The following is a 51,536-nucleotide window of genomic DNA, read 5'->3' as shown; positions in this document are numbered from 1 at the left end:
ACCGTGTTGTGTGGCGACCAGTTCAGACGATCACGAAAACCCCCAGGGCACTACCATGTATCCGGAACGAAACTACCAAGTCGCCAGAACAGCACTACCCTCTGGCGCTATTCAGCACCAGGGAACCGGGCGATGCGCCCGGACCCAAAGTCATCGTCCTGACAACCTTTGATCTTGATGAGTACGCACTTGCTGCCATCCAGGCCGGTGCCAGCGGCTTCCTGCTCAAGGATGCGCCACCGGAAGAACTACTGGATTCAATACGGACTGTCTACCGCGGGGACGCCGTCATTGCACCATCAACAACCCGACGGCTCCTGGACCACGTGGCACCGATGCTTCGTCGCTCGTCTCTTCCGGACAGTGCCCACGTAAAGGCTGTCCGGTCACTGACCCCGCGCGAACGCGAAGTCTTTGGCCTGATCGCCAACGGCCGCTCCAATCCGGAAATTGCAGCTGGGCTGTTCCTGTCGGAGGCAACGGTGAAGACCCATGTGGGGCATATCCTCGCAAAACTCAATGCTCGTGATCGCGTGCAGGCGGTTGTCATCGCCTACGAAACAGGAGTGGTAACCCCGTAAGCGGCATTCGGCTAGCGCCGCATCCAGTCTAACGTTCAATCAGAGCGGCGGCCCGAATCAAATCTTCTTCGTCAGGCGACCACGAGTCAAATTCTTTGGCACCGGCTCCTACCCCAAGTAGCTTCTCGATCGCTGCGACACTGCGCGCTGCTGCATGTCCATCACCATACGGATTCACCGACGTCGACATGGCCTTGTAGAGCATCCCATCGTTCAAAAGTGCCCGCACTTCACGGACGATGTCATCAGTATGCGTACCAACCAGCTTTACTGTTCCTGCCACGATCCCTTCCGGACGCTCAGTATTCGACCGCATAACCAGTACCGGTTTGCCTAAGCTAGGTGCTTCTTCCTGGACCCCTCCAGAATCGGTCAAAACCACAGTCGATAAACTGAGGAGCTTTGTAAATTCCGCGTAGTTTAGTGGTTCTGTCACCGTTACGTTCTTCAACCCCTCAATTTCTGGAAGAATCCGATCACGGACCGCAGGGTTGAGATGAAGTGGCAAAACGAACTCAACGAGTGGTTCGTCGCGTGCGATTTCTGAAATTGCACGCGCAATGTCACTCATTTTTTTCCCGTGGTTCTCACGACGATGTGTAGTTACGGTGACAATGCGCCTAGCTGACGATTCCAAGCATCTAAGACGCTCATCTGTGAACACGATCTCGTGTTGAAGGGTCTCGAAGAGAGCATCGATCACAGTGTTGCCCGTCACGACTATTGAACTTTCGTCGATCCCTTCACGTATGAGGTTGTGTTTGTTGAACATGGTCGGAGCAAGGTGGAGAACAGCTAGTTGACTTGCAAGTTTGCGATTCGCTTCCTCAGGGAACGGGGACAGCAAATTGTAACTACGCAAGCCTGCTTCAGCGTGAACAACCGGGATTCCGCGGTAGAAGGCAGCAATTGCTCCGGCAACAGCACTAGTAGTGTCACCTTGCACCACTACTGCATCAGGCTGACAATCATCGAAGACTTCGTCAAGACCATCAATAATTCTTGATACCAGGCGGTTGAGGGATTGGCTATGCGCAAAAACATTTAGATCGTAGTCAGGCGTGATCCCAAACAATTCATTTACTTGATCCAGCATTTCGCGATGTTGCCCAGTGACGGCGACGTGACAATCGAGGGTTGCCGATGCATGAGCCGCCTCGATGATGGGCGCGACCTTTATCGCCTCTGGCCGTGTTCCAAAAATGGCCAGTAACTTCTTCCGACCCATTACGGAATTAGACATTCAACTCACGCCACAGTCCGCGGGTATCAATCAAACGTTTGGTCGAGAGTACGGTTGAATCGATATTCTTGAACTGGTCATGATCGACTAACAAGACAACGATCTCTTCCCTATCGAGGCATGATTCCAAAGACTCAAGTCGTACATTTGGGAATCCACCGAGTCTCTCAGGCAACTCGGAGACAAAAGGTTCGGCGACGTGAATCATCAAGTCAGTATTTTCCAATGCAAGACGTTCGACGATTTCTACAGCCGGCGATCCCCTTAAGTCATCCACGTTCGCTTTGAAAGCTAAGCCAAGGATCGCCACGCTGTTCCGACCGCTCGATTTCACTTCTTGAACTATCTGCCTATTCACAAATAGTGGCTTGGAATCGTTTACGTTTCGCGCAGCCCGGATCAGTTCTGTCGTGGACGGTGCTGAAGATATCAAGAACCAGGGATCCACTGCAATGCAGTGACCACCCACTCCGGGTCCGGGCTGGAGGATATTCACTCTGGGGTGTTTATTGGCTAAGGAAATAACGTCCCAAGCATCAACGCCAAGCTCATCTGCGAGCATTGAGAGTTCATTCGCGAAAGCAATGTTGACATCTCGGAAAGAATTCTCGGCAAGCTTGGTGAGTTCTGCCGTTCTGGCATCGGTCAAGTGAATCGAACCCGTACAGAAAGTTCGGTACAAATCAGCAGCCTTTTCCGCATCTTCAAAACTCAGGCCACCTACAACTCGATCGTTCGTTGTAATCTCATGCAGCATATGACCTGGGATAACCCTCTCCGGGCAATGTGCCAAGAAAATATCACCAGGATCCAGGTCATCACGGGACGAATAGATTGCTTTTGCAACGGCTTCAGTCGTGCCTACGGGGGAAGTGCTCTCCAAAATTACGAGTGAACCGGATTGTATATGCACGGCGATCTGAGCAGCAGCCGCCAATACGTAGGAAATATCGGGCGATCTATCTGAGCCAATGGGAGTAGGAACGGCGATTATGTAAGTCGAAGCCGGCACGGTGCGGTTTGAGACTGACAAGTTGTTTGTCGCGATTGCTGCATCCAAACATTCTTGAAGACCTGGTTCCTCAAAAGTTGCTTGACCAGCATTCAGTTGCTCAACAACCGTGTCTGAGATGTCAACACCATGAACATTTGACCCGCTAGTTGCCAGCACTAGGGACGTTGGTAGCCCGATGTACCCAAGACCCACCACACAGACATCAACTTCAGACATGTGAATGCTACTTTCATTTTTGAATTTCTCGTACTAGCACGTTGCTCAGCTAAACCGCAGCATAGGCAACTCTTCATTGCGATTAGCCGTTCGATTGATCGGCCAGCGAATCGTACAAGTCCGATATCTTGGCCGCGTTTCCGGCCCAGGTTCGGGTGGTCAGTACCTTCTTCCGCCCAGCGGAGCCTAAACGTTTACGAAGGCTAGCATCGTCCAATAGTAGTCGAAGCTTTGCGACAAGGTCCGGCTGGCTTTCTGGTTGGAAGCAAAACCCGTCTACACCATCGGTCACGATCTCGCGCAGAGCTGGTAAATCAGAGACGATAACGGGAACTTCCGAAGCAAGAGCTTCAACTGGCTTGAGGGGCGTAACGGCACGAGTCACAGCAAGGTCTCGCCGCGGAACAACAAAAATATCCAGAGACCTGTGGTATTTGCGAGCTTTAGACTTGTCGACACGGCCAGTAAAGATCACACGATCACCGACGCCTAGATCGTTTGACAATTCAACGAGCGTGGCACGCTCTGTACCATCGCCCACAATCAAAAGTCGAAGAGTCTCGAAATCCCTGGTCAGATCCGCAAACGCACGCACCAAGAGGTCCAAGCCTTCGTAACCCACCAGACTTGATACGGTGCCAATGTAGAGATAATTGTTGTTCAATCCCAAGTCGACACGACAAACAGACTTGTCCGGTAAATCTGAGATGTACTCTTCGCCTACGGCGTTGGGGCAAACAAGGATCTTTGAAGGGTCAACCCCTGCTTTCACCAATTCCTGCTTCATGGCATCACCGAGGGTGATGACGGCGCTTGCTGCCTTGGCGACCTCAGCTTCAGCCTTTTTAAAGTACCGGTACTTAAACGAATCTGATGACCGTTCAGCACACGCGGATTGCCAGGTATCGGCGAGTTGCCCGCGGACCTCGTAAACCCATGGAAGTGAGTTCTCGGCCGCCACAATGCCTACTGAAAGGCCATTGACGAACTCAGTGGTTGTATGCAGAACAGCAGGACGGTGGAGTCTCACAGCATCACGGAGCATACTCGTCTGTAATTCGATCCGCTTTGATGTCTCGGAGGGCAAGCGCTTGGGCAGAAGTCGTCGATACTCGATGGCGTCGACTCTGCTCACGTCTTCAACGGGCAGTTGACCCACATTCCATGGATATCCGATTCGCGAATACGCTACGATTCCCCAGCCCTCGTCCTGCATGGACGACAAAACACTATGTGTCCGTTGGGTATAGCCGCTATTTGTAAATGGGAGCGAATTTGTCACCAAGTGCAAAGCCGTCCGACGAGAAACCTTCTTTGCCCCAGCCGATTTCAAATGGTTGTAGGATCCCGTCAAGACTTCAATCTCGGACTTGTACGATTTTACTAACCGGTTCCCAAGATGCCCAGCGCTAAGGGCTTCACGAAGTGCCTGGTCATATTCTCCCAAGAAGGCGAGTATACGGGCCCTCGCAACGTGGCCACGTGAGGAATCGTCAGATTCTATGAGACTGAGTGACTGTTGCGGACGCCCTTGGAGCAGATGAAGTGCAGAAAGTGCACGAAGTCGTCCCTTCGTCTTTGGGAACGGCTTCGATTTCAAGAGATCTTGGAAGGCGCTACTTAATTTTAGGAAACCAGCTGCTGACGATAAACGTCGGGAAACCATCAGGGAAAAGTGCGTCGGATCCTCACGAAGTCCATGTGCTGCCAAATTTGCAAGAGCCCGTAACCCATAAAATTGCTTAATTCGCACTATGCCTCTCCTCCTCGGAGCTTCGAGAGGTGTTCAAAAAGTAGTCGGTGGTATTTGAGCGCGAGCGATTCCAAGTCATAGTCGGATCTGAATGCCGCCATAGTCACCGGATCGTATTTCCAATCCTGGATTTCAACGATCTGGTTACGCAGGGTGTGAGAGACTCCCAAAACATCCCCACCAACACTCATACCGAGTCTGTACTTGGAAATGAGTTCGGCGGCTTCCCCCCTAACCAGTCCCGTGATGTGACATCCGTATCCTGCCAATTCAAATAGCTTTGACGGCACTGTGTATTTGAAACTTTCCCAATCGTCACGTAGCGCGACCAGACAAGTGTCAGCCCAGTCGTACCACTCAAGCACGCCTTTGGCCTTCACCGGAGGGACGAAAACATCAGTCAACCCTAATTCTGCGGCACGAGATTCTAAACGAGGTAAGGCCGAGCCATTCCCAACTATTCGGAGATCCATCCAGTCTTGGGATACGGCGGCGATATCCAGAACTTCCTCGAGGCCTTGGCTTTCTCCAAGATTTCCCAAATAAAGAACCCGGAGCCTAGTGCCAGAATCTAAGCGCTTCTTCTTAGTGTGTGGCAACGATGCAAAATGGTAGCCGTTTGAAACCACATCAACGCGATTGCTTCCATCCTGAGACAGTCTTTTTGCATGACCTGGAGTTACGGCTATAACCAGTGAAGCCGAGGATTGGATCCGTTGAATCGCCCTCACGCTCAGCTTCTCAGCAAACTTCCACCGGACGACGCCCGATTCTTCTAAAAGCTCAGGCCACGCATCTCGCATTTCGACGACGAGAGGAATTCGACGAACTCTTGATATGACAAATCCAGCTACAAGCGTTGGAAGGGCTGGCACCGTCACAACGAGGAGATCCGGACGGGGAGCCAACAGCGACTTTGGCACCATGAATAGCACCATACCGAACTGGGCCAATACTTTTCCCGACCAACTACTCCCATTCATTTTGAAGTGGAAGCCATGAAAACCGAAACGACCCTGAAGAGCTTGCCTTTCACGCCTGGTGAACGGATGCCAGTCGCGACCGCGTAGGCTCGGCGCGACAACATCCACGTGGACGTTTTGCTCCAGGAACGTCCTTACAAACGCCATCCACCTCCGCTGGGGCGGCGAAACCTCCGGACCAAAAGAATGCGTCAACAACTGAATTCGCATAATTAAACCAATCCCCTCATGAGAAAGTTATTCAAGGTTCTTTCTCTTCTCGGATTGAACTGTTTCAAAAATCAATTTAGAGGCCTCCTGGCCGCTATCTATCTTCTGAGAAGCCTCGCCTTGCGAGCCTAGGCTAAGCCGATCTCCGTGACCGCGGGCAGCTGCGACATCGATCAGGCTCTTTATACCGTTTCGTACCTCCGACCCTGATCTCGCCATGAAGCACATCGGAAGATCGCCGATTCCTTTGGCGCGAGCGAATTGATCATCCGTTGAGGCAGCTTCGTTTGGGATTATTAGGGACGGAATACCCCAGCGAACAACTTCATGCACACTGTTGTATCCCGCCGCTGAAACGATAAACTCAAAGGCGGCCAAATATGGGCTTAACGGGTAGCGACGCAGTACGGAAACACCAACTACGTCGAACCGCTCCTGGCTGAGTGGAGAGAGCGCCAAAATCGGAGTTATCCCGTTCCGGCTTAGTTGGGAAATATCCGAAAGCACCTGTCTGCGGACGTCCTTTATATCGTTGATGTTCCCAGCTCCCAACTGAACCAACGCGTACCGCTGCCCTTTCTCAAGGTTCAACGCGTCCAAAGCTTCGGTACGACTCAATGGTGTGTCCGTTGGAAGATAAGTTATCCCGTTAACCAACGCCGATGACCCTCGCGTCTTGAGGGGCCCCTCGTCATAACGGCTCCCCACATCCCAAGGCGTGATGATCCGGTCCGCCAAGGCTTCCATCCGTTCCAATTGACCAGTAGGTACGCCCTGTTTCCAGAGACCTCGGCGCAGCCAAATTAATTTGGTTGCATCAGTACATTTCAAGGCATCTTCTAGTCCGCGGTAAATCCACGTACCGTCAAAAACAACAGCATCGAAATGGTTCCTTTTAAGCACGCTCGCCATGAAATGAAAGAAATAGTTATTCCATTGCCGGGCTGGCAGGCCAGTGCTACCGGAACTTCGGAAATACAGGTACTCAAAGCCTTGGGCACCAACCACGGCTGCAGATGTCGACAGAGTGATAAACGACGAATGGAAAAGAGATCGACCAGCGGTGGCCATGGCCAGGCATCGTGTTATATGCCCCATTCCCGCACCGTTGCTGGTAACGAACAGAACGTTCGGCCTGTCATTCGCCAGTAGACCAAAGGTCAAATTTTGAACGTTTCCCTCAGCGAACGTTGTAAACGAAGACTTTGCGCGCAGCCTATCGATTCGAAATCGTAGGCTGCGCGCAAACGCCCTAAATGAGCTCAGACTCATGAAAAGGCAGTCTCGATCCTGACATCATTCCGCGCGTGCATATTCGCTCCGTGAGTACTCTTCGATTCGCCCCATCAGGGCTTCCACGCCATATCGCTGAGCGATGTAATGCCGCGCCTTCTCAGACTGTTTCTTATACAGGGATGGGTCATTCCAATAGCGGCTGACTATCTCTGAAACTTGGCTCGGCTCTGCGTAAACCGCGCCATCCCCGAAAGTTGTCTCCATGTAACCTGGAAGAATGACGACCTTGCCGGCCGCCATGGCTTCCGCGGTTGACATGCCGAAGGACTCCGTCAGCTTATCGTCGTGGAAGTATGCCCAAAAGTCGACGGTATTCAAGAAGCTATCGACTTCCATGGCCCCGAATTCATGAACTATGACGCCCTCGGTGACTTCTTCTCCCAGCTTCTTACGCAGTTCTTTTGCGCCGCCAAGAATTTGGGTGTCAAAAACGTCAGAGACATACGCATTGCGGAACGTGGCCACGATACTCGGCCATTTCAAGCCGTGATCGCGTGAATGACGACCCAGGATTGGCTTTTTGCCGAAGTCCGGGTTGGCGACACAGTCACTTGTAATAACTCCAGGCCAAGTTCCGTCAACCAATCGGGATTTCGGTACCAATGTCAAGGATAGCTTGCGGGTTAGCTCCGATTCTCCGATCACCAGCGTGGTGGTATCGAACAGTCGATCCATGTTTTCAATGCATGCCGGAAGATCAAATACCATCCCGCTTCCACCCTTGTTCACGGGTGGGTTGTTGACGATTAACAGAGCTTGACCGACAGTAATTTTTGATTCTGCCCGATCCAGGTAAGTCACCACAGTCGGGTGCCTCACAACGAGGACCTTGGCATGCGCGATATCACCCAAACCAAGCTGCTGCACATCCCCGGAGGCCTGCAACGCTAGCAGCGTTTCACTTACTGGCGTGGAAGGCTTGTTCAATGGCGACTCAAGTTGGATGAATCCCACCCGCTTTCCAGCCTGAGCCACAGCCTTCATCTCGGAGAGCGTCAACGTAGTTGTCCCGCCCGGGAACCGGAAGTCAGTCACATACACCACGTCATACACGCCAAGATCGGTGCCGCGCTTTCCAGCTTCCATGGACGTCGGAACCACGTACTCTCGGACGGGGCCACGCCTCAATTCAGTCGGGTTTGCCGCGAACTTCCTATGCCAGCTGGTGTAGCTAGCCAGGTACAGAAGTCGTGATGGATCAATAAAGCCACGACTCATTTCTCCAGCCGTCAATGAACCATCGCGGGTACGCGTAAATGACATCGGAAATTCGCCAACAGCTTCGATCGCTTGGCCGAAACGAGTGACGATCCGATCTCTGAACTCTGCGTCGGCGCCTCGATTCACCGTATCCCAGGCTCCGATCTCGTCAAAGAGTTCACGGCGAACCATTAACGAGGAGAAATTCGGTTGGGCAAATTGGGGATTGTTGTTGATTCGCAGGAACTTCAGATCATCCGTCGACCTCGCGTGCAACGACATATTAGCTGCGACCTTGGGGTTTTCTTGAAGGTGGCGCACCTGAGTTGAAATTTTATCCGGATGGGACCAATCATCATCGTCATGTACTGTGACGTACTCGCCCTTGGCTATTGCAACGGCAGCGTTACGTGCACAATATGCACCAAGGTTTCTTTTCTGCCGAATGACCTTGATTTTCGGGCTGAGATTTTCTGCGTCCAACAAGGACTGCTCATAGTCTTGCCCAGAGCAGTCGTCAACAACTATAATTTCTAGGTTCTTCCAGGTCTGTTCCAGAAGTGAGATGAGAGCCGTCTTCAAAAGCTCGCCACCGCGAAACGATGGCACAAGAACGGAAACCATTGGTCCATCGATCTTGGTATCAGAGGCGCTGCGCAAGCGGTCCAGCGGGGCCAGTGAGGTATCGGGATCTAGTTTGATCTGTTCGAAGCGATTCTTCTCAAACAGTGCATTGAGATCGGCCACCCAGCGTTCGCTAATCGCCCCGTCAACGAATCGAACGGAGTTCAGACGCAAAAGCTCGGCTTGCACAGGGAACTTATTCTTCAGAGCGAATCGTTTGATCGCTTCACGTTGCTTTTTGAGGTCACCCGTCTCACCTAGCACTTCCACGTAGATGAGTCGGTCGTTACGTCCGAGCGCCTTGCTTCCGAAGTAACGTTCCACTACCGCGAAGAGACGAATGGCGTCGTCCATGTCGCTTTCCAAGGCACGCTGGTTAGCGGCTAGTCGTGCGAGCGTTAGCAGCATGTCTTTGTCCCACTGACGAACAATCTCGAGGTTCGAGCGATCGATCATTCCAAGTTCAGTGACCGCCAGTAGCTCGCGCAACGCGTCGTAACGGTAGGCACCGCCAGTGGATGCAAGCGCGATCGAATCGCGTACACGAACACTCTTCGAGCGCAACGCAAAAGTCTCCATGTGGGGTCGGATATGGGGCATGCGCCGAGCCCATTCGAAATCGAGACCAAGTTGCAGAACTTTGGCGATAGCCGCTGGTCGTTCGCCTCCAGAATTCGATGCTTCTGTGATGTAGACGGGGCCTGACCCCTCCAGCGAAGCTTGATCAACTTTGGTGGTGAGCTTCTTCAACTGACGCCAAGTTTGCCGACTGAAAAGCAAAACCAAGCAGCAAGTTGATATTAGAGCGATACCCAAGCCCAACACAGCTAAAACGAGTAAACTCAACGCACTGCCGATGACAGCAAGAAGAATGCCGATCGTTGCCGCGCTCAGTGCCGCGAGTTGCCAAGGGTGAAAACCTTTTAGATTCTTAATTAGTTTCTTTTTCAAAACGCTTTACAACCGCACTGCATTTGTGTTTGAGGATACGCCGCGGGTATCGAAGAACGCCTGGCTGGCCTGCGCCAGTTCGTCGACGTTGTACCCCGTGTGGTCCTGCATTAAGACCACAACGTCAGCACTTGCTATAGCTTCGTCGAGCGACTCAACGCGCTGCAAAGTCTTTTCACCAAGGTGCCACTCCTGGATTTTAGGATCGTGGAAGGAAATGTCGGCGCCGCGCTCGATGAATACTTCGCCCACAGGTACCGCCGGGGAATGGCGCTGATCTGCGATGTTTGGCTTGTAAGTGACACCGAGCAGTAAGACTTTTGAACCGTTAAGTGCTTTGGCGCTCTTGTTCAGCACCTCTTGCACACGATCTACTACGTAACGTGGCATCGAGTTGTTGATTTCCTCAGCCAATTCTACGAATCGGAAGGGGTATCCCAAGGACTTTCGAACCGAGTAGCTTAGGTAGTTCGGATCGATGGGGATGCAGTGTCCGCCGACTCCCGGACCGGGATAGAAAGCTTGGAAGCCAAAGGGTTTGGTCTTGGCAGCGTCAATAACGTCCCAAAGGTCAATATTCATTTCATTGCAGAACTTCGACATTTCATTGACCAGAGCGATATTGATGTGTCGATAAGTATTTTCCAGAAGCTTTGCGGTCTCAGCTTCCTTGGCGCCCTTGGCTCGGACTACGGTGTCAATAAACTTGTCGTAAAACTCAACAGCACGGTCGCCTGAAGTTCCAGTCATTCCGCCGACAATCTTTGGAGTGTTCTTCAAACCATAGACCGGGTTACCCGGGTCGATTCGCTCAGGGGAGAAAGCCAAGAAAAGGTCATGGTCCAGCTTGGCACCATTTTCAGTAAGAAGCGGTAAGCAGACATCTTCGGTGGTCCCGGGGTAGGTCGTTGATTCCAGAACGACCAACGTTTCGCCGGAGAGATTGTCGCGAATCGTTTTTGTCGCACCAATGACCGCTCCCAAGTCTGGGCTGCCGGCATCGCCCAGAGGAGTTGGGACGCAAATGACAACGACGTCTGCATCAGCAATTACCGCGGGGTCGCTGCTCGCAGCGTACCCTTTAGCGATCATGTCGCTCAGTTCGTTGTCGGATATATCGTCCACGTGGGAAATTCCAGCATTGAGGTTCTCCACAACTGCGGGGTTCAGTTCGAGACCGGTCACCTGAAGTCCCGCGTGGGTAGCACCTTGAGACAGCGGAAGACCAACATAGCCTTGGCCGACGACGACGAGTTTCTGCATATTTGCTGTTCTCTCTAGTAGATACGAGTAGATACGAGGTTTTTCATCTGCTGGACCCTGTCGACGTCTGACAACATCGTGTCCGGTCGACAGATTCCAACGACAAAGCTGACCATTCGAGCCTCAATTATTGTAACGTACCTTGAATTATTGACTGGGAATCTGTGATCTGCGTCTCGGGAGAGGTGCTGCCTTTTCTTCATCGAAATACCTCTTCAGATCCACCAATTGAGCGCTGCGACCAAGAGTTTCTGCCGAGATACCCAGCACCTATGACGCTGCAAGTTCCAGCCCTGGACCTTGCAGACTCGTTCAAGTCGCCAGCCAGTAATTGAACAGGTCCAGTTCCATAACGTAGTTGCGCTACTGCTGCCCGGTCCTGCTCCGTACTTACAGCATGCTGACGGCACACAATTTGAGGCGAACTTTGAATCAGATGATCATTCAGTCGGTGAACATTTGTCTCAATTCCGCGACGTCCGCCTCATGCGATTGGCTAGTTCGATAAGTGATACATGTCCCTCAGGGACCGGGAGATCGACTACTAATCACGGAAGAGTCGCATCGATTCAAAGGTCCCGGACGTTCGTTAGTGTCAAATGTTCCACTTCATGTTCCGAACACCTTAACCCGCCGCGAGCTACAGTACCGCTCTGCCTTGGCCGTGGGCGGCAGGCACTTGCCCGATACATTTCTCCCCCAAAAAAGCCCCGACGTCAGTCCCGGCACAAACGGGAGCGACGCCTACAGTGCTAAATAGCTGTGAGGGGTCACGCCCGTAAGGGTGAACATTCTTCTATGGAGCTACCCTGGTGGGTCGGACGGGTACCGGCCGACCCACCGCATAAACGGACAAGTCCTCTAAATGACACGGTGAAGGTCAGCTATTTGGTGAGTCACACTCCAGCGGGGAACGACCGGTAACTATCCTGCCAACCAGTCCCAGCCAGCTACAAATAAGTCTCACAGCTATTTGGCACAACGTGGCTGTTGGCGTGTTCCTTGAGGATGCGCAACGTGTCGATGATCTTCGCATCCTCGATGGCGCGCAGGGCCGGCAACCGTGTTTTCCAGGTCCGGTAGGTTCGTGCGGCGACCTGCACGCCCTGCTGACGCAGGACGGCGCAGATCGACTCGACCGCATGACCTTCGGCATGCTGCTCGTCAATGAACCGGCGGATCGGCGGCGGCGAGGGTCGAGCTCCCTCGCGAAGAAGATCGAGGCCGCCTTCAGGATCTCGTTGGCTTCCTTCAGATTCCGGTTTTCGACGCGCAGACGCTTGAGCTCTTCCTGCTCATCGGCAGTTGGTCCGTCCTTCCGGCAGGCGGCGACCTGGGATTGCACCACCCAGCGGCACAACATCTCGCCACCGACGTCAAGCTTCGGCGCCAGGGCCTTGCACGCTGCAAACACGGAAAGGTAGTCGGAGAGACGCTCAAGGAACATGCGGGCGGTACGGTCGCGGACTACGGCGGGGTACTTCTTGGGCACGGTTGCCATCCTTCTCAAAAAAGACAGCGGTATCAAACCCGGGATGGACCACGATCCAGATCCGGCTTTCTGTTTCGGCGCCGGACTCGCAGACGCTTATAGGAGTCGAGGGTCTTGGGTTCCCTGACGTCAATGACCTTAGTCAAAGAAATCAGCTTCACGATGCCCGTTTCGGCGGAGTCCTCGAGTAAAGGACGTGCAACGGATGGGACAGTCCCATTTCTGTCAGAATGTCGGATTGAACTAGAGTCTTTAGCATGACTCGTGTATTCATCTATGGCAGCTGCATGACTAGGGACTCCGAACCGTGGTTTAAAAACTTCGGTTTCGAGATGGTGGGGTACGTGGCACGCCAGTCTCTAGCTTCAGCGTTCCGAAAGGCTGATGGGTCGGAATACAACCTCTCAAAGATCCAATCCAGCTTCCAGCGTCGGATGACGAAGGGTGACATCGAAGGAAATCTTCGTTTTGAAATCCAAAGATCGGAACCAGACGTTGTATTTTGGGACATTTGTGATGAGCGACTGGGAGTCAAAAAATCACATTCTGGAGGCTTCATCACCCATTCGCGCGACCATGTAGCTGAGGGAGTACATCCGGGGCCATTTGGCCCGGTATTGAAGTTCGGCGGCGATGATCATTACGCATTGTGGGAACGCGGGCTGACCGAAATGCTGACATCTTTAGATCGTTACGGCCTAGCGAACAAACTTTATCTGAATGCGACGCCTTGGGCCGTTGTAGACGAATTCGGGCGAGACCACAATGAGCAAACCGCTGCAGCCGAGAGTTTCAATAGCGCTGCCGAACGCTATCTCGACCTGGCCTGGCGCAAGGGCGTCAATGTAATCGCCATCCCCCAGGCGACGGCAATTTCTCGATCTGAAGGGCATCAATGGGGCCCAGCCCCGTTTCATTACGTTGACAGCACTTATTTACGAATGTTGGAAGCGTTGGGAGAAGCCGTAGCAAAGGGGTAACAACCACCCCATCGGAGTTTAAGGTTAGTCCTCGACTTCCGGGGCAGGAGCCACTGGCCTACTGCGTCTAGTCATTCCCTGAATGGCGCCAATCTTATCGCGCATGTTCTAGCCTCCGGTCTCGATCCAGATGGCGCATTGGATGGTCCGGTCCATGATCGCATCGGCATGGACTCCGGACCCGAGCCGCTGGTGCCAGCTCTTCTTCGCATATCGCGTGCACGATACCGTCCAGGCTAGTTGTGGAGGCATTCGACGGGCTCGATTAGCCTGCGGAGAAACGTCCTGGCGGTGCGCTGCAGCAACCCCTCATCCATCGTGTTCGGGCGGTGCCAAATAGCGCTTGTTGGAACTGCTGTTCCGACGAGTCGGTACTGCTGTTCCAACAAGCGCTATTTGGCAGTAATCGTCCACGTCGAACCGGGGCATCAGGCGCTGATCCACATACAGGACGATCTGCTCGGTCACAAACAACTTGCGCATGACCGTGGGCGAGGGAGGAGTCGTGCGCCTTGGTGATGCCGGTGGGCGCGCTCAACGCGTGGGTGGCGTACTCGATGATCTCCCCAACCAACCTCGTGGTCAGTCTGGAGCGCAAGGGGATCTGATTGGTGACCGGCAAGAAAGTCCGCCTCGGGATTGCGGAGTCCACCAGCACCTGGCGGGAATCATCAGAACCATCTGTTCAAAACAGCTGTCTGTCCGTTGGTATCGCCATTCCGTCGACGTGGTGACGACGTGGTACTCATCCCTCTGGACAATTGGAACTGCGATTCTGATGACCCGGTGTGTAATCTCGATACATCGTGGACACTGAATCTCAGCACTTCGTGGACAACGAGTCTCATGTCTTCATTTCGCCGGAACGGCAGGACCACCTTGCCTCAATTTTTCATCGACTACCGACGGGCCCCTAATATCCGAGAGCCCGAAAACGTCACGTCGATCGGTCACGCCGCTACGCCAACGACGACAACTTCCGACAATGGATATTGTCGAACACGCTATACTTCCAACCGGCTTGAACACCTGGTCACTACGCCCAATGTCGAAATGCCACATTCGGGCCCAGGCGCGGTTTCCACGATTTCGCATCAAGAACCGCTAGAACGGACACAAGCGACAATCATTTTAACGTTGCTCCCGCCATCTAGCCAATGAGTCGGTGAAGAAAGAGTTGAACTCTTGGCTGGTCAGTTTCCCATGTCCTTGCACTTCACCTTCGTAGAGCTTCATGACTCGGTTACCAGCCGGCCCATCCCCGCCGTGACTTCCTATACCCATCGCAGCGCAGAACGGCTCGAAGTGCTTTTCAACATGAAACGGGTCGGCAATACTCTGCGTGTAATAAACAAAATTCTCAGGATTGGCCTGTCGATAATGTTCGACCATATTGAAACGTTCTGGGAACGACTCAAGAAGAGATTCTTGGATCCACTCAGGCCACACTGTTCTGAAATATTTGTCAACGACGCTCGGAATGTAGTCAGCAATAACGGTTTGTGGTTCCTGCACAAACGCCATAGAGCCGGGAAACCAACTTGACGCTCTCAGCGCAGCGAAGCCGCCACCAGAACCGCCGATAAAGGCAACGTGCTTTGCCCCACATTTACCGATAGCTTTTTTAATCACTTTTTTTACGTCGAGGAGGGGATCCCACCCGGGTCCTCCTAGAAACCAGGATAGGTGCATTTCACGATTTGAACTGATGAGTAAAGTGGGATCTGCAAACGCAATAAAGGCTGGCACGAGTTGCTTTAAGGACTGTACGCGCTCGAACCGTGGGTAGAAGTTTCTACTAAGGGAATTTGCGCCATGAAATCCGACGAACAGTTCGTCGCTGGCACCCAGAGAAGCATAAAAGTCGAGAGTCTTTCCGTTCTGGAGCGGAACCGTATGGACAGCGGTTCTTTGTCCAGTGAACCGAAGTGAATTTAGGCCGCGCTGGTGAACTAAAGGAAGTCCATAGTAATCATGATGCTCCTCTTTGAGGCCAGATATAGTATTAACGTTCACAATTATTCTTTCGGTATTATCAAATACGTCTTGACTACGGATTCAACGAAACTCTTCCGAGATCGACATCGTCGGCCAACCAAGCGAGCGCCCCAAATAAAGAATAAAGCGTCCTAATTCTAATACGGGTATTTGCCGGTCTCATTCGCAGCAGAGCCAACTCTTCACTATTGAATCTCGTTGCTAGTTCAGCAGAAGTGTATCTACGCAGAATTCTATTCACGACATCCCGCACATGAGCCCTGCCAGCGATTTGGGAAGCCCGTGCATTAATCTTTTTTGCATACGCTATGTCATCTTGTGTGACTGCCGGTATCGGCAACACTCGAGTATCGATTGCGTCAACAACTGGTTTCGCTCGCTTATCGAATTTTGGACGAACAAAGTTATAGTCCACTGGGTCGGAATAACCACGTTCGCGTGTAACGGAATCACCAAATTTTTTTGAATCAAACGGAACATCTAAAAGTTCCGGGCACAGAATATGCATTAAATCGTAGCCAACGATATTGTCCATACGCTCTTGCAAGGAAAGCTTAAACGCTAATTTAACCCCAGATGGGGAATAAAGTGGGTCAAATCTGTTCACCAATCTATTCCAGTTTGATGTTATTATGCCAACAAAATACCGGTTTCTTAGCTGCAGATAAAGGAAATCGGAAAGATCATCTTCCTTAACTCCGAGCTTTCTTCCCTTATCGAGTTCGGATTCCAGCTTGAGACTCAGATCGTCAATAAAATTCGCAGAAAATAAACCCGAACCATCAGTCGAAAAGAGATACGGACTCCAGATTTTATTGCCAAACGTTTCGGCAGTAAGTGTCTGGTTAGATTCGACCGGGCCGATTCGAGCACCGTAAAATGATCGAAAAGTTTCCCCATAACCTCCACTAAGAAGTGTAAGCGAGGTCTCTCTGTGGCCGCGATGTGGCCCAATGGCCAACATACCACTCGAAACGAGTAGTGGCCCAAGCATCTTGCCTCCGAAATCTTGCGGGGCAAATGCCGCCGGTGTACCGACGTCGAGAGTCATGGTTGCGCCTACACGCGCTGCCGCAGATTCAGCAATCTTCGTATCTTCATGCACCGGATCGCCCTCGCAATAGAATACGAATTTATCCGCAACGCCTGAGGCCTGAGCAGCAGCGAGAACGAGTCGACTATCAAATCCGCCCGTTAGGTGTGCCACGTGCCGATGGTCATGATTATTCGCGGCGGCCGCAACGTTAGCGCGAATTTCGTCTGCTGCTTTTTCAAGTAGGGAAGAGTATTCTTCCTTGGAATCAAAGAAGTCCCGCGAATCCTTATATTTCTTTACGTTAATATTCCGAGAACTAACAATCAAATATTCAAAAATATCAAATGACGTTACTTCGACGTAGGTTGACTTATTTAGTCCTCCATTCGAAGCAATCGTTAGCTCAAGCGAGTAATCTAACGATTTGGTCAGAGGCGCGTTTATTAATCGTGTTATTCTTTCAATCTCTAGTAGATCGCCTGATATGATGACAACATCATCGAATTCGTATTTGTACAGAATTGCCTCTCCAAGCAAGTCTGGCAAAATATAGAAGTAATTAGAGCGCTGATCACGAACATAGGCTATCCCTGCACCTCGAAAGTGGTGTCCAAAAGCATTCTCGAAACCAGAATCAATTGAACTAGTCAACCAAGCGTCGCAAAGAGACTGCGTGGAATCCACGAAACTCTTGTCGAATACACCGCAACCCTGGAATCCCCAGAACTCCAATCCGCCTACGGATACAGTATTTTGCGAAGAGACGATATATAGATAATTTTCGACGAAATGATCTCTGAGCATGGGCAAAGACCGATTTGATAACACTAAACTTGGAAATCTTTTCACGCCAGACCCTCCGTTGGTCTTATCTTTTTTAGATACATGCATTTTATGGAACTACATATAGCTTACTATGATTCTAATTCTATCGGGCACAATCTATGATATTAATTATTGGGGTGTCTAGACACCATATTTTGGAAAAATGGGAAAAGGAACAGGAAGTTCAGAACCTGGGGCTAGATCGGTCTGAAACGCACTGAAATCTCGCGCGACTCCTTCTTTCAGCCCTAATACATGCAGCAGCGAAGCCGCGGCCGTTGGCATCACCGGCTGAACGAGCAGGGCAACGCGACGGACAACTTCGAGTGTTACATAGAGGACCGTTTCCATGCGGGCTACATCGGTCTTCCGCAGTACCCACGGAGCCTGGTCGGCGAAGTAGGCGTTCGTGTCGCCCAGAACCGTCCAGATGGCTTCCAACGCCTTGCTGAATTCCTGGCGTGAGAATGAATCTCGGCAGATTTCAAGCAGCTTGCCGGCCGCAGCCAGGATCTGCTGGTCCTCCTCGGTGAACGTACCAGGGGTTGGTACCGCTCCCCCGCAGTTCTTCGCGACCATTGACAACGACCGCTGGGCCAAGTTGCCCAAGTTGTTCGCCAGATCAGAATTCATGCGTCCCACAATGGTTTCGTGGCTGTAGCTTCCGTCGGCCCCGAACGGCACCTCGCGCAGGAAGAAGTAGCGGACCTGGTCAAGTCCGTACTGGGCAACGAAGTCGGCGGGGGCCACGACGTTGCCTAGGGACTTGGACATCTTCACGCCATTGTTGTGTAGGAAGCCATGAATCATCACGCGCTTGGGCAACGGCAACTTTGCAGACATCAGGAATGCCGGCCAGTAGATCGCATGGAACCTGGAAATGTCCTTGCCAATCACATGGACGTCCGCAGGCCAGTACTTCTTGAATGACTCCGACTCAACATCGGGGAATCCCGTTCCGGTGAGGTAATTAGTCAGCGCGTCAACCCACACGTACATGACGTGGTCCTTGTTTCCGGGAACCGGAACGCCCCAGTCGAAGGTGGTGCGCGAAATCGACAAATCTTCCAGACCGCGTTCAACGAAGCGAATCACTTCGTTGAATCGGGTATGTGGAGCCCCAAAATCCGGCTGCGATTTGTAGAGTTCCAACAGCTTGTCTTGGTACGAGGACAGGCGGAAGAAGTATGATTCTTCCTCGGTCCAAGTCACCTCGGTGTCGGTCTCCTTTGAATAGCGGAGGCCGTCCTCACGTACTTCGGTGTCATCCTCGTGGTGGAACGCCTCGTCGCGCACGGAGTACCAGCCCGCGTACTTGTCCAAGTAGATGTCGCCATTGTCTTCCATGCGCTTCCAGATGGCCTGGGCTGCCGCATAGTGGTCCGTGTCCGTGGTGCGGATGAATCGGTCGTAGCTGATTCCCAACTCGTCGTTCATGGCTTGGAATGCATCCGAGTTGCGCTGTGCCAGCTCACGCGGGGTGATTCCCTCGCGTTCGGCCGTCTGAAGCATCTTCTGTCCATGCTCGTCGGTACCCGTCATGAAAAATACGTCATGGCCGTCAAGGCGCTTGAAGCGTGCCATGGCGTCGGTGGCGATTACCTCGTAGGCGTGCCCAATGTGGGGAACGCCGTTCGGGTAGGAAATGGCCGTGGTGATATAAAACGGAGTCTGCTCAGAAGTCACCATAGAAATCTATCGCATTTTGGCCCAAATACGCCCATCGGGGACCCCTATGTGAGCTGATCGAGTTGCTCCCAGAAGGCCACCCGCAAGGCGCGGCGGATATCCTGCAAATCGGTCTTCCATTCGCCGAGTCGTTGGGCACAGTCCTTGAGTAGAACCCTGTCGATTTCCGGGGGAAGGAGCGGACGGTCTGCAAGAAGGTCTCTTAGCTCGGTTTCAGTCGTGCTTGCCCGCCAATTGGTCGCCACGCTGCTGCCCACTTCCGTGGCTACCTCGATGGCGCTACGGTCGGCACTAGTTGCCCCCGCAAACCCCGAAGATTGGTTTGTCGAGCTGTAAACCAATTGGTAGTCTGCCGGTGCCGGGGCGGGGGCCTGGGTAGTCGATTGAAACTTGGGTCGCTGGCTCAGCAATGCGGGTGTGGGAACCTTCGGCATGCCTGGCTTCGGGGCTATCGGTGCTGACACCGAATCGGTGCGAGCTTCCCTGGAGGCAGCGGCAGCACTCGCGATAGCAGCCGAATGACTCGCGTGTTCCGGATCCCATGACACTGCCTTCACAAACGAAGACTTGATGAGTTCTTCGGGCAGGGTAATGATGCTGTCTACCCGCAAGGCAAGGTGTTCGGCAACGGATGCCACACCCAGCCGGTGATCGGCCTTCTCCACGCCGATGAGAACAACCTTCATACCCAGGTCTTGGGCCTCCTCGACGGCTTCGGCGAGGTCATCGTCACCGGAAACAAGGAAGGCAACCGAGGCGGCGCGGTTCCGGGCAATCCCAACCAGGTCGAGACCCAGTTTGAGGTCGACCCCCTTTTGTTCGCCATTAAACGAAATGCGGCCCAGCCGCACCTTGACGCCGGGTATCAATCCGATGCGTTTGTGCTGATCCGTAAAGATGGCATCCTTGGCTGCGTCGTACCAATAGATCCTCAGGTTCTCCAACCCACTGGAATCCTTGGCTGTTTTGAGGATCCCTTCGATCAGGGCTTCGTAGTTAACCGTAAAAGCGGCACGCAATGTTGTTCCCGAGGCACGGTGTCCCCCAATGGCTAGCAGGAAACTGGCATCGACGAATATGGCGCTCTGAGACATCATCCTTCAATCCTATGCGGTGCGAAGGATGCCCTTGGGAAACGCGCGGCCCACCTGCGCCTTTTCTGGTCATTTGCCAGATTGACCCAGGTCCTGACGCATTCAAGCGGCGCGTGCACTTGGTCTGGGCCACTTCGCCGTCGGCGTCCCAAAGTCGTGGATCCTCAGCCACGACGACCTGCTCGCTGCCAGCAGCAAAAAAACGTGCCCTGCACGCCAACCCGTATCCTCTTCCAAGACGTTCCAAGAGGTACCCGGGAGGCGTGCAGGGCACGCTAATTTTTGACGATTACGGGACGTTAGTCCGCGAGGTTGATCTCGCGGGCAACCGTGGCGCCAATGGCGGCACGCACGATGTCCAGGACGCCGGCGGGAAGGGCCGAGTCGATGGCCAACACGGCGACAGCCTCGCCGCGCTCTTCCTTGCGGGCCACCTGCATGCCGGCAATGTTCACGCCTTGCTCACCCAACACGTTGCCCAAGGTGCCAATGACGCCGGGACGGTCTGCGTAGCGCAGGACGATCATGTGATCGATGATCGGGATCTCGATTTCGTAGCCGTTGATGCCGACCAGCTTTTCGATCTGCTTCGGGCCGGTCAGCGTGCCGGCCACCGAAAGCTGGGTGCCTTCGGTCGAAGCGCCCGCGACCGTGAGCAGGTTGCGGTACTCCGGGGAATCCGGGGTGGTGACCAAACGAGTGGCCACACCACGCTGTTCGGCGAGCACCGGGGCGTTGACGTAGGAAACCTGGTCGGAGACAACGTCCATGAAGACGCCCTTGAGGGCCGAAAGCTCCAGCGCCTTCACATCTAGGGAGGCGATTTCGCCGGCAACAACCACGTCGATGCTGGTGAGGGAACCAACGGTCAACGCGTTGAAGATGCGTCCCAGCTTCTCCATCAGCGGGATGCCCGGGCGGACGTTCTCGTCAATGATGCCTCCCGCAACGTTGACCGCGTCAGGGACCAGTTCGCCGGCCAAGGCCAAGCGAACGGACTTGGCCACGGAAACGCCTGCCTTTTCCTGGGCCTCATCCGTGGAGGCTCCCAGGTGCGGGGTGACGGTGACGTTTTCGAATTCAAAGAAGGGAAGGTCCGTGCTCGGCTCCTGGACGAAGACGTCAATGCCGGCACCGGCAATTTCCTCGTTCTTCAGTGCGGTGTAGAGCGCGTCCTGGTCAACCAGGCCGCCACGGGCCACGTTGATGACGTAGGCGGAGTTCTTCATCTTGCCGAAGGCCTCCTTGCCCAGCATGCCCACGGTTTCAGGAGTCTTGGGCATGTGGATGGTCACGAAGTCGGACTCGGCCAGAAGTTCGTCCAGATCCACCAGGGTGACACCAAGCTGCTGCGCGCGTGCCGGGGTGATGTAGGGGTCGTAGGCAAGGATTTCCATACCGAAACCCTGCAGACGGGCAGCGACCAGCGCACCAATGCGGCCCAGGCCAATAATGCCGGCCTTCTTCTCGAAGAGTTCCACGCCAGTGTAGGAGCTGCGCTTCCATGCGCCGCTCTTCAGCGATGCGTTGGCAGCGGGAATGCGACGGGCCAGGGACACGATGTGGCCCACGGTCAGCTCGGCTGCCGAAATGATGTTGGAGGTCGGGGCATTCACGACCATGACGCCGGCCTGGGTGGCTGCCTTGATGTCCACATTGTCCAGACCCACACCCGCGCGGGCGATGATCTTCAGGTTCTTGGCGGCCGCAATGGCTTCTGCGTCGACCTGGGTTGCGGAGCGCACGAGGATGGCGTCAACATCTGCAATCGCGGACAGCAACTGGGAGCGGTCCGCACCGTCGGTCTGGCGAATTTCGAAATCGGGACCCAGGGCCGCAACGGTTGCGGGCGAGAGTTCTTCGGCCAATAGGACGACTGGCTTGTTTACAGACACAGGGGTGGCACCTTTGCTATTTCAGTGGGCTGGATGCTTGGACCGGATTGAGACGGGCCAGATACCAGAATATCGTCCGCCCCGTCATAATCCCGGCTCGATAGGGCGATGTTACGGCACAAATCCGGGCCACTGTGCGCATAGTCACAGACACTTGGCTTACGGGGCAATACGTGGCTCGGACCATCCCAGCCATGCTCCCAGTCTCCAAACGCGGCTATCGCCCGGCCCGGGATCCGCCATCGTTTTGAAATCCGCCCACCGAATTAGGCCGTCGGGTTGGCGACACCATCGTGGTGCCACCCGGCGGCAGGCTCAGGCATCCTGCCCACGACGCAGGCGCGGTAGAGCCCGCACGCGCCATGCCCCGGGGGCCACGCTTCAAGCGTTTGGGGCCAACAGGCAACGCCCACCGTCTGCAGTTCACGGCGCAACGGTTCCACCAGGTTCAGCACCTCGTTGATCGCGTCAAAGGAATGATTCCGGAGGAAACGGCCAAGGGTGAAGGAACACGGGTTTCGGGTTGCCCACTGGAGCGGTGATGTCCAGCGGCCCGAACAAGATCTACGGACAACGACACGTAGCTGGCTACGTGTCGCTGTCCTTTGGGACGTCCGGGACTTGACGCAACCCCGAACGAAGGCCAAAGAGCGCTCAGGCGCCGCGCACCGCGACTTCGCCCGACTTCGCGTGCTCCGTTCCGAACACGAGATAGCGGTTGGCGATCTTCTCGGTGAAGAATCGGTCGTGGCTGACCACCACCACGGCACCCGGGAAATGCAGCAGCGCTCGTTCCATCACTTGGGTGCTGGACATGTCCAGGTGGTTCGTGGGCTCATCCAGAATCAGCACCGAGGCTCCAGAGAGCAGACACATTGCCATGGCCACACGGGCACGTTGGCCGCCGGACAGATTTCCGATGCGATTCTTCAAGTCGGCCTCGGAAAACTGGAACATGGCCAGGAACCGGTTCACCGACTTTTTTGTCGCACTGAACGCCAGGGAATTCGGCATGGCATTGACCGCGTGAGTGACGGTATCGTTTGGATCCAGTTCGTCCAGGATCTCGTTGTAGGAAACCACCGCGGCACCCTTGGTCCAGGTGACGTATCCCGAATCCTGCTTTTCCTGTTCGGTCAGCACACGGAGCAGTGTGGACTTGCCACTGCCGTTGGCACCGAGGATCACCATGCGGTTGCCACGGCGGACCTCGAAGCTGAGGTCAGTGAAAAGGGTCTTCTCCCCATAGGACTTCGACAAGCCCTCAACTCGACAAAGGGTGTCCTTGATGTGCAGGCCACCGTAGATTTCGGTGATGATCTTGTCCACGGGCCGCGGGGCGCGTGACTTCTTGATTTTGGAAAGCTTGTTGTCCAGGCCCTTGCTTGCAGCCTTGGCTGCTTCCCGGCGGTCGGAGATGCCTTCGGCTTCAAAGGCGAGGAGCTCCGACTCGTGAACGAACTGGGACTCAAGGGACTTGAGCTTGAACTGCTTGGCCACCACGTACTCGGCGAAGTTTCCCGGGTATTCGTGGAGGTGGAAATTCTCGACCTCGATGATCCTGGTAACCACCGAGTCCAGGAACTTCCTGTCGTGCGAAACGATGATTGCCGCGCCCTTGAAGGACTTGAACCAGTTCTCCAGCCATTCAACACCCGCAACATCGAGGAAGTTAGTTGGTTCATCCAACAGCAGCACATCCGGGTCCTCGAGCAGGATCTTTGCCAGTGCAGCACGGTTCCGCCAACCGCCGGACAAGGAATCGATGGGGCAAACCCGGTGGGCCTGGTCGAAGCCCAACTTGGTGAGCACGGTGTCGATGGAGCGGGGGTAATCCCATCCATCCATTCGATCCATGGATTCAAACAGTTCGGACTGGCGGTGAATCAACCGATCCATTTCATCGGCCTTGGGGTCGGCAGCAATGGCCACATCGATCTCGGCGAGTTCCGCTTCAATCGCCTTGACCTCGGCAAAGAGTTCGTCAAGCACCTCGGAGATGGTGGACGCCCCGTTGAGTTCCGAGAACTGGGAGAAGTAGCCGATCTTTGTTCCAAGTTCCACCGCCACGGTGCCCGCGTCCGGCTCCACTTGGTCAAGGATCAGTTTCAGCAAGGTGGACTTGCCCGAACCGTTCCTGCCGATAAGCCCGACCCTGTCCCCCGCTTCAAGCTTGAAGAATGCCTCGCGCAGGATCTGGTTGTTTTCAAATCGGACGCTGACATCGTTTAGCCGGATCAAGCTCATGGTGGTGTGGTCCTATCAAGAGAATCGGTGGTGGAACGACGGGCAGATTTCCCCATATGGGGGTTTGCTCGGTGACATGGACACGAGCCAATACCGCGAAACACCACTGTCAATTCTACAAGGCGGGGCACGGTGGTGCCTTTCACCTTCCAATGCCAGACTGGGGGTGAGGAGGCGAGCCGTGGCTGGAAACGAATTCACCGGTTCACGTGACAGCTCTGCCCACGAACAACTGATCTGGGAGTACATAGAATCACTTCCCGAGAATGAGATCGACGGCATCATTGCACGCGCAGAGCGCAAGGTTGAAAAAATCGGCCATGGCATGTCGATGGCCGGACGGCCTCTCGAGCCAAAGATCCGCGACCGGCTGATTCAGGCGGCCATCCTGCGAGAACTAAATACCCGCGCTGGATGACATCCGGGGTGCGCGCCCATCCTTGGGACCATCGTGCGGGCACTATTTCACCAGCGGTGCACCGGTCCCGGAATTTCCGTACGTCTCCGCATGGATGTGGTCCAGATGTCGCGTCGTATCGTTCCAGTTGTTGACGAACTGATTGCCGTACTTGCCGGATTTCGAGTACTCTTCCCACCCTTTTGCCGGGCCCAACCAGATCTTGTCTTTCCAAATCAAGTAATAGATGCCGAGCGACTCGCGGTTTGCAATGAGGAACCGGGCAATCTCATCGCCGTTCCTGATACCTTGGGCGCTCTTGTAGTCCTTGATCATGAGGTCCGTGGCCACGCCGCTGCTGTGGCCGACGGAGCCGGCGCGGACACCGCCATAGGCTGAAACGTAGCCCGCATACCTTTGCTTCACTGCCGCATTGACCGCAATGGTATCCGGCTGGAGCGTTGCCACTGCTTTCGTGGAAAGGTAATCCTCGCTCATCCATCCGGTGCCTCGGCTAGTCACCACGCGGGCCCATCCACTCTTGGACTGCAGGTAGGTGACACGTTCCCCGGCGGGAACCAAGCCCATAATCGGGTACACCGTCGAATTGCCGGCGCGCAGGTTAACGTTGCCGGCGGCCCACCGGTACTGGGTGGTTACCGGAGGCGGCGGCGCCACGGTGGACAGATAAATTACGCTCACCCACCCCGTGCCCTTGCTGGTCTTGACATTGGCCCAGCCACCCGAGGAACGGCCAAGGAGGACCCGCTCGCCCTTGGGAACCACAGCCACGGAACCATAGCCGGTTCCTGCACCCGAGCGGAGATTCAGATTCGCAGTGGTCCAGCGCGGGGCGCTGAAGGTGACTAGATCGGGCTTCGGTGGATTCGGCTTCACTACCGGAGGCTTTGGCGCCACGGTCGAAAGATAGCCAGCGCTTATCCAGCCCGTGCCCTTGCTGGTCTTGACATTGGCCCAGCCACCCGAGGAACGTCCAAGAAGGACCCGCTCACCCTTGGGAACTACAGCCACGGAACCATAGCCGATTCCTGCACCGGAGCGGAGGTTGAGATTCGCAGTGGTCCAGCGCGGGGTACTAAAAGTGACTGTCGTCGTTGGAGGAATAACCTTGATTGCGGTGGTGGACAGCTTGCTGGACTGGATCCAGCCAATCCCCGCACCGGTACGCACCTGCTGCCACGAACCCGAGGTCCGCAGCCACTGGATCCTCGTGTTGTTCGAAAGCGTGCCGATCCTCTTGCCCGAGGTCTTGGCAGCTTGGTACACGGGCTGTTTGCCCTTCACCCAGCGATAGACGTTCGAGGGATTGGACGTGCCCAGGCTGCTCGCCGGCACAAATCCGGTCTTCCCCGAGAAAATAATCCGCGTCCAGGAACCGCTCCTGCCCAGCACCTCCACCTTCATCTGGCGGTGCAGCGAAAGAACACTCGCCGAGGAACCCGACGCCTTGGCCTTCACCGTAGTGAACACCTTCGTGTAGTTGTAGACCTTGGCCGGAGGCTTGATCGCGGCGGTGGACAGCTTGCTGGACTGGATCCAGCCAATCCCCGCACCGGTACGCACCTGCTGCCACGAACCCGAGGACCGCAGCCACTGCACCCTCGTGTTGTTCGAAAGCGTGCCGATCCTCTTGCCCGAGGTCCTGGCAGCTTGGTAAACGGGCTGCTTGCCCTTCACCCAGCGATACACGTTCGAGGGATTGGACGTGCCCAGGCTGCTCGCCGGCACAAATCCGGTCTTCCCCGAGAAAATAATCCGCGTCCAGGAACCGCTCCTGCCCAGCACCTCCACCTTCATCTGGCGGTGCAGCGAAAGAACACTCGCCGAGGAACCCGACGCCTTGGCCTTCACCGTAGTGAACACCTTCGTGTAGTTGTAGACCTTGGCCGGAGGCTTGATCGCGGTGGTGGACAGCTTGCTGGACTGGATCCAGCCAATCCCCGCACTTGTACGCACTTGCTGCCACGAACCCGAGGTCCGCAGCCACTGGATCCTCGTGTTGTCCGAAAGCGTGCCGATCTTCTTGCCCGAGGACTTGGCAGCTTGGTAAACGGGCTGCTGGCCCTTCACCCAGCGATAGACATTCGAGGGATTGGACGTGCCCAGGCTGCTCGCCGGCACAAATCCGGTCTTCCCCGAGAAAATAATCCGCATCCAGGAACCGCTCCTGCCCAGCACCTCCACCTTCGTCTGGCGGTGGAGCGAAAGAACACTCGCCGAGGAACCCGACGCCTTGGCCTTCACCGTAGTGAACACCTTCGTGTAGTTGTAGACCTTGGCCGGCGGCTTGATCGCGGCGGTGGACAGCTTGCTGGACTGGATCCAGCCAATCCCCGCACCGGTACGCACCTGCTGCCACGAACCCGAGGACCGCAGCCACTGGATCCTCGTGTTGTTCGAAAGCGTGCCGATCCTCTTGCCCGAGGACTTGGCAGCTTGGTAAACGGGCTGCTTGCCCTTCACCCAGCGATACACGTTCGAGGGATTGGACGTGCCCAGGGTGCTCGCCGGCACAAATCCGGTCTTCCCCGAGAAAATAATCCGCGTCCAGGAACCGCTCCTGCCCAGCACCTCCACCTTCGTCTGGCGGTGCAGCGAAAGAACACTCGCCGAGGAACTCGACGCCTTGGCCTTCACCGTGGTGAATACCTTCGTGTAGTTGTAGACCTTGGACTCCGCCACTGAATCGGATGTCAGATAGTCGCCGGAGACCCATCCGGTTTTCGACTTGTAGGTAACTTGGTACCAGATGCCGCTGACCCGGAGGATGGTGAGCTTCGTGTTCTTGGGAATGAGCACCAATGAAGTCGACTTCACGGTCGCGTTCTTGCGCAGGTTCAGGTTCGCGGTCGTTTGCTTGACCGCCTTCACCTTGGCAGTGCTTATGCTCACCGCAGCCGTCGGTGCCAAAGGCTGGGCGGTGGCCACGGTAGTCGGCCCGCCGATCAGTGCCACGGCAAGGGCCAGCACCACTCCAAGGTATTTACTTTGCAATGCGGGCTCCTGGCCAAGCGAATGACGAACAATGCACAATATTACCCACAATCATCACGCGGACCAGTGGATTTGCGGCGCTTTCTGATATGAGTTCGCGTGATGTTCACCGAAGGCGGCTGTCAGTGGATTCTCGCCATGGCCTGGGCATTCGAATGCCCCGTCCCGAACCGGCGCCGATGGTGGCAACTTTCGCGGTCGGATCCGCCTCTAGACGCACTTTCGCGCACGGCTGCACGGCTGCACGGCTGCACGGGCGTGATGACCGCTCGTGGTCCAGCCACGAACGGTCATCGCGCCCCCGAATGGCGGCCTTAACCCTGACGGGCCTTCATGCGCGGATTCTTCTTGTTAATCACGAAGACCTTCCCGCGGCGCCGGACAACCTGGGCGCCCGGAATCTTCTTGAGTGCTCGGATGGAGTTGCGTACTTTCATCATTTTCCTTCGGTAGTTATTGCAGTAAAACTAGTCGTCGTCGGGCGCAAATTTCAGTTCAAGTCAGTGAGCCGCAATGTGTCCTCGAACGTATGGGGCGACCTGAGGATTTCGGCATCTAACAATTCACAGGAGCCCAGGATCTCCGCCAGCTCCGATGCATCGTTGCTGTCGCTGGTCAGTGCAATGTGGGTGCGAGCCGTCTCGGCACCCCACTTGCCTTGGCTCTCCAGCCAGACGAATGGCCCGGCACCGCCGAGCACCATTTTGGTTTCCGGCGCGCTCCCGATCCAGAAGGTGCCTCGCAACCACACGCAGCCTTCAGCCATCCGGTGCAACGCGTCCTTGAGCCGTCCCGGATGCAACGGGCGCTCCGCATGAAGTTGCACCGTGGTGAATTCCCGGCCCTGCGCCGTGTCTTCCACGCCGTCGCTGGTCTCGGCGGCATCACGGAGAATGATGGCGCCAGGCGATGCGCGTCGGCGCGCAGAGTCCGGCTCATAGGTTGCGAGAGCCAGATCCTCGTCCGGATGGATCACCGCCAGGTGCGGTCCCATCTCGGTGAGCAGCTGCGTCCCGCGCAGGAAGAGTTCTCCCCCGGATTGGCACCCTGGCGCCTCCGATTCAAAGAGGTGGGCAAAGAGGCCCTCAAGCATCAGGGACGTGTCCGCCCAGGCGATCTCCTTGACGAGGAATTCCCCCGCGGTCCTGTCGTCTTCCTCCACGCTGCTCAGACCCGCCTGCCAGAGCGTGCGAGAGTCCCACATCTGGTCCTCGAGCGCGGCCGGGTCCAGTGCAAGGCAGATCGAGTCAAGTACTTTCCCGCGCAATGCCAGCTGCGGTTGAAGGTATTCCAGGACCATATCCGCGTTGACGCTGGGCGGCAATCCGACGATCACGTCCTCGGGCAGGGTATCGAGGATACGGGTCACCGTGGGCAAGACGTCAAGCCTCACCGTGCAGGTCAGGCAGCCGTGTTCCAAGGGGATTTCATAGCGTTCCAGGCTTGCCGTTCCCCTGGACACGCGACGCAGCACGCGTTCGCCTTCCAGCAAATCGTGGCGAACCACCATCGCGTTGGGCATCGACGCCACCAAGGAGTCGAGTGCCTTGTCGCGGATGTGGGATTCGAGCGATGTTACAAGTATGAGAGTCACGACCAACACAGTAGCTAAGAATGATTCTCATTAGCAAATCGGTCGCTTCTCCCCCACCATCGCACTCACAGACGATTATGCATTGGCCCTCGGCCAGGGGAATCCACCCGGATCACCTAAAAGTGCATGGCATCGCTGCCGACAACCAGCGCCGTCAGGAGGCTTCGTGATGGACGGGGACCACAACCACGGGCAGCTGCTGGTGCGCAATAACGTGGTGTGCGGTAGTCCCGTTGAGCAGTTCCGACACCCGGGCCCCGACACCCTTGTGCCGGGTGCCCACCACGATCATCCGCGCGTGCAGTTCATTGCCCAGCCGGGCCAGTGCCTTGCCGGGATCCCCCGCCATGACCCGCAACGACCATTCGATCTTGGTCCCCGCCATGGCACTGTCCAGGATCCGCAGGACGTCGCGGGCATCCTCGGTCATGTCGTCGTCGATCTCTCGCGGATGCAGGGAATTGCCGCGGATCTCCTCCTTGAGTTCCCACTCGACCAGGTAGCTGTTGATCTCCACATAGGCGAAGACCAGGGGTGCCCCCAGGGCCTCGCCAAGTGTCCGCGCCTCGAGCACCACGCGCCTGGGCTGTTTGGGCAAGACGCCCACGACGATCGGGCCCATTCCCCCGACATGTGGCGCTTCCTTGTTCATCATGGCCTCCCGGATTGCGTGCTATGCCAGCGCTCTCTACTCGTCATTTTCCGCTCATATCACCGGAAGGGGAATACCGGCATCTGCCGTCTTCCATGTCCGACCGCACCCAACAGACTCCCGCCTTCTGCGCAAGAATTTCCGCGACGCCCGCTCCGGCAGCGCGAACCGGAACATCCTCCTAACACCAGAAAACGCCCGACCTACAGGTCGGGCGTTCCTTTGGTTTTGGCGGCGGGCTCGGGATCAGATCAGTCCCAGCTCGGCGAAGGCGGCGGCGATCCCGTCGCGGCTGGGCGGGAGCGCAGTGCGGTCGGCCAGAACCAGCAGCCCGGGATGCGATCCCTCGATGGCCACGCCGAGCCCCGCATAGGCGATCATTTCCAAATCGTTTTCCCCGTCGCCGAAGGCGATGGTGTCAGCCCTGTCAATACCCAGGCGTTCAATCGCCACGGCGACGCCGTCGGCCTTGGAAATCCCGCGCCGGAACAGCTCCCCGGTATGGCGGCCCTCGTCGGCGATGGAGTTTTCGACCACTGCCACGTCCGCCCCGATCTCCGCGGCAATGCTGCCCACCGAAACCGGGGCCTCGAACACGGAAATCTTTGCGAAGGAGGGATCTGCCGGGATGGTGGCCAGGGAACCCAGGATGGCCGAGGAACCGGTCTTCCGGCCATCGGGGCGCTGGCTGAAGTGCGATTCGATGATTTCCCTCAGGCGCGGTTCGGCAGATGCACGGACGTGGAGTGCCTCCGGGGATTCAAGGACATAGATGGCATCGTGCGCATCGAGGGCGGCAAGGGTCCGGTCCGCCATTTCCGCGGGGAACCGCCGGTCCATGAGCACCTCGCCGTCCACCTCGACGTAGGCGCCGGCACTGGCCACCAGTCCGTCGAATCCGGCTTCGAGGATGTGCTCGGGGAGCATGGCAACCGGCCGGCCGGTGCACAGCAAGACCTTGTGACCGGCTGTCCGGGCAGCCCGGACGGCCCGGGCATGGGACTGGGGAACCACCCCGTAATCCGCATAGGTGCCGTCGACGTCGAGGAAGACGGCATGGATGGTCTTGGCGGGCGCGTGCGGTTCGGCGTGCATATTCACGGAGTCTACCGGCGCGCGATGACGCTGTCGCATCCGGGCCACGGGGATGACGCCGGTCCCCCACTTGGGCCTGGCCGTTTCCGCTAGACCGGCACGGGACAGGGATCGGGCTCCCGGGCCAGGCACCTCTCATAGAAGTCCACGTGCTCGAGCGCCATGCGCCTTGCACTGAATATTGTTTCCGTCGAGGCGCGACAGTCCTGGCGCTTCAGGTGGGCACATTCGGGCAGTGCCGCTGCGAGTGCCCGGGGTGTGTCCCTGATGAATCCGGTGACTCCGTCGTCAACGATCTCCGGGGCGGAGCCGCGGGAAGTGCACAGCACCGGGGTGCCTGTGGCCATGGCCTCGATCATGACCATGCCAAAGGGCTCGGCCCACTGGAGGGGGTTCAACAGGGCCAGGGATTCGCCGAGCAGCCGGAACTTTTCCCCGGCCCGCAATTCCCCAACGTATTCGATGTCCCCTCCCAACTTCGGGCGGATCACCTGGGCGAAATATTCGTGTTCCCCGGTGCTGGCCATCTTCGCCGCAATCCGCAACGGCACCCCGGCCCTCCTGGCCACCTCAATGGCCGTGAGCACGCCCTTGTTCGGGTGCATCCGGCCCAGGAAGCAGGCATAGCCGCCGCTGCCGGTGCCCATGGGAATGCTGTCCGCGTCGATGCCGTGGTGGATCACCCGGCAGATGTCCACCCCCCGCGCGCTGGTGGCCTGGTGCCTGGAGATGGCCAGCAGCGAGGCGTGCCCGGCGATCGCGCGATAGATCGGCAAGGTGAGGGCGTCCATGGGATTGTGGGCGGTGGACACCACGGGGATCGCCCCGGACGCGCGCATCAACAGCGGACCGGCGAGCGTGTTGTCGTGGATGATCTCCATCCCGTCCAGCCGTCGATAGGCGTTGATGACATGCCGCAGCTCATCCTGGGTACGGCCCAGGTGCCGGGGATCCGGCGGAAAGCTGCCCGCTGCCAGGGCCACCGGGCTGGCGCTGCCCGAGGCAGCCGCCAGCAGCACCTCGTGGCCCAGTCCCGCCAGCCCGCGGGCCAGCACATCGATGACGGTTTCGGTGCCGCCGTAGCCCTCCGGCGGCACGGTGAGCCACGGAGGGGCAATGATCCCGATACGCACCTATGGCCTCCGTCCCGGTTTCATGGGCGGGCCGCCGTGACATCGAGCATGTCGGCCAGCGGGCCGCGCAGACCGTGCACCACTTCCAACCCTGCCGGCGCCCCCTCGATGCGGAACCGCGTGCCGTTGGCGGTGATGTTGATCTTGTCCTTGCCCACGGAGATGTTTCGCAGGTGCACCTCGCCCCATTCGGGCGGCAGCACCGGGTCGATGAAGAGCTTCCCCTCGGCAGGACCGGGTCGAAACGCAGCATGATCCGCAGCAGGTGCATGGGTGCCGCAGCCGCCCAGGCCTGCGGCGAGCAGGAGGTTGGGTAGGGCACCGGGACCGGATGGCTGCCGCGGTCCAGTCCGCAGAAGAGTTCCGGCAGCCTGCCGTTGAGGAATCCGGCCGCCTGCATCAGGGCCGTGGCGATGCGCTGGGATTCCTCGACAAAGCCATAGCGCATCAGGCCACCGGCTATCAGTGCGTTGTCGTGGGGCCACACCGAACCATTGTGATAGCTGGCCGGGTTGTACGCCTTCATCTTGCTCGAGAGCGTCCGCACGCCCCAGCCGGTGAACATGTCCCGGGTCATCAGTGCCTTGGCCACCTGCGGGGCCAGGGCACTGTCAACGATCCCGCTCCACAGGCTGTGGCCCATGTTCGATGCGCATGAGTCCACCTGTCGCTGGTCTCCGTCAATGGCCAGGGCAAGGTACCCTCGGTCGGCAAGCCAGAATTTTTCGTTGAAGGCTTCCTTGAGGCGTTGGGCCTTGGCCGCATACTTCAGCATCAATGCCGTGTCGTTGGATTGCTGGGCAATCAAGGCCCGCGCGAGGTAGGCGGTGTACACGTAGCCCTGCACCTCGCACAGGGCCAGGGGCGCCTCGGCAATGCTGCCGTCGGCGAAGGTGACGCCGTCCCAGGAATCCTTCCACCCCTGGTTGGCAAGGCCCGTGGGCGTCGAGCGCTGGTAGGTCAGGAAGCCGTGGGGATCCTTCGCGGTGGTGCGTTCGATCCAACCCAGCGCCTCGTCCATCGAGGGCATCAAGCGCTCCAGGGTTTGCCCGCCCACGCCCCACCTGGTCATTTCCCCGGCCATCGTGACAAACAACGGCGTGGAGTCGACGGAGCCGAAATAGGCCCCGGTGCCGCCGAGCTCCTTTGACGGAGAGGACCCCATGCGCACCTCGTGGAGGATCTTGCCCGGTTCTTCCTCGGTGGGTGGATTGGTTTCCCTGCCCTGGCGTTCGGCGAGGGTTTGTATGGTTCCCAGCGCCAGGGAGGGGTCGACGCTCAGCGACAGGAACGAAGCCAGCAGCGAATCCCGCCCGAAAAGCGCCATGAACCATGGAGCTCCCGCGGCAACCACCACCCGCTCCTCGTCCTCGGGGTCGAAGATGCGCAGCGATCCAAGGTCCCCGCGGCCGGTCTGCAGGGCTTCGCCCACCCCGCGGTCCTGTATTTCCGCGGTGGGAACGCGTTCCTTCCACGCCTGTTGGCGCAAGGCCGGGAGATCGACGGCGCCCGCTGCCTGGCCCATGGGGGCGTCGGCCCCGGGGCCTTGGCCGTCGATGGACGGGTCCACGACCACCACCGTCGACCACTCGCCCTGGGGCGCCAACACCATGTCGTACTCGAGGCCGCCGGCGGAAGGCATGGCATGTTCGTCCCGGATGCCAACGCCCAGCCGGTGCCCGCCAACGGTGCCGATGAATTCAAGACCTCCGTGGCCGGTATGCGACAACGATCCGTTCGTGGAGCGGCGGATCCCCGCCTTGACGTCAAAGAGGTCCGCGAAGTCGGCTGCCACTTCCAGAAAGATCGTGGCGGCAAACTCGGCCTTCGAATAGTTGTGGATCACGATTCGTTCTTTCAGGCCGCCGTTGAGGCTTCGGTGGCGTTCCACCAGCACGTGGCTTTCATTCTCCAGGCTGCTTCCGGCCACCCGGCCGACGAACATGGCCTTGTAGGGTTCGATGGCGGTCCCCACCAGGGGCTCCATGTCCTTGCCGTTGATCCGCAGCCGCCAGCCGGAGATGAAGCGGGTGTCGCGGAAGAAGAACCCATGCGGGCGGGTTCCGTCCATGTCGCCGTTGGCGGCCGCCAAGGCGAACGTCGTTCCGTGCAGGATGGTGACCGCCCCCGGGCCAGCCAGCTGGGCGCCAACCCCTGAGGTCCAGGCGCTCACCATGATGGCACGCCCCCGGGTTCGGTGCATGGCACAGGCGTGGGATATGACGGCGCGACGGGAACAACACGGCGCGGGGCACCCGACGCTGGGCCCAATGCAGTTCTGTGGCGTGGATCTGGCATGATCAATTTCCGGCAATAGTGCATCCTGCGGCCCACTGCTTGACCACACTCCCCAGCATAGGCCGGTGCCCCTGCCGGAGGAACAGTTTCGATCCCCTCCTCCACGGAGGTGTGCGGGCTGACGTCGGGGTCCGGCGCGGCGAGGCCGCATTTTCCTTCCGCGCTCCGTGCCTTGGCCGTAGTGTGGAGAAAGGTTGCCGTCACGAGTGCGCGGCCAGCATTCCCTCCGGTGCCCGGCTCGCCGGGACAAGTCCCCCCATGTCGAATCCGAGGAGCAATCATGAATGATTTCCGGGGCGTCAGCCACCAGACCTTGTCCAACTACCTCAATGAGCACTTCCTGGGATCCGAGGGAGGCGTCAATGCCTTTCGCGCGGCTGCCGACACCTGGAAGGGAACCGCCCACGAGGCGGCGTTGCTCTCCCTCTGCCGACAGGTCATGGCGGATCGGGAGGACCTGCGGAGCCTCATCGACCGGCTGGGCTATGACGGGCACCCGCTGAAGATCACCTTCACCCATGTGGTGCGCCTGGTGGGGCGGGTCAACCCGGTGAACCTGCTGCGTCGGCGGCAGGCCGGCCTGGCACAGGTCGAATTGGACGTGCTGACCGGGATGTTGCGCGCCAAGCTTGCCATGTGGGAAACCCTGCTCCTGGTGGCCACCAAGGATCCCCGCTTCGACGCCGCATTGCTGCGCGACCTGCAGGCCCGCGCCACCGACCAGATCAACCAGGTGCGCGGGATCATCGAGGCCACCTGGGAGGAACGCTTCTTCGCAGGATAGCCACCAGAAAGGAAGCCACCACCATGACACGAACCGCGATCGTCGTCGGCGCCGGTCCCAATGGCCTTGCCGCGGCCGCCCGGTTGGCCGAACACGGGGTGCAGGTGACCGTTTACGAGCAAGCTGGAAAGGTCGGCGGGGCCGCGCGCTCGGCCGACACGCTGGGGCCGGGAACCACTGTCGACCTGGGTGCTGCCGCCCACCCCTTCGGCGTGGGAAGCCCCGCTTTCTTGCATCTTGGCCTGGAGAGACACGGGCTGCGCTGGCTACGCCACCGCTATCCGATGGCCCACCCGCTGGACACCGGACGCAGCGCCGTGCTGCATCCCGACCTCGAGACGACTGCGGCAGAGCTGGGAGTTGACGCGGCCGCGTGGCGGACGCTGCACCGCGCGGTGGCCGGCCACCCGCTCGAATCCCTGGAAAACGCCACCGGACCGCTGTTGCGCATCCCGCCGCATCCATTGCTCATGGCCGGCTTCGGGGCGCGGGCGCTGTGGCCCGCCGATGGCCTGGCGCGCCTGGCCTTCCGAACCGAGGCCGCACGGGCCCTGTTTGCGGGTTCGGCGGCCCACTCGATGCTTCCGCTCAACCATGTGTTCACCTCAGGCTTCGCAGTGCTCTTCGGCGGGCTGGGCCAGTCGTTGGGTTGGCCGGTGGCACGGGGCGGAACCAACGCGATCATCCACGCGCTGGTGCAGCAACTGGCCCTGGACAACGTGGTCATCCACACCAACAGCCCGGTGGGCGACCTGCGCGAGCTGCCTGCCAGCGATGCAGTGTTGCTGGACTTGACACCGCGGCAGGTCCTGGACCTGGCAGGGACCGGGATCGGTGGACGCTACGCATCCCACCTGCGACGCTGGAAGTACGGGCCGGGCGCCTTCAAGGTCGACTACCTGCTGGACGGGCCAATCCCCTGGCGGGACGAACGCACAGCGCACGCCGGGACAGTGCACGTGGGCGGTTCCCTGGCCGATGTGATTCAGGCCGAGCGGGACGTGGGCAGGGGCAAGGTTCCCGCGAGGCCCTTTGTCATGCTGGCCCAGCCTTCCGCGGCGGACGAATCCCGGGCGCCGGCGGGGCATCAAGTCATCTGGAGCTACGCCCACGTGCCTAATGGCTGCGACGCCGACGTCGGGCCGCTGGTTGACCGCCAGATCGAGCGTTTTGCCCCGGGTTTCGGGGACCGGGTCATCGGACGCGTCGAGACTTCGCCGCGTGCGCTGGAGGACTGGAACCCGAACCTGGTGGGCGGGGACATCGGCGGTGGCTCGTTGCGGGGAACCCAGCAAGTGCTGCGTCCGGCGCCCACGTTGCGGCCCTACCATACAGGGGCACCCGGGCTCTACATCTGTTCGTCCTCGACTCCCCCGGGCGGTGGCGTGCACGGCATGGCCGGCTGGCATGCGGCCGATGCCGTGCTGCGGGATCTGGGCATCGGCTGACGCATCCCCCTGGCCGTGGCCGTGGAACACTTACCGTCCCGGCGGCCTACGCATCAAAATGGGTGCCGATCGGCTGGTTGGTGGTGGAGGCGATGACCGCCTCCGCAACATGGCGCAGTTTGATGTTCCTGGAGCTGGAAGCCGACTTCAGGATCTCGACCGCCCGTTCCTGGCTGCACTTGTTCTGGCCCATGATGATGCCCACCGCCAGGTCAATGGTGGTCCGGGATTCCATGGCGAGCCTGAGGTTTTCCTCGTTGTCGCGGTGCCTGGCCAACCGAACGGCCAGGTTCAACAGTGCCGAGGCCTGCTCGGCGTAACCTTCCACCTGTGTCACGTCCTGTTGATCAAAGGCGTTCTTACTCATCGAGTAGATATTGATCGCAGCGGTGTCCTCGGAATCCAGGCTGAACGGAACGGCCAGCATGGATCGGACCCCTGCGGAGGAGATGGCCTCAAAGTATGCGGGCCAGCGGCCGTCTCGTTCAATATCGTTGATCAGAATGGTCCGTTGCTCCTTGCATGCAGAGAGGCACGGTCCTTCGCCAAAGCTGTACTGGATCTCGTCGAGTTCCTGGGCCAATGAGCTGTTGCTGGCCACCGTGCCCGCCCGCTTGTGCCGCCGCAGGGTAATGCCGCAATGGACCGGCTCTCCGGACTCGGACAAGGCCTGGGCACTGACATGTGTCAGCGCATTGAGAAATGATTCGAGATCATGGGTTTCAAGAAGGAGATCTCGCATGTATTCGTTTACGGCAATCATCGTTCAACCTTTCTAGCGGTGTCCCCCCACCGATCCAGGTTGAGGCTACCGCAGATCCAGAAAAGCACGGTACCAAACTGACGATCGTCTAAATCAGAGCGGGAATAACGATCTGTTTTCCCGTCACCATCAATCTAAAGACTACTTCCATTTCCCCCACAAACAATAGCTTCCTCCACCGAGGCACCTCATTGCAGACACCGGGGCCCACCCGTGGCAAGCGGAGAACGGACGCTGGCCATCCCAGGTTGCTTTCACGGACCGGGCGAGCCCAAAATTCGTTGGTCCTGCGCGTTGCAAAAACCAAGACCGCACTGCCGAATCGGTCTACGCTTAATCCATGACACGGAACCTGGAACTGGATTGGATTGACCCGCTGACCGCGCACGTGACCAACCGAACCGGTAGCCCGGTGTTTGACGTTGATCTCCGCACCACGGGCAAAGTCACGGTGGAGGGGGAAGCGGACTGGAGCTTCTCGGCCGAGCAATTGCCGGACGGGGAATTCATTGGCCTCAACCGGGTCAAGGACGACGTCGGTTGGGCAACCGCCCCACCCTTTCTGGAAATATCGTGGCGCAACGAGGACTCAACGGAGCAAAATTACCGGCGCGTGCCGCTGCACCACGCAAAGGAATAGTGCCGCGGCGGCTACACGTCCGCATTGGATCGGCGCCAGCCATGGGCGGGGCGGGAACCAAGGAGGATTCGGGCACAGCTCCCGCCGGTTCCCTGCCATCCGCCTCGGGACTCGTCCGACAATGTGACATCACGATCCGAAGAGTGCCTCTTCTTGCGCAGCGTATTCATCGAGCAGGCGCAGTGCCCTCTGCCCGGCTTTCCCTTCCTGCCCCAATGCCGCCCGCATGGTGGGCAACTTCTTGGCACCTTGCGGGAAGGGCGGCAGCAACGGCACCGAGGCATCGGTGTGGACGTCGATGACCACCGGGCGATCGGCCGACAACGCCTGGCTCCAGGCCCCGCCGAGATCCCCAGGGTCCTTGACCTCGATCCCCCGCATGCCCAGAAGTTCCGAGTAGCCTGCGAAGGGAAAATGTGGCAGATGCTGTGTGGCACCATAGCGCGGATCCCCTTCTGTTTCCCTTTGTTCCCACGTCACTTCCGCAAGATCGCCGTTGTTCAGGACGCACACCACAAACCGGGGATCCGTCCAGTCCTTCCAGCGGGCGGCCACGGTGATGAGTTCCGCCACTCCGCTCATCTGCATGCCGCCGTCACCGGCCAGCACCACCACTGGCCGCTCCGGATTCAACAGCTTTGCTGCAAGCCCATACGGAACCCCGCAACCCATCGAAGCCAATGTGCTGCAGAGATGCGCTGGAACCGTCGGTGGCAGCACCAGCTGTCGGGCATACCAATATACGCAACTGCCCACGTCAAGGGCCACCTGCGCGTCGTCGGGCAAGACCGAGGAGAGCTCGCTGAAAACCCGTTCGGGGTTGACCGGTTCGGCCGCTGTCAGGGCACGCTGCCGCGACAGGTCCCGCCAGGCAGACACCCGTTCGCGGACCTCGGTGCGCCAGGGTTCCCGTTCACCTTGGTCAGGGGCAAGGCGCCCGGCTAGCGCCTGCAGCGTATGCGCCGCATCCCCCACGAGCGCCACCTCGACGGGGTAGCGATTGCCGGGCCGTTCAGCGGAAATGTCGATCTGCACTGCACGGGCGCTGCCCGGGGCCGGGTAGAACTCGGTCCAGGGATCGTTGGATCCCACGATCAGCAGCGAATCGCAGCGCCCAAGCAGTGCAGCGCTGGCGGAAGTGCCGAGGTGACCCATGACCCCGGCGGCGTTCGGCAGCGTTTCATCAACATATGGTTTGCCCAGCAGGCTCGTAACAACCGCGGCACCGAGCCGTTCGGCCATTCCGGCCACCTCGGTACGGGCGTTGCGGGCCCCTTGCCCCACTAACATCACGATGCGCTTGCCGGCTCGAAGCAGGTCTGCAGCCGCGTCCAACTCGGCATCCCGCGGCAGCACCTGTGGGGACTCCCACACCGGTGCCGTGGCAATCTCGGCATGGTCACCCGTTGGCTGCGACGCGGGCTGTTGCTGCACATTGTGGGGAATGATCACCACACACGGTGTGGATGTGGCCAGGGCCGTGCGGAAGGCGCGGTCCAAGACACCGGAAACCTGCCCCGGCGTGGAAATTTGTTCGCAATACCCGGCCACGTCCTTGAAAAGCGCGGGGAGGTCGATTTCCTGTTGATACCCGGAACCCAGCGCCTTGAGGTCCTGCTGTCCGACGATGGCAACCACCGGAATGCCATCGAGCTTTGCGTCGTAGAGTCCGTTGAGCAAGTGGACTGCGCCGGGACCCTGGGTGGAGACCATGACCCCGATGCCCGGCCCTCCGTCGTAATCGGCACCATACTGGCCCACCCCGTATTTGGAATGTGCCACGGCCATGAATGCGGCATTTTCCTCGTGGCGTGCCTGGACAAATTCGGGAGCGTTGTCATGACGGCGCAGCGCCCCCAGGAAGGTATTGATCCCGTCCCCGCTGTAGCCAAAGATTCGCCTGACGCCCCAGGCATTGAGCCTGTCAACCATCTCATCTGCCACCAGTCGTTCAGCCATGGGCATTCCTCCTTGCGTGTCGATTCACTCCTGGACGCCGGCTTCCCCGGTGGTGCAGGCAGGATCGTTCCTTCAACAGTCCGTGCCATCTCCTGCCTACCATGGACGTTGCAGGCGCCACAACGATTCGGCAGGCACACAGGAGGAAAGAGCAGCATCATGGTCCGGTACCGGCCGTGCCCTCGTAGGGATCCTCCTTCGTGAAGCAGCCTTCCATCAACGACAATGCCCGCCCCGACAAACGTCGGGACGGGCATCGTCATGTCGACAGCCAGCGGCTCGAGGCCGCGGTCACCGAGTGATTCAGCGTGCCTTAGCGGGCGACGGAACCTTCGGTGTAGTCATCGGTGGTCTTCCAGGAGAAGAGGTTACGCAGTTCGCGGCCGGTGGCCTCGATCGGGTGGGCCTCGCCCTTGGCGCGCAGTTCCAGGAACTCCGGTGCTCCGGCTTCCTGGTCTTCGATGAAACGCTTGGCGAAGGCACCGTTCTGGATGTCGGCGAGAACTGCCTTCATGTTCTCCTTGACCTCCGGGGTGATCACGCGCGGGCCCGAAACGTAGTCGCCGTACTCGGCGGTGTCGGAAACGCTCCAGCGCTGCTTGGCAATGCCACCCTCCCACATCAAGTCAACAATGAGCTTGAGCTCGTGCAGGACCTCGAAGTAGGCGATTTCCGGCTTGTAGCCGGCTTCGGTCAGGGTCTCGAAGCCGTACTGGACCAGCTGCGATGCGCCACCGCAGAGGACAGCCTGCTCGCCGAAGAGGTCGGTCTCGGTCTCTTCGGTGAAGGTGGTCTCGATGACGCCGGCGCGGGTGCCGCCGATGGCCTTGGCGTAGGACAGTGCCAGTTCCTTGGCGCCGCCGGTGAAGTCCTGCTCGACGGCGATCAGGTCCGGGATGCCACGGCCGGCTTCGAACTCGCGGCGCACGGTGTGTCCCGGTGCCTTCGGGGCAACCAGGGCAACGTCGACGTCAGCCGGCGGGGCGATGTAGCCGTAGCGGATGTTGAAGCCGTGGCCGAAGAACAGGGCGTTGCCGGCCTGCAGGTTCGGTGCGATTTCCTCGGCGTAGACGAAGCGCTGGACCTGGTCCGGGGTGAGGATCATGATGACGTCGGCTTCGGCTGCTGCCTCGGCAACGGAGACCACGCGCAGGCCCTCGGCCTCGGCCTTGGCGATCGACTTGGAGCCGGCCTTCAGGCCGACGCGGACGTCAACGCCGGAGTCGCGGAGGTTCAGTGCGTGGGCGTGGCCCTGGGAACCATAGCCGATGATGGCGACGGTGCGTCCCTGGATGATCGAAAGGTCTGCATCATCGTCGTAGAACATTTCAGTCACTGTGGTTTCTCCTTGGTATCAGTGTGAAGATTATTGCGTTTTAGGCAGAGACGGAACGCAGGGCGCGGTCCGACATCGATTTGGAGCCGCGTCCGACGGCAAGGGTGCCCGCCTGGACGATCTCGCGGATGCCGAACGGTTCAAGCACAGCGAGCAGTGCGTTGATCTTTTCGGCGTTGCCGGTGGCCTCAATGATGAGTGAATCGGTGGACACGTCCACCACGGAGGCACGGAAGAGGTCTGCGGCCTGGGTAACCTGCAGTCGGGTGGCCGCATCGGCTCGCACCTTGACCAGGATATGGTCACGCTGCACCGAAGCCTCGGGCATCAGCTCAACGATCTTGATGACGTTGATGAGTTTGTTGAGTTGCTTGGTGACCTGCTCGAGCAGGTCGCCTTCGGCGTCGACGACCACGGTGATCCGGGAAATTCCCTTGATCTCCGTGGGGCCCACTGCCAGCGAGTGGATGTTGAACGCGCGGCGGGCAAAAAGACTTGCCACGCGGGTCAATACGCCCGGTACATCCTCGACGAGCACGGAAAGAGTGTGACGTGCCATGGGTTTCTAGTCCTCTTCTTCCCACTCGGGCGTCATGCCGCGAGCAATCTGGATCTGGTCGTTGCTCACGCCGGAGGGCACCATGGGCCAGACCATGGAATCGCGGGAGACCACGAAGTCGATGATCACCGGGCGGTCATTGATTTCCAATGCCTGCTTGATGGTCGCGTCGATGTCCTCGTCGCGTTCGCATCGCAGCCCCACGCAACCATAGGCGTCGGCGAGCTTGACGAAGTCCGGGACTCGCGCGGTGCCGTGGCCGGTGTTCAGGTCGGTGTTGGAGTAGCGGGAATCGTAGAACAGGGTCTGCCACTGGCGGACCATGCCCAGCGACGAGTTGTTGATGATCGCAACCTTGATCGGGATGTTGTTGATGACGCAGGTCGCCAGTTCCTGGTTGGTCATCTGGAAGCAGCCGTCGCCGTCAATGGCCCAGACCACGCGGTCGGGGTTGCCGACCTTCGCACCCATGGCCGCCGGAACGGAGTAGCCCATGGTGCCCAGGCCCCCCGAGTTCAGCCAGGAATGTGGGCGCTCGTACTTGATGAACTGCGCCGCCCACATCTGGTGCTGTCCCACGCCCGCGACGTACACGGCCTCCGGGCCGGTCAGTTCGCCGATGCGCTGGATCACGTTCTGCGGCGCCGAGAGACCGTCGTTGGTTTCGGTGAAGCCGATCGGGTAGGTCTCGCGCAGCCGGCCGATGGTGTTCCACCAGACCGACAGGTCCGGGGCGCCGGCATCGGCGAAGAGCGTGCGGCAGGCCTCGGTGAGCTCCGGGATGATTTCCTTGACCGAACCGACGATCGGGATGTCCGCGGTGCGGTTCTTGGAGATCTCCGCCGGGTCGATGTCAGCGTGGATGACCTTGGCATTGGGGGCAAAGGTGTGCAGCACCCCGGTGACGCGGTCATCGAAGCGGGCGCCCAGGGTGATCAAGAGGTCCGACTGCTGCAGCGCGGTGACCGCGGAAACCGAGCCGTGCATGCCGGGCATGCCCACATGCAGCTCGTGGGAATCCGGGAAGGCTCCGCGGGCCTGCAGGGTGGTGACCACCGGGGCGCCGACCAGCTCGGCAAATTCCTTGAGCTCCGCCGAGGCGTGTCCCTTGATCACGCCGCCGCCGACGTAGAACACCGGGCGGGAGGAGGCGGCAATGAGCTTGGCCGCCTCGCGGACCTGCTTGTTGTGCCCGCGCACCACGGTCTTGTAGCCGGGCAGGTCGATCTTCGGCGGCCAGGAGAACATCGCCTTGGACTGCTGGGCGTCCTTGGTGATGTCCACCAGCACGGGGCCGGGACGGCCCGTGGCGGCGATGTGGAAGGCGGAGGCCAGGATCCGCGGGATGTCCTCGGCCTTGGTGACCAGGAAGGAGTGCTTGGTGATGGGCATGGTGATGCCCACGATGTCGGCTTCCTGGAAGGCGTCGGAGCCGATGAAGGCGCTGTGTACCTGGCCGGTGATGGCAACCATGGGGACCGAGTCCATGTGCGCGTCGGCAATGGCGGTGACCAGGTTGGTGGCCCCGGGGCCGGAGGTGGCGATGCACACCCCGACTTCGCCGGTGACCATGGCGTAGCCCTGGGCCGCGTGGCCCGAGCCCTGTTCGTGGCGGACCAGGATGTGGTTGATCTTGGTCGAGTCCATGAGCGAGTCGTAGGTGGGCATGATGGCCCCGCCCGGCAACCCAAAGACGTCCTTGACGCCCAATTCTTCCAGTGAGCGAACAATGGCTTGTGAGCCAAGCATCTCGGTGGGAGCAATGATGTTGTTCGGGCCCTGTACCAGACTCGATGCTTCCACGACGGAAGAGACAGCGGCATCCTTGCTACGGTTGGCGGGTTTGGCCGGCAGCGAGGGGCTGGCGGTGGTTCCGTTACTCATGGGGATATATCCTTCTCTATCTCTTCTAACCCTGCACATAAAAAAACCCCAAAGGCACCTTGCGGCGAATGGGGTTTGCGCGTCACCGAAGCCCTCCATGTTCCGGAGGGGCCCAAGCTCAGCGCTTGATAACTAGTAGTACTTCGGTGCGGATATGCATGTGTCCAGTTTGGTCGCCGCCAAAGCCAGAGTCAAACGCCCACGCCCACAATCTCACTATTTGAGACTGTTGTCCGAAGGGTGGACGCTTTGGTGGCGTCCGCCCTTCGGTTCATGCTATTTCCTAGCCACAGTATGCCCCGGTCGAAGCGGACTTGACCAACTTGGCGTACTTGGCCAGCACACCGGTGGTGAACTTGGCCGGAAGCGGCTCCCAGCCGACCTTGCGCTCCTCGAGCTCCGTCGGCTCGACCAACAGGTCGAAGGAGCGAGCGGCGATGTCGACGCGGATCTTGTCGCCGTCCTTGACGAACGCGATCGGGCCGCCGTCAACGGCCTCGGGTGCCACGTGGCCGATGCACAGGCCGGTGGTGCCGCCGGAGAAGCGGCCGTCAGTGAGCAGCAGGACGTCCTTGCCCAGGCCGGCGCCCTTGATGGCTCCGGTGATGGCAAGCATCTCGCGCATGCCGGGGCCGCCCTTGGGGCCTTCGTAGCGGATGACCACGACGTCGCCGGCGTGGATCTCGCCGGCATCAAGCGCAGCCAGGGCGCCCTGCTCGCGGTCGAAGACCCGTGCGGTGCCCTCGAAGACGTCGGCGTCGAAGCCAGCTGACTTCACGACGGCCCCCTCGGGTGCCATGGTGCCGTGCAGCACGGTGATGCCACCGGTCTTGTGGATGGGGTTGTCCAGCGCGCGCAGGATCTTGCCGTCGACATCCGGCGGGTTGATCGCCTCGAGGTTCTCGGCAACGGTCTTGCCGGTGACGGTCAGGCAGTCCCCGTGCAGCAGGCCGGCGTCCAGCAGGGCCTTCATGATCACCGGCACGCCACCGATCTTGTCCACGTCGGTCATGACGTAGCGGCCGAAGGGCTTCAGGTCTCCCAGGTGCGGGATCTTGTCGCCGATGCGGTTGAAGTCAGCCAGGGTCAAGTCCACCTCGGCCTCGCGGGCGATGGCCAGCAGATGCAGCACGGCGTTCGTGGAACCGCCGAAGGCCATGGTCACGGCGATCGCGTTCTCGAAGGCTTTCTTGGTCATGATGTCGCGGGCGGTGATGCCCTTGCGCAGCAGGTTCACCACGGCCTCGCCGGAGGCGCGGGCGAAAGCATCGCGGCGGCGGTCAGCCGAGGGCGGGGCGGCGGAGCCCGGAAGGCTCATGCCCAGGGCTTCGCCGATGCAGGCCATGGTGTTGGCGGTGTACATGCCGCCACAGGCACCTTCGCCGGGGCAGATCGCCTTTTCGATGCGGGTGAGGTCCTCGAGGCTCATCTTGCCGGCGGCGCAGGCACCCACGGCTTCGAAGGCGTCAATCAGTGTGACTTCCTTTTCGGATCCGTCTTCCAGCTTGACCCAGCCGGGCATGATCGATCCGGCATAGAGGAACACCGAGGCCAGGTCCAGGCGGGCCGCTGCCATGAGCATGCCGGGAAGGGACTTGTCGCAACCGGCCAGCAGCACCGAGCCGTCGATGCGCTCGGCCTGCATGACAACCTCGACGGAGTCGGCGATGACCTCGCGGGAAACCAGCGAGAAGTGCATGCCCTCGTGGCCCATGGAAATGCCGTCGGACACGGAGATGGTGCCGAACTGCATCGGGAATCCGCCACCGGCGTGGACGCCCTCCTTGGCGCCGGCGGCCAAGCGGTTCAGCGAAAGGTTGCAGGGCGTGATTTCGTTCCACGAGCTCGCGACGCCGATCTGCGGCTTGGCGAAATCGTCATCCCCCATGCCGACGGCGCGGAACATGCCACGGGCCGGTGCTGCATGGATGCCGTCGGTCACGACGCGGCTGCGAGGCTTGATATCTGGGGCAGTGTCCTGGCTCATGCCCTTGATTGTATGGCTGAGAGGCACCAAGGCCGAACCCGTGACGGTGCACCGACATAATTCGCCGTGCGGATACGGGACATGTGTTCGAAACCTCCATTGGATAGGGTGGAAGACATGGAGACACTCAATGTTGGATCCGACGACGTCCTCAAGCAGCTCTTGCACGAGGCTTTCGACACCCAGATCCCCAACTTCGGCAGCTACAACCTGGTGGCTGCCGTGGGCAGCTCCGGATCCGCGGGACTGAAGGTGATCGGCTTCCGCCGCGAGCCGGCCGAACTCATTCTTTGCCCGCTGAATCCCGAAAACCTGCAGCCTACCGAGCGCGCGATATCGGTCAACAACACCAACGTCTCCCACGTGGCATTGGTCCTCGACGGCGGCTACGAGGTCGGCACCAGCACCGGACGCGTCTACCGCTTCAATGTCCCGGCCCGGCTGTCCCTGAATATCCCCGCGGTCGGGCACGAAGGCACGCGACAGCCGACTTCCGGCATCCTGGCCCAGGACGACGACGCGCAAGAATTCGCTGAATTCATGAATGCGTTCATGGACAGTCTCGATCCTGCGATCACTCCGTAGGTCCGGCCCGCGGCCCGGAACTCAAGGGACCCGTTAATCGCCTCGTTAGAACTGTTCCCCCTCCGGGGCATCCGGCGGCAGGGGCCGGCCAAGGGCGTCAAGACCTCCGGCTTCCTGTCCTGCGGCATCGGTGGGTTCCTCAACCCGTGCACCAGCAGGAGTTTCCAGGTCTTCCTGCGCCGCCGCCCGGTCCTCCTCAGTCAACGGAAGCGCATCTTGGGCACGCGCCTCGTTGCCGTTCAAGGCGTCCGCTGCGCGATGTTCATCGCGCAGCGGGTCCATGGTGTCGAGGGTTCGCGGATCGTCGGAGGAGCCTTCCTGCACAGGCTGTCCGTCCCGGCCGTCCATGGGGTTTCCTTCTGCTTCTTCATCGCGGCCCGGTTCGCGTTCGGGGGTATTCAAAGACATGGTGAACTCCTCGTGCTGGCTAATGGCTGATTCCTGATACGAAAGGCCACAGGGCCTGCCGCGGGCCCGTGGCTGTGAGGCCGGGTTACATGGGTTCGTTGGTTGTCCCGCCCCTGGGGTTGTCGAGCATGCCGGGTCCCTTCAACGCCCGGTATAGGCCGTACCCGGCCATCCCCAGACCAATGAGGACGCCAATCCACATGGGGGTGTTAAGGCCCTCGCCAGGTTGCTTGCCCGCGATGATGAACAATCCAAAGACAATCACCAAGAGGACACCGGTGACCATAAGCGGAGCTCCCCTCCTTTGGAAGAAGGACTTCTTGCTGGGTTGTCCCGGCTGGGTGCTCATGTCATGCTCCGTTCCTGTTCAGTGCTTCCAATGATTCGACTACTTGGTGCCATGCCCCTGGACTTGCTTGGCCAGATGCCCCTCATGGGCAGCAAGTAGGGATTCGGTGGTGATGATGTGTTGGCGGTACTCGGCTTGAAGCAGCCCCAAGGTGGATTTTTCAAAATCGGGATCGGATGAGGCAATGGCATCGGAAACCAACCAGACGCGAAGATCGTCGGCATAGGCATCCGCCGCGGTCGAAGCAATACAGGTATGGGACGAGACGCCAGTCACAATGACGTACTCCACTCCACGCCGTCCCAGTTGCTCACTCAGGTCGGTCCGCCAAAAGGCGCTGTCTCGTCGCTTGAGGATCTCCTGGGAATCTTCGACATCAAGTCCCTTCAGGTTTTGCGCCTGTTCACTGCCCTCAAACAAAAAACCCTGGTCGTCATCGAGCATGCTCAGTGTCCAGGTGCTTTTGTCCCGCGCATGTTCGGTCCTGATATTGAAGATGGGCATCCCCGTCGAACGCGCGAGCCGTGAGAGTTCGTTGCAATTTCGCACCAAGGACTCGCGATGCCGGACCAGCAAAGGGTCTTCGAAGAAGGCGTTCTGCATGTCAACGATGAGCAGGGCTGTTCGCTCGGAAAGCGGCGGAAATTCTTGCACTGGCACTCCCGTCCTCGGTGGTTCCGGGGTTTTGGACCTTGCGTCTACCGTAGGCCGGGCACTTGGTGCGCGCAACGTTTCCGACAGGTTGGGCAGCTTTGGCGAGTGTGCCGCCTACCTGCTTACCCAACCACCACCGAGTCTCGCGGGACGGCTAGTCCGCGCAAAACACAGGACAGACGAGGAATTGCTTGGGGTAATTTTCGGAGCAATTAGACAATTACTGAAGAAATTTCGTTGCGCGTGGATTATGCAAACGGCATCCAGCCGGTCTTGGAATTGCTTGGGGAGCGGTGCCCCGGAAGAAAGAAGCATGGCTGGATCCACGCTGGTGCCCGGTGCCCGGATCAGTCGTCGACCGATCCGGGGATTCCGATTTTCATGGGTTGCATTTAGCTTCCTATCTGTACTTTCCTCGTTGTAGGGTCAAAGAGTGCATCGCCAAAATGATGCTGAAACTGGACCTTCATCCGAAAAGGAGAAAAGTTATGGGTTTCATTGGTTGGATAGTTCTAGGGCTGATTGCCGGAGCCATTGCAAAGGCAATTAAACCGGGTGACCAAGGTGGCGGCTGGCTCACCACCTTGCTTCTTGGAATCGTCGGCGCCGTTCTTGGCGGCTGGATCGGTTCGGCAATCTTCGGTGTTGGGATCAACGAATTCTGGTCCCTCTCCACTTGGTTGCTGGCCATCGGCGGAGCGTTGCTTGTCCTGATCATTTGGGGCCTTCTGACGCGCAAAAGAGCCTAACCGCTGCACATTGGGGTTGCCTCGGCCAATGCCGGGGCAACCCCTTCCTCATGATCCCGAGTCCCTGCGCCAAGTCCAAGGCCCCGCGATGGCATTCTGCCGCTGGGGATATCCCACGATTCCCCGCCGGGGCGGTCATTTCAGCCGACTTCGCCGAAGCCCGCGTTCGCCACGCCGGGGCGCTGTTCCCTTTACGCAGATCGCCAGAAGCCATACGCTCGCGTCATGAAGACTCAATTTACGTTGTGGCTTGGAATGATTCTTAGCGGGCTGACATTGATGGCCATCGTCAGTTTTTCCGGGAGGTGATATTTGGTGTCAAAGGCAATCAGAAACCAAGCCCTCGGGATCGGTTTCGCTATTCTTTTCATCGGCGCCCTCATAGGTCAGTCTCTTGCGGGGCTTGCGGTGTACAACGACGACCAAACACTTCATGGGTCTTCCCCCGTTGGGTACTGGGACTTCGTCACCTCAAGCAATTTCGTCGTTGACGTCGCGGAAAACTGGCAATCGGAGTACCTGCAGTTTTTCCTCTTCATACTGGCGACCGTGTGGCTTGTCCAGCGCGGATCCCCGGAATCCAAAAAGCCAGGCGATGAGGGACTTGACAGCGACGAGAACCAAATGGTGGGCCGTTTCGCCAAACCCAATTCCCCCAAGTGGGCAAAGGACAACGGCTGGCGGCGACACGTCTACTCCAATTCCCTGCTCTTGGTCATGGGAACGGTCTTCCTGCTTTCATGGTGGCTGCAGTCAGTCGCCGGAACCGTGGTTTTCAACGCTGACCAGGTGTCCCATGGGCAGCCGGAAGTCAAATGGATCGAATACGCCACAAGCGCCGATTTCTGGGACCGGACGCTGCAGAACTGGCAATCCGAATTCCTCGCAGTCGGAAGCATGGTTTCCCTCTCCATCTACCTGCGACAGCGCGGTTCGGCTGAGTCCAAGCCTGTGGGCACCCCACATGACGAATCCGCCACCGAAGGGGAATGACAACGTTGGCTGAACAACGCCTTTCCGAACGCCAACGAAGCGACCATGAAATACCGGCACAGCGGTCCCGGGCAGCAAAGGGCCCGAAGGCATCTGCGGTTGCCGTCTCCTTCTCAACACCGGCCATGGCTTCGCACTTGGAATGGAATCTGGCACCTGCTCTCATCAATGCCGCGCGCACGTGCGCCGGCGATCCGGAGCCAATGCTCGGGCTACTGGCCTCCTGCCCGGAGTCGCCACCCACTCCGGGCCAAGGGCGAACTGTCGCCCTGTGGGAGTTCCTGGCCACGCTGGCCAGCGTCGACCTCGCGGCCGCCCGAACGGTTGAGCCGCATCTGGACGCCGCGGCAATCCTCGCGCAGGCGGGACTCCCCTGGACTACCGGAAGCACCTGGGGAGTCTTTGCCGCCGAGGGCCGGCCCAAGCTTGTTGCCGCCGCCCCGGCACAACCGTCAGGCCCCTGGGTTCTGGAAGGACAAAAGCCATGGTGCTCCCTGGCCGCGACACTGGACCGTGCCGTCGTCACGGCCCATGTCCCCGGCGGGCGCCGAGCCTTCATGGTGGATCTGAAGCAGCCTGGCGTGATCGCGCACCATGGTCACTGGGCCAGTTACGGCCTGAACAAGATCCACAGCGAGGCAGTGCAATTTGACGGTGCCCGCGCCTTTCCCATTGGTCCCACCGATTGGTACCTGGACCGGCCTGGATTCGCCGTCGGGGGCGTCGGAGTCGCCGCCTGCTGGTTCGGCGGCGCAGTCGGGATCTTCCGCGACCTCTTCCGCTCCGCCCAGTCTCGCGAACCCGACCAATTGGCCCTGGCTTGGCTTGGCGAAGCCGACCGAATGCTGGCCTCCGGGGCCGCCATGCTTCACCGCGCGGCGCAGGAGGCCGACCAGGGAAGCCTAGACGAAGTTTCCGCCCAGCGGGTGCGTGGACAGGTGGCGGGGCTGTGCGAACGGATCATCGCCATTGCCGGACAGGCCATGGGACCCGGTCCCCTGGGCTTTGACCACCAGCACGCCCGAAGGGTCGCCGATCTTGGAATCTATGTCCGGCAACACCACGCCTCCCGCGATGACGCAGCACTGGGTGGGCTGCTGTTGAAGGCCCCCCAAGCGGCCGAAGGTGGTGCTCGCCCATGGTGAGCTTCACCCATCTGGACCCGGGCACCAAAGAAACCCTCTGGATGGAAGCCGGCGTGACGAAGTTGCCCGCACTGGTCTTGGACGACGTTGCCGGGGTGTCACGCCCACTGGTGGTGCTCTCCGCGCACCCGGACGACGAAACCCTCGGCGCAGCAGGCCTGATCCACCAGGCGTTGCGCGCCGGAACAGCGGTCCACGTGATCGTGGCCACCGCCGGCGAGGCCTCCCATCCCGATTCGCCCACCCACTCGCCCGAACGCCTCGCCGGCATCAGGGTCGACGAACTGGCCCGGGCACTCGGGGAGCTCACTCCCCACTCCCCCGGCGCCGGCACCCTCACCTTCGAAACCCTGGGCCTGCCGGACGGCCAGCTGGCTCAACACCAACCGGACGTCGAATCAGCCATCAGGAAGGCCACGGCAAACGGCCGAGTCATGCTGGTGGCTCCGTACCGCCACGACGGCCATACCGACCACGACGCGCTCGGTACCATGGCCGCACACATTGCCGAGGAGCTT

At 58.9% G+C, this 51,536-nt stretch carries 41 protein-coding genes and 1 pseudogene (1 of these 42 running past the window's edge); 12 read left to right on the top strand and 30 right to left on the bottom strand.

What is annotated here, in order from left to right; genetic code table 11:
- On the top strand, nt 1-581 hold a 581-nt coding region (locus tag OIU93_RS07365), incomplete at its 5' end, for a response regulator transcription factor (protein WP_264269430.1).
- Between the two features lie 28 nt (nt 582-609).
- On the opposite strand, the gene wecB is transcribed toward OIU93_RS07365, so the two are convergent.
- The 7 genes from wecB to OIU93_RS07330 all read right to left on the bottom strand — a co-directional run bounded on the left by wecB (nt 610) and on the right by OIU93_RS07330 (nt 11,335).
- The gene (gene wecB / locus OIU93_RS07360) at nt 610-1,809 is read right to left on the bottom strand and encodes a non-hydrolyzing UDP-N-acetylglucosamine 2-epimerase (protein ID WP_264269429.1); all 1,200 of its coding nucleotides are present in this window, start codon (nt 1,807-1,809) and stop codon (nt 610-612) included.
- A gap of 7 nt (nt 1,810-1,816) precedes the next feature.
- Nucleotides 1,817-3,055: a UDP-N-acetyl-D-mannosamine dehydrogenase gene (wecC, locus tag OIU93_RS07355; RefSeq protein ID WP_264269428.1), complete on the bottom strand. Its 1,239-nt coding sequence runs from the start codon at nt 3,053-3,055 to the stop codon at nt 1,817-1,819.
- 82 nt (nt 3,056-3,137) lie between these two features.
- Nucleotides 3,138-4,721: a glycosyltransferase family 4 protein gene (locus tag OIU93_RS07350; RefSeq protein ID WP_264269443.1), complete on the bottom strand. Its 1,584-nt coding sequence runs from the start codon at nt 4,719-4,721 to the stop codon at nt 3,138-3,140.
- 86 nt (nt 4,722-4,807) lie between these two features.
- Entirely contained in the window at nt 4,808-5,938 is a 1,131-nt protein-coding gene (locus OIU93_RS07345) for a glycosyltransferase (protein ID WP_264269427.1), read from the bottom strand.
- A 90-nt stretch (nt 5,939-6,028) separates the two neighbouring features.
- Nucleotides 6,029-7,072: a glycosyltransferase gene (locus OIU93_RS07340; protein ID WP_264269426.1), complete on the bottom strand. Its 1,044-nt coding sequence runs from the start codon at nt 7,070-7,072 to the stop codon at nt 6,029-6,031.
- Between the two features lie 225 nt (nt 7,073-7,297).
- Nucleotides 7,298-10,072, bottom strand: a complete 2,775-nt coding sequence (locus tag OIU93_RS07335; protein WP_264269425.1) for a glycosyltransferase — start codon at nt 10,070-10,072, stop codon at nt 7,298-7,300.
- A gap of 6 nt (nt 10,073-10,078) precedes the next feature.
- Nucleotides 10,079-11,335 (bottom strand): nucleotide sugar dehydrogenase, encoded by a 1,257-nt coding sequence (locus OIU93_RS07330; protein ID WP_264269424.1) that lies wholly within the window; start codon nt 11,333-11,335, stop codon nt 10,079-10,081.
- A gap of 995 nt (nt 11,336-12,330) precedes the next feature.
- Between OIU93_RS07330 and OIU93_RS07325 the strand changes: the two genes are divergently transcribed.
- Nucleotides 12,331-12,759: a hypothetical protein gene (locus OIU93_RS07325; RefSeq protein ID WP_264269423.1), complete on the top strand. Its 429-nt coding sequence runs from the start codon at nt 12,331-12,333 to the stop codon at nt 12,757-12,759.
- A 325-nt stretch (nt 12,760-13,084) separates the two neighbouring features.
- Entirely contained in the window at nt 13,085-13,807 is a 723-nt protein-coding gene (locus OIU93_RS07320; RefSeq protein ID WP_264269422.1) for a DUF6270 domain-containing protein, read from the top strand.
- Between the two features lie 1,131 nt (nt 13,808-14,938).
- On the opposite strand, the gene OIU93_RS07315 is transcribed toward OIU93_RS07320, so the two are convergent.
- From OIU93_RS07315 to OIU93_RS07285, 7 genes are all read right to left on the bottom strand, one after another.
- Nucleotides 14,939-15,823: a hypothetical protein gene (locus tag OIU93_RS07315; RefSeq protein ID WP_264269421.1), complete on the bottom strand. Its 885-nt coding sequence runs from the start codon at nt 15,821-15,823 to the stop codon at nt 14,939-14,941.
- Nucleotides 15,824-15,857: 34 nt separating this feature from the next.
- A complete protein-coding gene (locus tag OIU93_RS07310; protein ID WP_264269420.1) occupies nt 15,858-17,690 on the bottom strand; it encodes a hypothetical protein in 1,833 nt (610 codons plus the stop codon).
- 117 nt (nt 17,691-17,807) lie between these two features.
- Nucleotides 17,808-19,355: a methionine--tRNA ligase gene (metG, locus tag OIU93_RS07305; RefSeq protein ID WP_264269419.1), complete on the bottom strand. Its 1,548-nt coding sequence runs from the start codon at nt 19,353-19,355 to the stop codon at nt 17,808-17,810.
- A 44-nt stretch (nt 19,356-19,399) separates the two neighbouring features.
- Nucleotides 19,400-20,452 (bottom strand): NYN domain-containing protein, encoded by a 1,053-nt coding sequence (locus tag OIU93_RS07300; RefSeq protein WP_264269418.1) that lies wholly within the window; start codon nt 20,450-20,452, stop codon nt 19,400-19,402.
- A 296-nt stretch (nt 20,453-20,748) separates the two neighbouring features.
- The gene (gene serA, locus OIU93_RS07295; RefSeq protein ID WP_264269417.1) at nt 20,749-22,344 is read right to left on the bottom strand and encodes a phosphoglycerate dehydrogenase; all 1,596 of its coding nucleotides are present in this window, start codon (nt 22,342-22,344) and stop codon (nt 20,749-20,751) included.
- Between the two features lie 266 nt (nt 22,345-22,610).
- Complete coding sequence (locus tag OIU93_RS07290) at nt 22,611-23,114, bottom strand: acyl-CoA reductase (RefSeq protein WP_372342881.1); 504 nt, start codon at nt 23,112-23,114, stop codon at nt 22,611-22,613.
- Nucleotides 22,999-24,591: an ABC-F family ATP-binding cassette domain-containing protein gene (locus OIU93_RS07285; RefSeq protein WP_264269416.1), complete on the bottom strand. Its 1,593-nt coding sequence runs from the start codon at nt 24,589-24,591 to the stop codon at nt 22,999-23,001. Before OIU93_RS07285 ends, OIU93_RS07290 begins: the two co-directional genes overlap by 116 nt.
- A gap of 181 nt (nt 24,592-24,772) precedes the next feature.
- Here OIU93_RS07285 and OIU93_RS07280 point away from each other — a divergent pair, with 181 nt between their 5' ends.
- On the top strand, nt 24,773-25,009 hold the full coding sequence (locus tag OIU93_RS07280; protein WP_264269415.1) for a hypothetical protein: 237 nt from the start codon (nt 24,773-24,775) through the stop codon (nt 25,007-25,009).
- A 42-nt stretch (nt 25,010-25,051) separates the two neighbouring features.
- On the opposite strand, the gene OIU93_RS07275 is transcribed toward OIU93_RS07280, so the two are convergent.
- The 7 genes and pseudogenes from OIU93_RS07275 to OIU93_RS07245 form a co-directional block, all read right to left on the bottom strand.
- Nucleotides 25,052-28,003, bottom strand: coding sequence for an SH3 domain-containing protein (locus tag OIU93_RS07275; RefSeq protein ID WP_264269414.1), 2,952 nt, complete (start codon nt 28,001-28,003; stop codon nt 25,052-25,054).
- Nucleotides 28,004-28,317: 314 nt separating this feature from the next.
- Nucleotides 28,318-28,440 carry a type B 50S ribosomal protein L36 gene (ykgO, locus tag OIU93_RS07270; RefSeq protein WP_217391085.1) on the bottom strand — a complete coding sequence of 41 codons (123 nt, stop codon included), beginning with the start codon at nt 28,438-28,440 and terminating at the stop codon, nt 28,318-28,320.
- A 53-nt stretch (nt 28,441-28,493) separates the two neighbouring features.
- Entirely contained in the window at nt 28,494-29,597 is a 1,104-nt protein-coding gene (locus OIU93_RS07265) for a GTP-binding protein (RefSeq protein WP_264269413.1), read from the bottom strand.
- 154 nt (nt 29,598-29,751) lie between these two features.
- Nucleotides 29,752-30,252, bottom strand: coding sequence for a universal stress protein (locus OIU93_RS07260; RefSeq protein WP_264269412.1), 501 nt, complete (start codon nt 30,250-30,252; stop codon nt 29,752-29,754).
- A 243-nt stretch (nt 30,253-30,495) separates the two neighbouring features.
- A complete protein-coding gene (locus OIU93_RS07255) occupies nt 30,496-31,344 on the bottom strand; it encodes an HAD-IIB family hydrolase (RefSeq protein ID WP_264269411.1) in 849 nt (282 codons plus the stop codon).
- Between the two features lie 89 nt (nt 31,345-31,433).
- Nucleotides 31,434-32,477 (bottom strand): glycosyltransferase family 4 protein, encoded by a 1,044-nt coding sequence (locus OIU93_RS07250; protein ID WP_264269410.1) that lies wholly within the window; start codon nt 32,475-32,477, stop codon nt 31,434-31,436.
- Nucleotides 32,478-32,811: 334 nt separating this feature from the next.
- Nucleotides 32,812-34,548 (bottom strand): annotated as a pseudogene (locus tag OIU93_RS07245) (glycogen debranching N-terminal domain-containing protein); the annotation flags it as partial.
- Between the two features lie 507 nt (nt 34,549-35,055).
- Between OIU93_RS07245 and OIU93_RS07240 the strand changes: the two are divergent.
- Both OIU93_RS07240 and OIU93_RS07235 read left to right on the top strand, forming a co-directional pair.
- Nucleotides 35,056-35,559, top strand: a complete 504-nt coding sequence (locus tag OIU93_RS07240) for a hypothetical protein (RefSeq protein WP_264269409.1) — start codon at nt 35,056-35,058, stop codon at nt 35,557-35,559.
- A 23-nt stretch (nt 35,560-35,582) separates the two neighbouring features.
- Nucleotides 35,583-37,007: an NAD(P)/FAD-dependent oxidoreductase gene (locus OIU93_RS07235; RefSeq protein ID WP_264269408.1), complete on the top strand. Its 1,425-nt coding sequence runs from the start codon at nt 35,583-35,585 to the stop codon at nt 37,005-37,007.
- Between the two features lie 46 nt (nt 37,008-37,053).
- Here the strand turns inward: OIU93_RS07235 and OIU93_RS07230 are convergent, their stop codons facing one another.
- Nucleotides 37,054-37,770: a GAF and ANTAR domain-containing protein gene (locus OIU93_RS07230; RefSeq protein WP_264269407.1), complete on the bottom strand. Its 717-nt coding sequence runs from the start codon at nt 37,768-37,770 to the stop codon at nt 37,054-37,056.
- A gap of 340 nt (nt 37,771-38,110) precedes the next feature.
- Here OIU93_RS07230 and OIU93_RS07225 point away from each other — a divergent pair, with 340 nt between their 5' ends.
- Complete coding sequence (locus OIU93_RS07225) at nt 38,111-38,410, top strand: hypothetical protein (protein WP_264269406.1); 300 nt, start codon at nt 38,111-38,113, stop codon at nt 38,408-38,410.
- A gap of 129 nt (nt 38,411-38,539) precedes the next feature.
- Here the strand turns inward: OIU93_RS07225 and OIU93_RS07220 are convergent, their stop codons facing one another.
- From OIU93_RS07220 to ilvD, 5 genes are all read right to left on the bottom strand, one after another.
- Nucleotides 38,540-40,369: a thiamine pyrophosphate-requiring protein gene (locus OIU93_RS07220; protein ID WP_264269405.1), complete on the bottom strand. Its 1,830-nt coding sequence runs from the start codon at nt 40,367-40,369 to the stop codon at nt 38,540-38,542.
- A gap of 313 nt (nt 40,370-40,682) precedes the next feature.
- Complete coding sequence (gene ilvC, locus OIU93_RS07215; RefSeq protein WP_264269404.1) at nt 40,683-41,705, bottom strand: ketol-acid reductoisomerase; 1,023 nt, start codon at nt 41,703-41,705, stop codon at nt 40,683-40,685.
- Nucleotides 41,706-41,745: 40 nt separating this feature from the next.
- Nucleotides 41,746-42,264, bottom strand: coding sequence for an acetolactate synthase small subunit (ilvN, locus tag OIU93_RS07210; RefSeq protein ID WP_264269403.1), 519 nt, complete (start codon nt 42,262-42,264; stop codon nt 41,746-41,748).
- A 6-nt stretch (nt 42,265-42,270) separates the two neighbouring features.
- Complete coding sequence (locus tag OIU93_RS07205; protein ID WP_264269402.1) at nt 42,271-44,148, bottom strand: acetolactate synthase large subunit; 1,878 nt, start codon at nt 44,146-44,148, stop codon at nt 42,271-42,273.
- A gap of 283 nt (nt 44,149-44,431) precedes the next feature.
- Nucleotides 44,432-46,135 carry a dihydroxy-acid dehydratase gene (gene ilvD, locus OIU93_RS07200; protein ID WP_264269401.1) on the bottom strand — a complete coding sequence of 568 codons (1,704 nt, stop codon included), beginning with the start codon at nt 46,133-46,135 and terminating at the stop codon, nt 44,432-44,434.
- A gap of 117 nt (nt 46,136-46,252) precedes the next feature.
- Between ilvD and OIU93_RS07195 the strand changes: the two genes are divergently transcribed.
- Nucleotides 46,253-46,720, top strand: a complete 468-nt coding sequence (locus OIU93_RS07195; protein ID WP_264269400.1) for a hypothetical protein — start codon at nt 46,253-46,255, stop codon at nt 46,718-46,720.
- A 45-nt stretch (nt 46,721-46,765) separates the two neighbouring features.
- On the opposite strand, the gene OIU93_RS07190 is transcribed toward OIU93_RS07195, so the two are convergent.
- The 3 genes from OIU93_RS07190 to OIU93_RS07180 form a co-directional block, all read right to left on the bottom strand.
- Complete coding sequence (locus OIU93_RS07190; RefSeq protein WP_264269399.1) at nt 46,766-47,128, bottom strand: hypothetical protein; 363 nt, start codon at nt 47,126-47,128, stop codon at nt 46,766-46,768.
- 85 nt (nt 47,129-47,213) lie between these two features.
- Complete coding sequence (locus tag OIU93_RS07185) at nt 47,214-47,477, bottom strand: hypothetical protein (RefSeq protein WP_264269398.1); 264 nt, start codon at nt 47,475-47,477, stop codon at nt 47,214-47,216.
- 39 nt (nt 47,478-47,516) lie between these two features.
- Complete coding sequence (locus OIU93_RS07180) at nt 47,517-48,131, bottom strand: cysteine hydrolase family protein (RefSeq protein ID WP_264269397.1); 615 nt, start codon at nt 48,129-48,131, stop codon at nt 47,517-47,519.
- 488 nt (nt 48,132-48,619) lie between these two features.
- Here OIU93_RS07180 and OIU93_RS07175 point away from each other — a divergent pair, with 488 nt between their 5' ends.
- The 4 genes from OIU93_RS07175 to OIU93_RS07160 all read left to right on the top strand — a co-directional run.
- Nucleotides 48,620-48,880: a GlsB/YeaQ/YmgE family stress response membrane protein gene (locus tag OIU93_RS07175; RefSeq protein WP_264269442.1), complete on the top strand. Its 261-nt coding sequence runs from the start codon at nt 48,620-48,622 to the stop codon at nt 48,878-48,880.
- Nucleotides 48,881-49,195: 315 nt separating this feature from the next.
- Nucleotides 49,196-49,873: a DUF6766 family protein gene (locus tag OIU93_RS07170; protein WP_264269396.1), complete on the top strand. Its 678-nt coding sequence runs from the start codon at nt 49,196-49,198 to the stop codon at nt 49,871-49,873.
- Nucleotides 49,874-49,998: 125 nt separating this feature from the next.
- Entirely contained in the window at nt 49,999-51,018 is a 1,020-nt protein-coding gene (locus tag OIU93_RS07165) for an acyl-CoA dehydrogenase (RefSeq protein WP_264269395.1), read from the top strand.
- On the top strand, nt 51,012-51,536 hold the start of the coding sequence (locus OIU93_RS07160) for a PIG-L family deacetylase (RefSeq protein ID WP_264269394.1). The gene runs 849 nt beyond the window's last position; 525 of the gene's 1,374 nt are visible here — the first part of the coding sequence; it begins with the start codon at nt 51,012-51,014; its stop codon lies off the right edge, out of view. The genes OIU93_RS07165 and OIU93_RS07160 overlap by 7 nt, the downstream gene beginning before the upstream one ends.

This window comes from Paeniglutamicibacter sp. ZC-3, from assembly GCF_025847175.2.
GTDB lineage: Bacteria > Actinomycetota > Actinomycetes > Actinomycetales > Micrococcaceae > Paeniglutamicibacter > Paeniglutamicibacter sulfureus.
The sequence above is the reverse complement of the archived record's forward strand: the minus strand, read 5'-3'. Positions and strand labels throughout refer to the sequence as shown.

Excerpts from the sequence above, each read along its gene's own strand:
- wecB (WP_264269429.1), bottom strand. The coding sequence starts at position 1,809 with ATGGGTCGGAAGAAGTTACTGGCCATTTTTGGAACACGGCCAGAGGCG.
- wecC (WP_264269428.1), bottom strand. The coding sequence starts at position 3,055 with ATGTCTGAAGTTGATGTCTGTGTGGTGGGTCTTGGGTACATCGGGCTA.
- OIU93_RS07350 (WP_264269443.1), bottom strand. The coding sequence starts at position 4,721 with ATGGTTTCCCGACGTTTATCGTCAGCAGCTGGTTTCCTAAAATTAAGT.
- OIU93_RS07345 (WP_264269427.1), bottom strand. The coding sequence starts at position 5,938 with ATGGCGTTTGTAAGGACGTTCCTGGAGCAAAACGTCCACGTGGATGTT.
- OIU93_RS07340 (WP_264269426.1), bottom strand. The coding sequence starts at position 7,072 with ATGGCCACCGCTGGTCGATCTCTTTTCCATTCGTCGTTTATCACTCTG.
- OIU93_RS07330 (WP_264269424.1), bottom strand. The coding sequence starts at position 11,335 with ATGCAGAAACTCGTCGTCGTCGGCCAAGGCTATGTTGGTCTTCCGCTG.
- OIU93_RS07320 (WP_264269422.1), top strand. The coding sequence starts at position 13,085 with ATGACTCGTGTATTCATCTATGGCAGCTGCATGACTAGGGACTCCGAA.
- metG (WP_264269419.1), bottom strand. The coding sequence starts at position 19,355 with ATGGTGACTTCTGAGCAGACTCCGTTTTATATCACCACGGCCATTTCC.
- OIU93_RS07300 (WP_264269418.1), bottom strand. The coding sequence starts at position 20,452 with ATGATGTCTCAGAGCGCCATATTCGTCGATGCCAGTTTCCTGCTAGCC.
- OIU93_RS07285 (WP_264269416.1), bottom strand. The coding sequence starts at position 24,591 with ATGAGCTTGATCCGGCTAAACGATGTCAGCGTCCGATTTGAAAACAAC.
- ykgO (WP_217391085.1), bottom strand. The coding sequence starts at position 28,440 with ATGAAAGTACGCAACTCCATCCGAGCACTCAAGAAGATTCCGGGCGCC.
- OIU93_RS07260 (WP_264269412.1), bottom strand. The coding sequence starts at position 30,252 with ATGATGAACAAGGAAGCGCCACATGTCGGGGGAATGGGCCCGATCGTC.
- OIU93_RS07255 (WP_264269411.1), bottom strand. The coding sequence starts at position 31,344 with ATGCACGCCGAACCGCACGCGCCCGCCAAGACCATCCATGCCGTCTTC.
- OIU93_RS07240 (WP_264269409.1), top strand. The coding sequence starts at position 35,056 with ATGAATGATTTCCGGGGCGTCAGCCACCAGACCTTGTCCAACTACCTC.
- OIU93_RS07235 (WP_264269408.1), top strand. The coding sequence starts at position 35,583 with ATGACACGAACCGCGATCGTCGTCGGCGCCGGTCCCAATGGCCTTGCC.
- OIU93_RS07230 (WP_264269407.1), bottom strand. The coding sequence starts at position 37,770 with ATGATTGCCGTAAACGAATACATGCGAGATCTCCTTCTTGAAACCCAT.
- OIU93_RS07225 (WP_264269406.1), top strand. The coding sequence starts at position 38,111 with ATGACACGGAACCTGGAACTGGATTGGATTGACCCGCTGACCGCGCAC.
- OIU93_RS07220 (WP_264269405.1), bottom strand. The coding sequence starts at position 40,369 with ATGGCTGAACGACTGGTGGCAGATGAGATGGTTGACAGGCTCAATGCC.
- ilvN (WP_264269403.1), bottom strand. The coding sequence starts at position 42,264 with ATGGCACGTCACACTCTTTCCGTGCTCGTCGAGGATGTACCGGGCGTA.
- OIU93_RS07205 (WP_264269402.1), bottom strand. The coding sequence starts at position 44,148 with ATGAGTAACGGAACCACCGCCAGCCCCTCGCTGCCGGCCAAACCCGCC.
- ilvD (WP_264269401.1), bottom strand. The coding sequence starts at position 46,135 with ATGAGCCAGGACACTGCCCCAGATATCAAGCCTCGCAGCCGCGTCGTG.
- OIU93_RS07195 (WP_264269400.1), top strand. The coding sequence starts at position 46,253 with ATGGAGACACTCAATGTTGGATCCGACGACGTCCTCAAGCAGCTCTTG.
- OIU93_RS07190 (WP_264269399.1), bottom strand. The coding sequence starts at position 47,128 with ATGTCTTTGAATACCCCCGAACGCGAACCGGGCCGCGATGAAGAAGCA.
- OIU93_RS07185 (WP_264269398.1), bottom strand. The coding sequence starts at position 47,477 with ATGAGCACCCAGCCGGGACAACCCAGCAAGAAGTCCTTCTTCCAAAGG.
- OIU93_RS07175 (WP_264269442.1), top strand. The coding sequence starts at position 48,620 with ATGGGTTTCATTGGTTGGATAGTTCTAGGGCTGATTGCCGGAGCCATT.
- OIU93_RS07165 (WP_264269395.1), top strand. The coding sequence starts at position 49,999 with ATGGCTTCGCACTTGGAATGGAATCTGGCACCTGCTCTCATCAATGCC.